Origin of the sequence: Niveispirillum irakense DSM 11586, from assembly GCF_000429645.1 — a bacterium.
GTDB classification, from domain to species: domain Bacteria; phylum Pseudomonadota; class Alphaproteobacteria; order Azospirillales; family Azospirillaceae; genus Niveispirillum; species Niveispirillum irakense.
Window position 1 is genome coordinate 457,094 of sequence record NZ_KE386934.1, and the last position, 56,358, is coordinate 513,451.

Consider the following 56,358-nt stretch of genomic DNA (forward strand, 5'->3'; position numbering starts at 1 on the left):
TCATCGGATTGCTGGGCTATTCGGCTTTTTACTACCGTTAAGACCGGACACTTTCCGGCCCCCTGGCGACCCACAAACGGGCTGCCGGAGATGAACCGCCGGATTATTCCCCGTCGTCAGGCTACGGCCATGGGGCGGCCCAGAAGGTATCCCTGCACAAGATCGGCCCCTGCGTCGCGTACCCAGGCCAGTTCCCCGCCGGTCTCGATCCCTTCCGCCACGACCTTCGCGCCGCAATCATGCGCGATGCCGATCAGATGGCGGACAATGCTCTGCTTATAGCCATCCGTATCGACATCACGGATCAGGGCCATATCGATCTTCATGAAATCCGGCTGCAGAAGCTGAAGCAGGTTGAGCCCGGAAAAGCCCGCGCCAATATCGTCCAGAGCCACCTGGAAACCTGCCGCCCGATAATAATCAAGGATGGCCCGCAGATGGTTCTCATCATGGGCCCGCGTCGTCTCTGTCACTTCAAAGACGATATTCTCCGGAATCAACCCAACACGGCGAACCAGATCCCGCGTTGTCCGCAGGCAGAAATCCGGGTCATAGATAGAAGATGGATTAAAATTTACGAAGAGATGCGCCCCATCATTCGGTCGGCGGGCCATGGTGTTGATGGCCGACTGGCGGGCCTTCAGGTCCAGCGCGAATAATAGCCCCGCTTCCTCCGCCATGCCGAACAAGGCATGGGGCGCCAGGATGTTCCCCTCCTCAGACCGGCCCCGAAACAGGGCCTCATAGCCAAAGGGCGCCCCATCTGCGCCATAGATCGGCTGCAACATGGAAAAATAGCGATCTTCCTGCAAAAGCTGGGTCAACCACTGACCACGGATATTGGCAATCGCCTGACGTAGCGTGATGGCCGCCAACAGGTCGCTGATCCCAGGCTCCCGATCCACAGGCAGGATGACACAACGGGAATGGGCAAGCTCCTCCCCCGTCAACCCGTCTGACAAAGCCACCATCAGTTCAATCAGCGTGGTTTCCGACAAGTAAAAACGATAGCAGAGCGGGTCCTCCATCCGTCCCGTATCCACCCCCAGGCATTGGACGATTGTCCGCATCTTGGAAACGCTATGGGCGGTGGGCAGACGGATAAGCACGAGATTCTGTGAAAATATGGAGAAAGGCAATGTTTCGCATTCAGGGCAAGTCATTGCCATAACGTCTTCATCCTCAGGCTATCGCGGGGAGGCACTCCATACTTTTATCATAGAACGACCACGGTTCCTGTTAAGGAATCCCTTAAGATTAGTCTGTTCGCTTTACGCCATCGACTAAAAGACAGCGCCGTCCGCTTGGTGGCCGATGACATTCAGCACAACCTGGGCTGCACGACGGCTTGGCGCGCGCGCGTCGCCCTGCCCCAGCCAGCGGGCCACCTCGGCCACGCCGTCAATCTGGTGCTGCCGCGCCGCCGGGTCACACAGCAGGCGGTCAACCGCATCCGCCAGCTTGTCCGGCACGCAATCACCCTGCAAATATTCCGGCACCAGCATCTGGTCTTGCATGATGTTAACCAGATTGGCGTATTTGACCCGGATCAACCGTCGGTAAAGCCGGTAGGTCAGCGGGTGAATGCGATAGGCGATAATGGCCGGCAGACGTGCCAGCGCCAGCTCCAGGGCCACAGTACCGCTTGCTGCCAAGGCCGCCGTGCTGGCCGCAAAGGCATCATATTTTTCCCGGTCGCCTTCCACCACAATCGGGGCCAGCGGCCAGCCGGCAATGGCTTCCCGGACGGCACCGGCAACCTTGCCCAAGGTCGGCACCACAACGCGCAGATCAGAATGGCGGCCCGCCAGAATGGACAGCGTATGGCCGAAATCAGGCAACAGAACCTTGATCTCGCTGCGCCGGCTGCCGGGAAGAACCGTCAGCAACCGGGTATCCGCCGGGATGCCGTGCCGGGCGCGGAAGGCTGCGCCATCCCCCTGCTCAACCCCGGCCTCGACGATGGAATGGCCGACAAAAGTGGCCGGCAACCCCACCTTCTCAAAGTAAGGCGGCTCAAAGGGCAGCAGTACCAGCAGGTGATCCAGGAAGGCCGCGATCTTCTTTGCCCGTCCCGGCCGCCAGGCCCAGACGGTCGGCGCCACATAATGGATCAGCTTGATCGAGGGGTCCGCCTTGCGAACCTTCTTCGCCACCCGGAAACAAAAATCCGGCGCATCAATGGTGACAACCGCATCCGGCTTCAGGGCCAGCACGGTATCAGCCGTCTGCCGGATGCGGCGCAGGATATTGGGCAGCTTCGGCAGAAGTTCGGCAAGACCGAACAGGGTCAGTTCCTCCATCGGGAAAAGGCTGGTCAGCCCTTCCGCGATCATACGCTCCCCGCCGATACCGGCAAAGCGCACCTGCCCGCCGGTCACCTCTTTCAGCCCCGCCATCAGACGGGCGCCCAACACATCGCCCGACGGCTCTCCCGCGACGAGAAAAATCAGCGGTGCGGTCATGGCGTGATCCCCAGCAGGAACAGGCCGGCGGCATCAGCGGCTGTCACCGCTTTGTCGCGGCCCAGGAAAAGGGTGTTGCCGGCCTGGGCGGCAATCCCGGCAAAACCGGCCGCGATACAATTATCCACCGTATCCGGACCCAGGGCCGGCAAATCCAGCCGCCGATCCTGTTGTGGCTTGGCACATTTCACCAGCACCGGCCCCGGCCCTGGTCGGCGCAGGGCGCCGCAACGCTGGATCAGCGCATCGGTACCCTCAATCGCCTCAACGCCCAGCACCACGCCCTGCTGCACCACAACCGACTGGCCGATATCCAGGCCCCCGAGCGCCCGGGCAACCGTGATGCCATGGGCAATATCAGCCAGCGCCTGCTCATCCGCCCGGTGCGTACCGAGCGGGCCTTCCGGGGTCAGAAGGCCGGTGATCAGGGTTTGCACGCCGACGACGCGGAACCCCTCTTCCTCCAGCACCTGAGCCACGCCGCGCAGCAATCCATCATCACCCAGGGCCTTCAGGCCGATGCGGGCGAAGAACTGGGTAGCCTTCCAGTCGGGACGCAATTCGGTCAGGGAGGGCCGGCGAACGCGGCCAGCCATGACAATGTCGCCCACCCCCTCGGCCTTCAACCGATCCAGGATGGCCCCTGCCGCCCCCAGGCGGAACCAGGCATGGGGAATGTCGGGCGACAACCATTCCGGCGTCGCCTGCCCTTCCAGCGCGATCAGAAAAAAGTCCCGCCCGTCCCGGCGGCAGGTCTCAACAAGATTGGCCGGCAGATCGCCCCCGCCTGCCAGGATGCCGAGCTTCGGCGCCATGATGCCGCCTCAGCGCGGCAGGGTCAGGGCGCGCGACCCGCGCTTGGCCAGGAAATCCAGCATGGACGCGACCAACTCACTGTCGGCGAACTCCTTGCCCGCTGCTTCCATACGCTCCGCCATCGTGCCATCAGCCGTGGTGAAAATACGCTTGAAGCCATTGCGCAACGCGCCGATCTGCTCCCGCGAGAAACCGCGACGCTCCAGCCCGACCAGGTTAAGCCCGGCCAGGAAGGCGCGTTCGCCCTTCACCAGACCATAGGGGATCACGTCAGCCTCAACGCCGGACATGCCGCCGATCATGGCATGGGCGCCGATGCGGACCCATTGATGCACCGCTGACAGGCCGCCCAGCACAGCATGATCCCCCACCTCGACATGACCGCCCAGCGTCGCGTTGTTGGCGAAAATCACATTATTGCCGACGATGCAGTCATGGCCGATATGGACACCGACCATGAACAGGCCGCCATCGCCCACGCGTGTGACCATGCCGCCACCCTCGGTGCCGGGATTCATGGTCACCTGCTCCCGGATACGATTGTTGGACCCGATGATCAGTTCCGACGGCTCGCCCTTATATTTCAGGTCCTGTGGCGGATGCCCCAGGGACGCAAAAGGATAAACCACCGTGCCGGAGCCAATGCGGGTCCGTCCCTCTACCGAGACGTGACTGACCAGCCGGACATTGTCCCCCAGCACCACATCGGGGCCGACGACGCAGAACGGACCGATGGTCACGCCTTCGCCGATCCGGGCGGCAGGGTCGATGATGGAAGAGGGATGGATATTGCTGCTCATGTCCGGGTCATTCCGTCGAAGGGGGATTGGGGGGCTGCCGGGATGATAGCCATCCCGGCAAAGCCTCACGCCTTCTCGCTATCCATGACAATCATGGCAGAATAAGTGGCTTCGGCGTGCAGATTGCCATCCACATAGGCCTCACCCTTGAACTTCCACACATTGCGGCGGTTCTGCAGGCGCTGGACCTTGATATGGATCTGGTCGCCGGGAACGATGGGGCGGCGGAATTTCGCCTCCTCAATCCCCATGAAATAGACCAGACGGCCTTCCGCCTCCTGACCCAGCGTGTGCATCACCAGGATGGCCGAGGTCTGGGCCATCGCTTCCACGATCATGACACCGGGAAATACCGGCTTCTGCGGGAAATGGCCGGTGAAGATCGGCTCATTCACGGTGACATTCTTGATGCCGGTGCAGCTTTCGCCCGACACGATATCCCGTACCTTGTCCACCAACAGCATCGGATAGCGATGCGGGATCATCTGCATGATCCGCAGGATGTCGAGCTGTTCCAAAACCTGATTATCCGCCGTCGCGTTCATCGCCTTGTCCACTTTTGCCCCTGACAAGCCGGCCCATCATGGCGACCTGGCGGAAATATTGGCGCTTCGGCAAAGCGGGGGTGCCAAACACCTCCGTGCCGGGCTCCACGTCCCGCATGACGCCGCTTTGTGCCGCGATACGCGCCCCGGCGCCGATGGTCAAATGACCGGCAACGCCCGCCTGCGCCGCCAGCACGGCATGATGGCCAAACTTGGTACTTCCCGAAATTCCGGACTGGGCCACGATGACGCAGCCTGCCCCGAGCTGGACGTTGTGCCCGATCTGCACCAGATTATCAATCATACAACCCCGGCCGATCACCGTATCGGGGCCGGCACCGCGGTCGATGGTGACATTGGCCCCCACTTCCACGTCGTCTTCAATGATGACGCGGCCGAGCTGGGGCACCCGGACATGGCGGTCAATATCCATGGCAAAGCCAAAACCGTCCTGCCCGATACGGGCGCCGGGATAGATCATCACCCGCGCGCCGATGATGCAGTGGGACAGTGAAGCGCACGCACCGATGATGCTGTCGGCACCGATCTGCACATTCCGTCCGATCACGGCGTTGGGGGCCACGCGCACCCGGTCGCCCAGCACGGCCCCCGCTTCCACCACCGCGCCGGCTGCAATCTCCACATCCTGGCCCAGCACAGCGGCGGGGTCCACATGGGCCGCGGCAGAAATCAGGCCATTGGCCTGGGGCAAAGGATAAAAGGCCTGCGCGCACAAGGCATAGGACCGGTACGGCTTCTTGGACAAAAGCAGCGCCATCCCCGCCGGTGCCTTGTCAGCCAGGGCCGGATGCACCACGCAGGCAGCCGCCTTGGAGGCGTTGAACGCCTCGACATATTTCCGATTATCCAGGAAAGAGAGTTGCCCCTCCCCCGCCGCATCCAGGGAGGCTACGTCGTTCAGCAGCAAGTCCGGATCGGCACCGGGGGCCAGTTCGCTGCCGGAAAGGGTTGCCAGCGCCGCGAGCGTGAAAGGGCCGGCGCGGTCGAAGAAACGGGGATCAGCCATGATCGGCTCCGCAGATGGGATCAGGGGGGCGGTAGATTGACGGCGATTGTTGGCAGGCGGGCATTCATCCGCTCCAACACTTCCAGCGTGATATCGCCGGCATTGCCTGATTGATAGACGATGAACTGGCGTGAGATGACCAGCGTGGCGCCCGTTTCCTTGGCGACCTCCGCAATCACCTGGTCCAGCGTATTGATGGCGGAATTGCGCGCCTGGTTGAAAGCCACATCCAAGCGGCGGGTCCGTTCCTGCAGCGCTCGCCCCATGGCAGAGACCTGGGATTCGAATTCTGTCCGCTTGCGGTCGAACTCCTCAGCCGCCACGGTCTGGCGCATGCGCGCCAGATCCTGTTCGGCCAGACGCAGCGTTTCCTGTTGCGCCGCCACCTCGCGCTGGAACTGGTCCTTCTGCGCATCAAGCTGCTGCTGGATGGATTGCATCACCGCCGCTTCCTGAAGGATGCGGGGAATATCGACAATGGCCACCTGGGCATAAGGCAGGCCACCACGCCGCCCCGGTGACGCAGGCGCCGTACTGGCCGTGGGCTGGGCCACCACGGGGCCATCCTGAACCAGCGTCACATGAGGGGCCGATTGCAGGGGGGAACCCTGTGCATAAGCAGGGCCCATAAAGGCCACCGGCCCGACCGCAAGGGTCAGGCCGGCAACTGCCAGATAATGGGGTCGGAACAAAGCCGCCCCCCGCATCAGAAGCGCGTACCGAAGCTGAATTTCAGCGTCTCGGTCTGGTCATAATCTTCCTTGGCAATCGGATAGGCCAAGTCGAGACGGATGGGGCCGAACGGCGATTTCCAGGACACACCCACACCGGCGGCCATGCGGATCTTGTTGCTGTCGCGGAACACGTCACCCTGGCCCGGCGTCTCCTTCGATGCGGTCAAGGTACCAGCATCGTAGAAGGCGTGGGCCTTCACGCCCAACTCGTCCGGCAGGCCGAGCTTGGTGGTCAGTTCCAGGCTGGCACGGGTGAAGATCGTGCCGCCCAACGCGTCGCTGTTATTCGGATTATTGGGGTCGGGCACGTTACGCGGACCGATACCACCAATCTCGAAGCCGCGCAGCGTATCGCCACCCAGGAAGAACCGGTCATTAATGCGCAGGCGCTTGCCCATGCCCCAGATATGACCAGCTTCCGTCGTCAGGCCCAGTACCACCTCTTCAAACGGCTCCCAGTAGTTACCAGCGGTGACGCGGTTACGCAGATAGCGCGTATCACCGCCCAGGCCGGCAAACTCATTGGAAATCAGGAAGTAGTAACCCGACGTCGGTTCCAGACGACTGTCACGCGCGTCATAGAGCAACTGGCTTTCCACCGACGAGGTGATGGTCGAGCCAAGCTGGTCCAGCAAGAAGCGCGAGGAGCCGAAATAGACATTGTCGATCTTGTTCTGCGACAGCGAGTAGGACACACGCTGACGCAACCGTTCCGACAGGGGATAGCCCATGCGCAGCACCACGCCGGTGCTTTCCAGGTCATAAGCGATGCTGTCACGGTTATCGCGCACCACGCGGAACACATCGACGCCGGCGGCCAGATCGCGGTCGAGGAAATAGGGCTCCGTAAAGCCCAGATCGACCTCGAAACTGCGTGATGACAGCAGGGTGGACAGGCGGAGATCCTGGCCCTTGCCCAAGAGGTTGCGCTGACGGATCGAGAAGTCCAGCAGTGCACCATCGGTCGTGGAATAGCCGGCACCGAGCTGGATTTCACCGGTCGGCTGCTCTTCCACTTCCACCGTAACAACGGTCTGGTCACGGTTACTGCCTTCAGCCGTCTTCACGGTGGCTTCCAGGAAATAACCGAGATCTTTCACGCGCTGTTCGGACCGTCTGATCTTGGAAATACTGAACGGGTCGCCTTCGACCAGCAGCATTTCGCGCCGGATCACCTTGTCGAGCGTGGAATAGTTGCCGACAATGTCGATCCGCTCAACGAAGACGCGCGGCGTCTCCTTCAGTTCGAACACCAGATCGATCGTCTGATCTTCCTGGTTCCGCTCCAGCAGCGGGTCGATATCGACGAACGCATATTGCAGATCGCCAAGGCGGTCGGTCAGGGCGGTGATCGATTCCTCGATCTTGTCGCCATTGTACCATTCGCCGCTGACGGTATTCAGCGCCTGATAGAGCGGACCAACATCGACACCGGGGATGTCGCTGGTGATCTCGATCTTGCCGAACTTGTAGCGCTTGCCCTCATCCACCGTGACGGTGATGAAGAAATCCTCGCGGTCGGGCGTCAGTTCCGCCACGGCCGTCAGCACCTTGAAATCGGCATAGCCATTGCGCAGGTAGTGACGGCGGATCTGTTCCTGGTCGTAGCGCAGACGCTCCGGATCATAATTGTCGTTGGACGACAGGAACCGCCACCAGCGCGATTCCTTGGTGATCATGATGTCGCGCAGATCGTCATCGTCATAAATGTTGTTATTGACGAAGCTGATCGATTCCACGCCGGTCATCTGGCCTTCGTCGATCTCGAAAATCAGATCGACACGGTTCTGCTCAAGCTGAACGATCTTCGGCTCGATCCGGGCGGCAAAGCGGCCCTTGCGGCGGTAGATTTCCTGGATACGCTCCAGGTCCGCCTGCACGCGGGACCGGGTATAGACCGTGCGCGGGCGCAGTTGCACCTCTGGCGCAATATCCTCGGTCTTGACCCGCTTATTTCCTTCGAAGGCAATGCGGTTGATGATGGGATTTTCCACCACCGCAATGACCAGCGTGCCTGCGTCGCGGCGAAGCGAAACGTCAGCGAACAGACCGGTCGCAAAAAGCGACTTCAGCGACTGGTCGATCTTGGCCGGATCGAACGGGTCACCGGGCTGCACCGTCAGGTACGAGCGGACAGTCGTCCCCTCGATGCGCTGCGTGCCCTCGACACGGATGTCGCGAATGATGCCGCCATCAAACGCCTCCTGGGCCATGGCGCCGCTGGACAGCGCGATGACGGACGTTGCGGTCGTGCCGCCGAACAGCAAGCACAGCGCCGCGAACCTGGAAACCGAACCCAAGCGTTCCCCCAAAAAGGCTAAGACAGGACACCCTTGACGAAATCCACGACACGAAGCGACCGAAGATCGTTCCATGTCACGAAAACCACCAAGGTCAATACCAAAGCCAGACCGAGCCGCAAACCATATTCCTGGACCCTCTCATTCAGGGGCCGCCCGCGAATAGCTTCCATTGCGTAATACAGCAGATGCCCGCCGTCCAGCATCGGAATAGGAAACAGGTTCAACAAGCCCAGGCTGACGGAAAGCGCAGCCACAAACCAGATCATTGTCACAAAGCTGGTCTGCGCCACCTGACCGGTCATCTGTGCGATACGGATGGGGCCGCCCAGCTCATTCGTGCTGCGCACACCCATGACGATCTGCCAGACGGATGTCAGCGTATCTTCTGTCAAACGCACCGTGCCCTTGGTGGCTTCCCAAATGGCAATCAGAGGCGTCTGACGGCGATATTCATCACTTCCACGCAAAACCCCCAGCCGGCCTATCGTATGGACATTGCCGAACCGGTCTTCAAGCTGGACCGAACGCGGCGTCACCGACATTTCGATCTGCTTGCCCGCATCCGGATTGGCCGGATCAGGCCGTTCCACCACAGCCGCCACAGGGCGACCGGGATTCATCACAACGACGCTCAGGATATCCTCAAACCGCGGTGTGCTCCGTCCATCCATGGACAGGATGCGATCACCGGCCAGCATACCCGCTTCCGCCGCCGCCCCGTCGGGCATCACTTCCTTGATCACCGGGGGCGTGTAGGGCTGCCCATAAACGATGAACATGAAGGCAAGCGCGATGATGGCGAAGATGAAATTCGCCGCCGGTCCTGCCACCACAATCGCCATACGCTGCCACACGCGCTTATGGTGGAAGGAAACAGCCTTCTCCTCCGCGCTCATGGACTGGACGGCAGCGTCAGGGGCGCTGGCCGCATTGGCGTCGCCAAACATCTTCACATAGCCGCCAAGCGGGATGGCGCTGAACTTCCAGCGCGTCCCCGCGCTGTCCGTGAAGCCGAAAAGCTCACGCCCGAAGCCGATGGAGAAGACCTCCACCCGAACCCCGTTGCGACGCGCCACCCAATAGTGGCCGAACTCGTGAACGAACACGAGGACGGTCAACACGACCAGGAACATCACGCCGTAATTCCAGATGAAGCCGAAGACTTCCATCAATACGCCTCGCAGCTCCGTTAAGGCCTCGCTGGCCTAACCCGCAATTTCGGCAAAGGCATGGCGACGCGCTTCACTATCCGCCGTCACCACATCTTCCAGCGACCCCAGGGCCGCATGCGGCAGGGCCGCCAATGTCCGTTCCACAATCCGTTCAATATCCAGGAAGCCGATGCGCCCTTCCAGGAAAGCGGAGACGGCCACCTCATTCGCGGCGTTCAGCACTGTAGGGGCCGCCCCCCCCGTACGCAAGGCCTGCCGCGTCAGCGCCAGGGCCGGAAAACGCGCCGGATCGGGCGACTCGAAATCAAGGCGTCCCGCGCGGATCAAATCCAGCCGTTCCCCCGGCGTGGCGATCCGTTCCGGCCAGGCAAGGGCAACAGCGATGGGCGTGCGCATATCCGGCGTGCCAAGCTGGGCCAGGACAGAACCATCGATATATTCGACCAGACTGTGGATCACGGATTGGGGGTGGACCAGAACCTCGATCCGCGCCTCCGGGATGGCGAACAGGTGATGGGCTTCGATCAGCTCCAACCCCTTATTCATCATCGTGGCACTATCGACCGAAATCTTGGCGCCCATCGACCAGTTGGGATGGGCGCAGGCCTGTGCGGGCGTCACCGCGGCCATGCGGACGCGGTCCCAGGTGCGGAAAGGCCCGCCGGACGCGGTCAGAACCAGCCGCGACACAGCATCGCGCCGCGCCTCGTCGAACACCTGGAAAATGGCGCTATGTTCGCTGTCCACCGGCAGCAGGGTAGCCCCGTGCCGCCGCACTTCCGCCATCACCAGCTCGCCGGCGCACACCAGCACTTCCTTGTTGGCAAAAGCCACCGTGGCCCCGCGGCGGATAGCCGCCAGGGTGGGGGCAAGGCCGGCAGCACCGACGATGGAAGCCATGACCCAATCCGCAGGGCGGGCCGCAGCCTCCACCACGGCCTGGGGCCCGGCGGCAACTTCCGTGTCGGTTCCTGCCAGGGCTGCCTTCAACTCTTCATAGCGGGAAGCATCAGCAGTCACAGCCAGACGCGGCCGCAACAGGCGGACCTGCTCGGCCAGTTTGGCAATATTGCCATTGGCGACAAGCGCCTCAACCCGATACCGATCAGGATAAAGGGCCAGCAACTCCACCGTATTGGATCCGACAGAACCGGTGCTTCCCAGCACCGTCACCGATCGCAGAGCTGATACCGACTCCGCCGTCATCACCACCATTGCAGCCATTCCCCGGCAAGGGCATGGATCAGGGCAAAGAGCGGAGCTGCGAAGATCAACCCATCAATGCGGTCCAGAATACCGCCATGGCCGGGGATCAACTTGCCGCTATCCTTCACATCCACCCGCCGCTTCATATGCGATTCGAAAAGGTCACCCGCCTGCCCGGCTACCGCCAGCAAGGCGGCAATGATGAAGGCCACACCGGGCCGGGCCGCATCGGCAATCAGTGCCACGACAAACCCGACCAGCGCGGCCGAGAGCATGCCCCCGATCAGACCAGCCCAGGTCTTTTTCGGGCTGATGCGTGGTGCCAGTTTCGGCCCGCCAATCGTCCGGCCCGCAGCATAGGCACCGATATCGGTCGCCCAGATCGCCAGAAGCAGGAACAGGAACAGGGCCAGCCCGTCCGTGCCATTCTCTGTACGCAGCCAGTCCAGAGCTACACACGACAGCGCAATATAGGGAACCGCTGCCGCCAATAGCAGCCGATGCTTCATCCGTGTCACCAGGGCAGCGACAAAAAGCAGCGGTGTCGCCGCGAGCGCGACGAGCACCGCATCGCCGGCCCCCCGGAACAGGTCCGTCGCCACCACAGCCACCACGGCCAGCAGGGAAAGGGTGAAAGGCACAGCCTGGTGCCCCGGCTCTGCCAGACGCACCCATTCCCGCACGCCCAGCACTGCCACCAGCATCACCAGAAGATCGAAGGCGGGGCCACCGAGCCAGACAGCCGCCAGAACCGGCGGCCCCAGGACAAGGGCGGAAATAACGCGCAGGCGCAGCTCGGCTTTTTTGGAGAGGGGAGCAGGGTTATCGGCCACGGATCAGCGGCTTCCAACCGTGGCGCCGAACCGACGGTCGCGCCGATGATATTCCTGGATCGCTTCTTCCAGATCGCGTCGGCCAAAATCCGGCCACAGCGTATCCAGGAAGACCATCTCGGCATAAGCGAGTTGCCAGAGCAGGAAATTGCTCACCCGTTTCTCCCCGCTGGTCCGGATCATCAGATCAGGATCGGGGATATCATCCCCGGTAGAAAGATGGGCTGCGAACAGTTCCGCCGTCACCGCTTCAGCCGCAAGCTCACCATCCCGGACCGCGACAGCAATTTTGCGAGCCGCTTCCACCAGTTCCTGACGTCCACCATAAGACAGGGCGATAACAAGGGTCATCTGTGTGTTGCCGGCCGTCAGCGACTCAGCATTCTCGATCAGAGCCTGGATATCAGCCGACAGTCGCTGCCGTTCACCGATGATACGCACACGGATGCCGTTACGGTGCAGCTTCGCGATTTCCCCCCGAAGGTAGAAACGCAGAAGCTGCATCAGGGCGGAAACTTCATCCTGCGGACGGGTCCAGTTCTCCGTCGAAAAACTGTAAAGCGTCAGGTACCGCACGCCCAGTTCGCGAGCGGCCTCAACTGCGGCGCGAACCGCCTCCACACCTTTTTTATGACCAACGGTACGCGGCAGGCCTCGTGCCGTCGCCCAGCGACCATTGCCATCCATGATGATGGCAATATGCGCCGGCGGCGTACCGAAACCAGTATTACTGGAACCAGGCATGGTGAACGGACCCCTTTCCTGACAGGTCCGTCAGACCTGCAGGATCTCTTTTTCCTTGGTCGCGAGCGCCTCGTCGATCTTCTTGATATGGGCATCGGTCACGGCCTGGATCTTCTCAGACCATTGCTTCTGCTCGTCCTCGGACAGATCGCCGTCCTTCTGCGCCTTCTTGGCGGCATCCATGCCATCACGACGCACGTTGCGCACGGCAACACGGGTCTGTTCGGCATATTTGGCGGCAACCTTGGTCAGTTCCTTGCGCCGCTCGGAATTCAGTTCCGGGATCGGCACGCGGATGGTGGACCCTTCGGTCTGCGGGTTCAGACCCAGACCACCGTCACGGATCGCCTTCTCAACAGCCTTGACCGTGCTGCGGTCGAAGACCTGGACCGTGATCAGGCGCGGCTCCGGCACGGAGATATTGGCCACCTGATTGAGCGGCACAGTCGTGCCATAGGCATCAACCATCACCGGTTCCAGCAGGTTCGCAGAAGCGCGGCCGGTACGCAGGCCGGCAAACTCCTTACGAAGCGTCTCCAGGGCGCCGGCCATGCGGCGTTCGATATCCTTGAGGTCGGGAGCGGCCACCTTATGCCTCTTCGGTTATGATGGTGAACGTGCCCTGCCCGGCCATCACTTCGGCAAAGGCCCCATCGGTCACGATGGAGAACACCAGGATGGGGATCTTGTTCTCGCGGGCAAGGGAAATTGCCGACGCATCCATCACGGCGAGATCGCGCGACAGAACGTCCAGATATGTCAGGCGGTCGTAACGGACCGCATCCTTCACCTTCTTCGGGTCGGCGCTGTAGACGCCATCCACCTTCGTCGCCTTCAACAGCGCGTCGCAGCCCATTTCGGACGCGCGCAACGCCGCGGCAGTATCGGTGGTGAAGAAGGGGTTGCCGGTGCCGGCGGCGAAAATCACCACGCGGCCCTTTTCCATATGCCGTTCCGCCCGGCGGCGGATATAGGGTTCGCAGACGCTGGCCATGGGAATGGCCGATTGCACCCGCGTCGGCACGCCGGCCTTTTCCAGGGCATTCTGCACAGCCAGCGCGTTCATCACGGTGGCCAGCATGCCCATATAGTCAGCGGTCGCCCGCTCCATGCCCGATGCGGCGCCGGAAATACCCCGGAAGATATTCCCGCCGCCGATCACGGCACAGACTTCGACCCCCATATCGATGACCGACTTGATCTCCCGCGCCATCCGATCGACGACGTTGGGATCAAGACCATATTCCCGTTCACCCATAAGGGCTTCGCCTGAGAGCTTCAGAAGAACGCGCTTGTATCGAGCGGAAGCGGGCACGGTTGGTCCTTTCAAATGAGGGTCGGCAGCCTGAAAACGACGATCTAGAGGCCCTTAGCGGGCCATCGAGGCCACTTCGGCCGCGAAATCGGTCGCTTCCTTCTCAATGCCTTCACCCAGGGTGAAACGCACGAAGCCGGTCAGGGCAACCGGGGCGCCCACGTCCTTGGCGGCGTTTTCCACGACCTTGCGGATCTTGGTTTCGCCGTCGATGACATAGAGCTGCTCCAGCAGCACCACTTCTTCATAGTACTTGCGGACGCGGCCTTCGACCATCTTCTCGATGATGTTGGCCGGCTTGCCGGAAGCGGCAGCCTGTTCGCTGAGCACGGCGCGCTCACGGTCCAGGGCGGTCGGATCGACATCGGCGATGTCGAGCGCTTCCGGACGGGCGGCGGCGATGTGCATGGCGATCTGCTTGCCCAGATCGGCCAGCTTGGCCTTGTCACCGGTAGATTCCAGCGCGACCAGCACGCCGATCTTGCCCAGGCCAGGGACCAAAGCGGAGTGGACATAGGAGGCGACGATGCCGTCCTTGACTTCCAGCTTGGCGACGCGGCGCAGGTTCATGTTCTCGCCGATCGTGGCGACGAGGTGGGTCAGTTCCTCACCGACGGTGCGGCCGGTGCCCGGATAGGCAACGCCCTTCAGCGTCTCCAGATCGCCATTGCTGTCCAGCGCCAGGGTGGTGACGGTGGAAACGGCGTTCTGGAAGGCATCGTTGCGGGCAACGAAGTCGGTTTCGGCGTTCAGCTCGACGGCAGCGCCCACGAGACCGTTGGTGGCAACACCAACCAGACCCTCGGCGGCGACGCGGCCGGACTTCTTGGCGGCGGCGGCGAGGCCCTTCTTGCGCAGCCAGTCAACCGCGCCTTCCATGTCGCCTTCGGTCTCTGCCAGCGCCTTCTTGCAGTCCATCATGCCGGCACCGGTCTTCTCGCGCAGCTCTTTGACGAGCGCAGCAGTGATCTCGGCCATCTTCGCCTCTCTATCCGCTAGGGGAATGGGTGGTATAGGAATCGGGCGGACCCGCCGGCACCCTTACAGCATCGGCAGGCCCTGAACAGCATAACGGCCGGACCGCCCCGGATGTCGGGTGCGGCCCGGCCGTCATCACGCAAAATCAGGCCTGGGCCTCGGCAGCAGCCTCTTCCGGCAGCGCCTCAACCGGGGCTTCTTCCTGGGCGCCGACATCGATGCCAGCGGCCGACATTTCGGCCTGCAGGCCGTCCAGCACGGAGCCAGCCAGCAGATCGCAATAGGTCTCGATGGCGCGCAGGGCGTCGTCGTTACCCGGCACCGGGAAGGTGATGCCGTCCGGATCGCTGTTGCTGTCGACGATGGCGACAACCGGGATACCCAGCTTGTTGGCTTCCTGGATGGCCAGGCTTTCCTTGTTGGTGTCGATGATCACCAGCAGGTCGGGCAGGCCGCCCATGTCACGGATACCGCCCAGCGCGCGCTCCAGCTTATCGCGGTCGCGGGTCATGTTGAGCAGCTCCTTCTTGGTGCGACCGGAATGCTCACCGGCGACCAGCTGCTCATCCATTTCCTTCAGGCGGCGGATGGACTGGGAAATGGTCTTCCAGTTGGTCAGCATGCCGCCGAGCCAACGATGGTTGACATAGTACTGGCCACAACGCTTGGCGGCGTCAGCCACCTTTTCCTGGGCGGCGCGCTTGGTGCCGACGAACAGGACGCGACCACCGCCGGCAACCACGTCACGAACAGCCTGCATCGAGCGATGCAGCATCGGAACGGTCTGCTCCAGGTCGATGATGTGCACGCCATTGCGCACGCCGAAGATGTACGGGGCCATCTTCGGGTTCCAACGACGGGTGTGGTGACCGAAATGGACGCCAGCTTCCAGGAGCTGACGCATGGTAAAGGTCGGCATAGCCATAGGAAAACTTCCTTTTCCGGTTCTTCCTCCGCGGGCGACGCCCCCCGGACACCATGTCCAAGGAGACACCGGATCGATCTGCCTGCCACGACCCAACGGATATCCGCCGGGTAAAAGCATGCAGACCGCAAGCCCACGTGTGGGATTAACGACGGGCGCCTAGATACTCCGGCCTCCCACGCATTGCAACCCCGCAACATCGAAAGGATGAGCGATGCCGCCATGCCTTGGCAGGGGGGCAAGGGGTGCCGTATGGTCCGGTCCCAAAAATCATTCAGCATCCCTACTCTATATCAAGCAGATCACGATGTCCCTGCCCGCCTCCGCCCGTCCTGCCGATCTGGATTTACTGACGGGCTTCCTGCGCCGTCAGTCGGGCGGCGATGCCTTGCCCGTCCCTCATTGGGTTGAACCCGGCCTGCTGCCCGAGACGGCACGAAACCTGTTGGCCCATGACCATGGGATGACCGCGACGCTGGAAGCCTATTGGGGCGAGTCGATGCGCCTTTCCGTGCTGCATGCGGAAGAGGCGGCCGGTCTCCTGCGCCGTCACGTCTTGCTGTCCGGGGGCCAAAGCGGGATGCCGGCAGAACTGGGGCTGATCGAAATCAGGCTGGACGCCCTGCCCGCCGCTGCGCAATTCGCGGTGCGCCAGCGCAAGATCCCCTTCGGCGCCATCCTCTCCGCCTGTGGGGTCACCTTCAACAGCCGGCCCGCCGGCTTTCTGGTGCTGAAGGCTGACAATGCCGTAGCAGCATTGCTGCGCATCGTCGCGGGCGATCTGGTGCATGGCCGCGCCACCACCCTTTATGATCGCGATGGCCGGATGCTGGCCACGGCCGTGGAACTGTTGAGCGGCCACCGCCCGGCCTGAAGGCGGGGCGGTGCCGTTCGGCAGGTTGGCCTTACAACTCCTGAACCTCCACCACCCCATGGAGGGATTTGATGGCGGCACGGCCGCTGCCATCAATCTGGAATGTCTTGGGCAGGGAAATCTCCACCTCCCGCAGGGCGTCCATCTCCACCGTGAGCATTACCTTGCCCCGGCCCGGCGGCAGACGTGACAGGGTGTTCTTGATCCCCTCCACGGCGCGCAGATCATCCACCAGAATGCGCAGGCCGGCCGCACTCTTGGCGACCTCCTCCTCCAGCAACTGCACGCCCTGGCAGGTCAGGCGGATTTCTTCACCATTGCGCTGGGCGTCTACGGCGACCAGTACAGCCTTACCGGCCTCCAGCATCTCCCGGCTCTGCGCCAGGGTTTCCTGGAACAGGGTCACCTCATAGACGCCGGTGGCGTCCGATAATGTGACGAAAGCAAAACGGTTACCGCTTTTGGCCGTTCGTTCCTGACGGGCAACGACGATGCCCGCCATCTTGTAGCGCGTGGATTTGGCGTCGCGCAGGGCCTTGGGCAGGTCAGCGTGCTTGACCACCTTCATCCGCGTCAAAGCGGGGGAGAAACTGTCCAGCGGGTGGGCCGAGAGGAAGAAGCCGATCGCTTCAAACTCGTGCCGCAGCTTCTCCAACGGCTCCCAATCCGGCACCTTGGGCAGGTCGGGTGTCTTCAGCGCTTCGGTGGCTCCGAACAGGCTGGCCATGCCGCTTTCCCGTTGCTGCGCCTCCGCCTGGGCGTAGCGCAGCACCGTTTCCAGCCCCGCGAATAATTGCTGGCGGTTGCGCGACAGGCTGTCAAAGGCACCGGCGCAGACCAGCTTTTCCATCAGCCGCTTGTTCATCACCGTGTGATCAACCCGGCGGGCAAAGTCGAACACATCCTTGAACGGCCCGTTGGCGCGGCGCTCAGCCACCACCGACTCCATCGCCTGCGCGCCCACCCCCTTGATGGCGGCGAGCGCATAGCGCACCGCCCGGCTGCCATCGGGCAGGGTTTCCACGGCAAAACGGGCGGCAGAGGCATTCACGTCCGGTGGCAGCAGCTTGATGCGCAGCCGCATCAGTTCCTGGCGGAACTGGTTCAGTTTGTCGGTATTGCCCATATCATAGGTCATGGTCGCCGCCATGAACTCGACCGGGTAATTGGCCTTCATAAAGGCCGTCTGATACGCCACCAGCGCATAGGCCGCCGCGTGGGATTTATTGAAGCCGTAACCGGCGAATTTATTCACCTGATCGAAGATCAGACCGGACTGTTCTTCCGGCACAGCCAGCTTTTCCGCTGAACCAGCGATGAATTTCGCCCGTTCCTTCTCCATCTCCTCCTTGATCTTCTTACCCATGGCGCGGCGCAGCAGGTCAGCGCCGCCAAGGCTATAGCCCGCCAGCACCTGGGCGATCTGCATCACCTGTTCCTGGTACACCATGATCCCGAAGGTTTCCTCCAGGATGGGCTGCAAGGCCGGATGCATGTAATCCGGCGCTTCCTGGCCGAACTTCACCTTGATGTATTTGGGGATATTATCCATCGGGCCGGGGCGATAGAGCGAGACCAGCGCGATAATGTCCTCAATCCGGTTCGGCTTCATGCGGCGCAGCACGTCGCGCATGCCCGAACTTTCAAGCTGGAACACGCCGGAACTCTCTGCCCGGCCCAGGATATCGTAGGACTTCTTGTCCTCCATATCCAGATCCAGCAGGTCCAGTTCCGGGCCTAGATCCCTCACATGGTCCACCGCCGTTTTCAACACGGTCAGCGTCTTCAGGCCCAGAAAGTCGAACTTCACCAGTCCCGCCAGTTCGACATATTTCATGTTGAACTGGGTAACGGGCATGTCGGACCGCGGATCGCGGTACATCGGCACCAGTTCATAAAGCGGGCGGTCGCCGATCACCACGCCGGCGGCGTGGGTGGAGGCGTGGCGATACAGCCCTTCCAGCCGCAGCGCGATGGTCAGCAGGCGGGCCACCGTCTCATCCCCGCGCTGCATCTCCTGCAACTGCGGCTCCCCGTCCAGCGCTTGTTGCAGGGTGACGGGGTTGGCCGGGTTGTTGGGAATCAGTTTGCAGATACGGTCCACCTGACCATAGGGCATCTGCAACGTACGCCCCACATCGCGCACCACGGCGCGGGCCTGCAATTTACCAAAGGTGATGATCTGGCCGACCTTGTCGTACCCGTATTTCTGCTGAACATATTTGATCACCTCTTCCCGGCGATCCTGGCAGAAATCGATATCGAAGTCGGGCATCGACACGCGTTCCGGGTTCAGGAAGCGTTCGAACAGCAGGCCATAACGAATGGGGTCCAGGTCGGTGATCAGCAATGACCAGGCGACCAGCGACCCGGCACCTGAACCACGGCCCGGCCCCACGGGAATGGCGTGATCCTTGGCCCATTTGATGAAGTCCGACACGATCAGGAAGTAGCCGGGGAATTTCATCTTGATGATGGTTTCCAGCTCAAAATCCAGCCGGTCCCGGTATTCCTTCTCGATCTTCTCCTTCTCATCCTGCGCCATGCCGCTGGTGAACACATATTTGTTCAGGCGGTAGGTCAGGCCATCATGGGCCTGCACGCGCAATTCATCCTCTTCCAGCCGCCCGCCCTCACACGGGAAGGGCGGCAGGATGGGGTTCACCTTGCGCGGCATGTAGGCGCAGCGCTTGGCAATCACCACGGTGTTATCCACCGCCTCCGGTAAGTCGGCGAACAGTTCCCGCATCTCGGCGGCGGTCTTGAAATAATGCTGCGGGGTGACGCGGCGGCGATCCTCCTGCATCACATAGGCACCATCGGCGATGCAGAGCAGCACATCGTGCGCCTCATACATGTCCGCCGTGGCGAAATAGGCATCGTTGGTGGCGACCAGCGGAATGTCGTGGGCATAGGCCAGATCGATCAGATCCGGCTCCACCTTGGCTTCCGCCTGCCCGATCGGCCCTTCGGCATGACGCATCAGCTCAATATAAAGCCGGCCAGGGAACAGGGCTTTCAGCTTTTCCAGCAGGTCCAGCGCGTGCGGCTTCTGCCCGTCCAGCAGCAACCGGTTCAGCCCGCCGCCGAACCCGCCGGTCAGGCAGATCAACCCATCCGTCAGCCCCTCCATATCCTCCAGCGAGACCTGGGGCAGCAGGCCGGGATCGGTATCCATGAAGGCCTTGGAGACCAGCCGCATCAGGTTGCGGTATCCCTGCTCGCTCTGCACCAGCAGGATAAGCTGGTCGGCTCCAGGTCCCTGCACCCGTCCCGCCACCTTTTTCAAGGGACCGAAGGGGGTGATCCACATCTGGCAGCCGATAATGGGCTGGATACCATCGTCGGATGCCGCCATGGCAAATTCCAGGCAGCCGAACAGGTTGCCGGTATCGGTGACGGCCACCGCCGGGAAGCCGTGCTTCTTGCACAGCTTCACCAGTTCCTTGGGCTTGATCGCCCCTTCTGCCAGGGAATAGGCGGAATGGACGCGCAGATGAATGAAACCGGGGTCAGACAAGGCGGCAACAACGATCAGGCTACGGAGCGGAAATCAGTCGGGGTCAGCGACAGCCAACCCCGACCAGACCCTACCGCAAAGCGGGGGGCGGATGCGACTCCCCCGCTAGCATTTCGCTTTCCTCAGTCCCCGGCACTGCATCCGCAGCCTGGCTGCGCCGGGGTCACGGTGGAGGTTGGTCCAACCTAAACCTGACAAACGCTTAATCCTGGCCCCGCAACGCCCGGCGCATCCACAGGCCACAGCCGATATCCGTGGCGGCGGCCAGCAGCAGTGCCACCTCCCCCGCCAGCGACAGATGGCCCCAGCCGATACCCAGCAGCACCAGGGTGGACGCCCCCGCCGCAAAGGCCAGCAGCGGTGCAATGCCCACAGCCCGGGTGGGGGCCAGCAGCCACAGGACCGCGCCCAGCGCCAGACAGGAAAGCCCCAGGCCGCGCAGCACCCACGAAATCTCCAGCATCGCCGCCAGCACCGGATCCGTGAAAGCCATTGGGGCAATCCAGGCCGGCAGCAGCAGCATATCCAGCCCCAGCAGGGCGAGGATGGCCGCGTAAATCCGCACCGGGCGATAAGCGGCAATGGGCATGGCGGCAAGCGGGGTACTCTGGTCGAAACTGGTCATGGCATCCTCCTTCGCCGGGTTGATGGCGCCATGCTCTCCCACAGCCCCAGGTGCCGCAATTACCAGCCAGGTAATAGACGCCACACTGACGCCATGCCACCGTGGCAATCATGACAATGCCCAGCCATTCTACCCCATCCCCCACCATTCGCCGGCCAGCCGATGGATTCGGCCCCCTGCTGCGCCAATGGCGACGGGCCCGCGGCACCAGCCAGCTTGATCTTGCGCTGACCTGCGCCACCAGCCAGCGCCATCTCAGCTTTCTGGAATCAGGCCGTGCCCGGCCATCGCGCGGCATGGTGCTGCAACTGGCCGAAGCGCTGTCAGTGCCCCTGCGGCACCAGAACGCCCTGTTGCTGGCCGCCGGTTTCGCCCCGGCCTGGGAGGAGAGCAGACTGGAGGGCGTGGCGATGGAGCCGGTGCGCGCTGCCATTGCCCATATGCTGGCCGGACAAGCCCCTTATCCCGCCATATTGATCAACCGCACCTATGACCTGATGCAGGCCAATGAAGGTGCCGGGAAATTGCTGGGATTTCTGCTGGACGCGCAGGCGGTGGCGGACCCCTCACCCAATCTGGTGCGCCTGATGCTCAGCCCGGCGCTACGGCACCTGCTGGTCAATTTCGACGAAGTGGCCGCCTGGATGATCCGCCGCATCCGGGCAGAAGCCATGCTGACCGATCCGCTGGGGGCGGACCCGGCCCTGCTCGCCCTGCTGGATGATCCGGCGGTGGCCGGATTGAGGCCCGCCGATCTGGAACAGCGCCCGGACAGCCCCACCCTCTATCTGCGCTTTGCCAAGGATGGGGTGCAGTTGGCGCTGTTTTCCGTCATCGCCATGCTGGGCACCCCGCTGGATGCCGGCCTGCAGGATATGCGGGTGGAACTGTTCTACCCCGCCGATGCGGCGACGGCAGACTGGTTCAGAAAAGAATAAGCCGGGGCAGCCATCCGCCGCGGCCCAACGAGTTTACTGCTGATCGTTCACCACCTGCCAGACACCATCGGGCATACGGCAGGCCGTGCCATAGGCATCTTCCGCACGACCGCCGATCATGACCGTCTGCTGGAATTCCCGACAATAACCACCATCGCCGGTCCGGCCTTCCCGCAAGGCCACCACCTGACCATTGGCGCCGCTGTCCGACCAGTAAATCGGCTGGCCGATGGGGGCGGCGGTGGCGCGGATCTGCGCATCCTCCAGGCTCCGCTGCTGCCCTTCATTCAAGGAATTCAGGATCGCCAGGGTGATGCCGGTCAGGCCCAGCCAAAGAAAGGCATCATTATCGCGGTGATGGTGGCCATAACCGCTGTACCAATGGCCATAGGGCCGGGCTACGACCACATCGCGATAGACGCGGTGGCGGGCGGGCGGCACATGGTAATGCACCACGGGGCGGCGGTCATGGTTCCACCAGCCCGGCGGCGGACCGGGACGGTATACATGCACATCCCGATGGACATGCACATCCGGGCGACGGTCCGGCCCGCGATAATCACGACGGTCCCAATCTTGGCGGTCATGACGGTCGCGGTAATCGCGACGATCACGGTCGGGACCACGATCAGGTCCGCGGCCCCGATCATCGTGGCGATGCTCATACCGGCCACGACCACGATCATCATCATCGCGGTCCCCAGGACGGGCAAAGGATGGTGGGGTTGCCAGGGACAGAACCAGACCAGCCGTAACGGCCAGGGAACCGAAATTGCGGAAGCGCATGACAACCTCACCGTAACAAGCCCGCCAGGGGCCTTGATCATGATGACGATGAACCTTGCTCAAGGCAAAATCTGGGCATGATCGCGGTGAAGAAGCGGATTCCGCCGTCTTACCCCTTTTTTGTTACCCCGCCGACCAACCGGCCCATAGATGCGCCGTCGCCAGGGACCGCCAGGGCGCGAAACGGCGCATCAAGTCGCCCTGCTCCACCGGTGTCGGCCGACGGTCCCAAGCGTTGAAATTTTGCAGGGCCGCCGCAAGCCCGGCATCACCTAAGGGCGCGATATCCGGCATGGCGCAGGCCCGCAACAGCACATAGGCCCGCGTCCAGGGGCCAATGCCCTTGATGCCGGTCAGCGCCGCCTCTGCCGCATCGGGGGCCAGATGCGGCAAGCTTTCATAATCCACCCCGGCGCTGGCGGCATTGATCAGATAGGCTGCCTTGGCGCGGGAAAATTTCAGCCGGCCCAACAGGTCCGGGTCCAGGGCCGCGATCCCCGCGGGCGTGGGATGGGCCTTCATGCCTGACGGATGGTCCAGCCCCGCCAGTTCAATCAACGTGCGCCGCAACTGGCCAGCGAAGCGCAAATTGACCTGCTGCCCGACAATGGCCCAGCACAAAGCCTCAAACACACTGGCCGTCTGGGGCAAGCGCAGGCCGGGGCCACAGCGGGACAGCAGGCGGGCCACTTCCGCATCCGTTGCCGCCAGCGCCTCAAACCCCGCCCCGTCCAGGGACAGGCCCAACATGCGCGCGGCTGCATCGGCCAGGAAGGCCGCCTCCCCCGCGCTCAGATCCGTCGGATCAGCAGTAAGGCGGGCGACATCGGCCTTAATCTCAATCTCCAGCCGGATGGCCCGGCCTGCCGGGGCCAACAGCTTGGTGATGCGGTTGCCCGTCACCCGCTCCGACACCCCGTCCGGGTCGCGGCCATGGTAGGCCAGCACCCAATCGGCCCGGTATCCCGCCGGTAAATCCAGGTCCGGCAGCGCGCCAGCCATCTCAGCGCTCCACCAGCACGCCGTCACGCATTTCCACAATCCGGTCCATGCGCTGGGCCAGTTCCATATTATGGGTGGCAACCAGGGCGCCCAGCCGGGCCCCGCCCGCCGCCTCCCCGCGCACCAGTAGCTGGAACATGGCGAAGACCGCTTCCGCCGTGTGCAGATCAAGATTGCCGGTCGGCTCATCCGCGATCAGCAGGGCCGGACGGTTGGCCAGCGCGCGGGCAATAGCCACGCGCTGCTGTTCCCCGCCCGACAGTTTGGCCGGGCGGTGATCGGCGCGGGCCGCCAGGCCCACCCGGTCCAGCAATTCCCGCGCACGGATTTCCGCCTGCTTACGGGCCACACCGGCAATCATCTGCGGCAGCACGATATTTTCCAGGGCGGAGAATTCCGGCAGCAGATGGTGGAACTGATAGACAAAGCCGATGCGGTCGCGGCGCAGCGCCGTGCGCCCGGCATCATCCAGGGAAGATGCCACCTGGCCCGCGATGCGGATTTCCCCGCCATCGGCCTTTTCCAGCAAGCCGGCGATCTGCAGCAGCGTGGATTTACCGGCCCCGGACGGGCCGACCAGGGCCACCAACTCCCCCGCCTTCACGGCGGCATTCACGCCGCGCAGCACATCCAGCCGGCCATTGGCCTGCGGGAAGGAACGGCGGATATCGGACAGGTGCAGGACGGTATCGGTGCCGTTCATCACATCACTCATAACGCAGCGCCTCCACGGGATCGAGCCGGGCGGCGCGCCAGGACGGGTAGAAAGTGGCAAGCAATGACAGGCAGACAGAGGTAAGCGCCACCAGCGCCACCTGCATCGGGTCCGTCCAGCTTGGCAGGGTGGAGAGATAATAGATGTCGGCGTTGAACGGGTCCGTCCCCGTCACGGCCTGCACCATGCGGCGCACATCTTCCACATGATGGGCCGCCAGAACACCCAGCACCACCCCGGCCGCCGTACCGGCAATGCCGATGGAGGCGCCTGAGAGCAGGAAGATGCGCAAGATCATGCCCCGCCCGGCCCCCATGGTGCGCAGGATAGCGATTTCCCGCCCCTTATCCTGCACCATCATGATCATGCCGGAGATGATGTTGAAGGCGGCGACGATGACGATCATCGTCAGGATCAGCGTCACCACATTGCGCTGGGTGTCGATGACGCTGAAAAAGGCGCCATTCACCTGCTGCCAATCCTGCACAAACATGCCATCCGGCATCAGCACGGCAATATCCGGTCGCATGCCGGGCGCCAGGGTCGGGTCAGTGGTGAAAATCTCCAACCCTGTCACCGCATCCCCCAGTTCGAAGAAGGATTGCGCTGCCGGCAGGTCCATCAGCACCAGAGTATTGTCATAATCCGACACGCCCATATCCAGGATGCCGGCCACGGGAAAGCTGCGCGACCGTGGCGCGCCTTCCATGCCGATACGGGGGCTGAGGATGGTGATCCGGTCACCCACCTTGATGCCGCCCCGCTCCGCCAGCCGGGCACCGATGGCCACCCCGTCGCCCTGCGGCAGGGCGCCCTGTTTCAGCGCCTCTTTAAAAGCATTCCGCCGCGCGATGTCCTGTGCTGCCAGGGCCTTGACCAGCACACCATCGGCAAAATCCCGGTAGGAGGCCAGGCCCTGTCCGTCAATATTGGGCATGACGGCGGCCACCCCGGCCATCTGTTCCAGCCGCGCATTCAAACCCGCATCCGGGATGAAAGGGCCGCTGCGGCTGAACGCCACGATATGGCCCTGGAAGCCCAGCACGCGGGACAGCAGATCCCGCTGGAAACCATTGAAGACGGAGAGCGACACCAGCAGCGTCGCCACCCCCAGCATGATGCCCAGGAAGGAGAAGCCGGCAATGACGGAGATGAACCCCTCCTGCCGGCGGGCGCGCAGATAGCGGCTGGCGATCCAGCGCTCCACCACGGAGAAAGGTGCAGGGGTCTTAGCCATGGCGCAAAGCCTCCACCGGGTCCATCCGCGAGGCCCGCAGGGCCGGGTAAATCGTGGCACCCACCGACAGGGCCAAGCCCATCGCCACCACCAGGGCCACCTGATCCCATTCAATGATGGCGGGCAGCGATGTCAGGAAAGCCAGCATGGAGATATTGCCAGCCCCGGGCAGCGAGGCCAGCGCATGGCCAATGGCCTGGGCATTGAGGGTCAGCAGGATGCCCAGCGCAAAGCCTGCCAGCGTGCCGATGGCGCCGATGGAGGCCCCGGCCAGCAGGAAAATTTTCAGCATGGCGCCCCGCGCCGCGCCCATGGTGCGCAGGATGGCAATGGCGGCTGACTTGCCGCGCACCAGCATGACCATGGAGGAGACGATATTGAAGCTGGCAACCAGAATGATGAGGGTCAGCACGATGAACATCGCCACCCTTTCCACCCCCAGCGCCGTGACCAGGGCGCCATTGGCCTGCTGCCAGTCGGTGATCTTGTAGCCATCACCCACCACGCCAGACAGCAGGCGGCGCAATGCCACCACATCATTGGGGTGATCGACGAACACGTCGATCCCGGTCACCGCGTCCGGCAGGCGGAAAAAGCTCTGCGCCGCGACCAGCGGCATGTAAAGCGTGGCGACATCATGCTCGGGCATCCGCACATCAGTGACGGCATAAACCGAAAAATCCTTGCGCCGCAGCATGGTGCCAAACGGGGTGGGCGTGCCCTTGGGGCTGATCAATGTAACCGTGCCACCCACGGAAATGCCCAGCGTGCGCGACAGGCCGAAGCCCAGCGCCACCCCCTCATCCCCCAGATCAGGCAGCCCCCGGATGACGGAGCGGCCAACCACGGGGCGGCGCTTGAAATCCTCAGGATCCATAGCCCGCACCTTCACCCCGGACGCCCGGCCATTGACGGTGGCCATCGCCTGTCCCTCAATCACCGGCATGACCATGGTGACGCCGGGGGTTGCCGCCAGTTTGGCCAGCAGGTCGGGATAATCGGTCAACGGGCCCTTGGGTGCCGTGATGCTGGCATGGGCGCCAATGCCCTGGATACGGGCGATCAGCTCTGCCCGGAACCCGTTCATCACCGACATGACGATGATCAGCGTCGCCACGCCCAGCGCCACCCCAATGAAGGAAAAGCCGGCAATCACCGACACCGTCCCCTCCTGCCGCCGCGCCCGCAGATAGCGGAAGGCGACCATGCGTTCAAACGGCGTGAAGATCATGGGCTCTCAAAGGACAAGGGGCACCGAACCGGACGGGCATAGCCTTGCTTATAGGCGGAAATGGGGCGCAGGGGAAACCCCGGACACGGCGCTTTGATCCTCGCCCTTGACTTGTTAGGTCGAGCGACCTAGAAATATAGGTCAATTGACCTAGACATACTGAAATGAATGCTCCGTCCACACGGGAACAGATTGTCGCTGCGGCTGATACGCTGTTCTACCAGCGCGGGTTTGAGCCGACCTCCCTTGCCGATATCGCCGGCGCGGTCGGTATCGCCAGGGGCAACCTGACCTATCATTTCAAGGCGAAGGACGAGATTCTGACCGCCGTCATTGACCGGCGCTTCACCCATACCGCCGCGATGCTGGCGGCCTGGGAAGCGGAAGGCAACCATCCGGCAGCCCGCATCCTTAGCTTTATCCAAATCCTGATCGCCAACCGCGCAAAGATCATGCGGCATGGGTGCCCAGTGGGCACGCTCTGCAATGAATTGGCCAAGCTGGACCATGCCGCGCAATCGGATGCCACCCGCCTGTTCACCCTGTTCGCGGACTGGCTGGAACGGCAATTCATCCAACTGGGCCATCCGGATAAGGCCAGGGAACTGGCCTTGCATCTGCTGGCCCGTAGCCAAGGGGTGGCAACCCTGGCAACCGCGCTGCGGGATGAAGGTTTCATCCGCCAGGAAGTGGCGCTGATGACGGCATGGCTGGACGCGCTGACGCCAGCCCGAGATAAAAGGGAGGGAACAGATGCACATCATCTTCCTGCGCTTCACGGCTGAAAAGGCCCGCGCCGGCGCGTTCATGGCCGCGCATAATGCATGGCTGCAGCACGGCTTCGATGACGGGATTTTCCTGATGTCGGGCGGGCTGGCCCCGGGCCTGGGGGGCGTGATCCTGGCCCATGGCTCCTCCGCCGCGGAAATCCACGCCCGTGTCGCCGCTGACCCTTTTGTGATTGAGGGTATTGTGACGGCTGAAATAAACGAAGTGACACCGGGCCGCCTGGATGAGCGATTGAACTTCCTGCGCGCCGCCTGAAAACAGGGCCCGTGATGGACAAGACCCTGCCCGGCCCGGATGGCCGACCCCGCTGCCGCTGGTGTGCCACGGCACCGGAATTTCCGCACTACCATGATACGGAATGGGGCTTCCCCGTGGCCGATGACCGGCGGCTGTTTGAGAAACTCTGCCTGGAAGGGTTCCAGTCTGGCCTGTCCTGGCGCACCATCCTGGCCAAGCGGGAGAATTTCCGGGGCGCCTTCCACCGGTTCGACATTGATACGGTGGCCGCATTCGGGCCGGCGGATGTCGAACGTCTGCTGGCCGATGCCAGCATCGTGCGCCATCGCGGCAAGATCGAAGCCGTTCTCAACAATGCCCGCCGCGCCCAGGAATTGATTGCCGAAGAAGGATCACTGGCTGCGTATTTCTGGCGGCATGAACCGCCGCCGGGGGAGCATGGGGAGCCCCAATCGGCCTCCACCTCCCCCACTTCTGTGAGGCTGTCCAAGGACCTGCTGAAACGCGGCTGGAAATTCGTCGGCCCCACGACGATCTTCGCCTTCATGCAGGCCATGGGGCTGATCAACGATCATGCGGAGGGTTGCGTGATCCGTGAAGAGGCCGCGAAGGACCGGTCAGTATTCCAGGCGCCGCGGCGGTAAACGATCTTACAGCCGCGCCTGCAAAGCCAAGGGATCACGGCGTTCATGCAAGACGGCGACAATCACAATCAAATCATCATCCGCGCGAAAATAGACGCAATAGGGGAAACGACGCAGCCGCACGAGCCGGAGAGAAGCCACGCGCTCCTGATAAATCAGCGGCGTCTTGACGAGGCGGTTGCGAACGTAGCGGAGCTGATTCAGAAAAGCCTGCACCAAACCGGACGCCTGACCCTCATACCATTCGGCAGCAACCAGAATATCCTGTTGCGCCTGAGGCGTGACAATCAACCGGGCCATCAACCGAACCGCTTTTGCAGGCTGATGTCCAGATCCTCCCAGGAAATCCCATCGGCAATATCGGCCTCAAGGGTTTTTAACCGCCGCTCCAGCTCCTCCCGATGCCCCTCCGGCAAAGGGATATCAGCCGGCTCCAGGCTGTCGACCAGACGCTCGATCAGCTCCAGCTTCTCCTCTGGGGTCAGATGGTCGATGGCAATGGCCGGCATGGTTCCCTCCATAAACAGCACCGGATGGTCGCATCTGCTGATATGGCTGTCGAGCCGGCAATGAAAAAGGGGCGGCACCATTGGCACCGCCCCCTCTTCAATCACCCCAGAACCCGCTTACGCCGTCACCTTGGCCAGCGCCTCTTCCAGCGACAGCTCCAGCTTCTCGCCCGTGGCGCGGCGCTTCAGTTCCACCGTGCCGGCCTTCAGGCCGCGCGGGCCGACGGTCAACTGCCAGGGAATGCCGATCAGGTCCATATCGGCGAACTTGGCGCCCGGCCGCTCGTTGCGGTCATCATAGATCACCTCAACGCCCGCTGCGTTCAGCTTGGCATAGAGGTCATCGCAGGTGCTGCGGCAGGCCTCGTCATCGGCCTTCAGGTTGATCAGCGCCACTTTGAACGGGGCCACCTGGTCCGGCCAGATGATGCCGGCATCGTCATGGCTGGCCTCGATCAAGGCCGCGACAACGCGGGACACGCCGATACCATAGGAACCCATCTCCACCGTCACCGGCTGGCCATCCGGCCCCGTGACGACGGCCCCCATGGGGGCGGAATATTTGGTGCCGAAATAGAAGATGTGCCCCACCTCGATCCCGCGCGCGGTTTCTAATTGCTCAGCCGGAACCGGGCAATTGGCGGCGTCGTGCATCTCTTCCGTCGCGGCATAGACGGAGGTGTATTTGGCGAAGAAATCCTTCAGGTCGCCATTGGCGTCCGGATTGTCGGCCAGCACATCCAGTTCCAGCCACTTCTTGTCGCAGAACACCTGGCTTTCGCCCGTCTCGGCCAGGATGATGAATTCGTGAGAGAGATCACCGCCGATCGGGCCGGTATCGGCGCGCATCGGGATGGCCTTGATGCCCATGCGGGCGAAGGTGCGCAGATAGGCCAGGAACATCCGGCGATAGGAGAGGCGCGCGCCCTCGGCATCCAGATCGAAGGAGTAATTATCCTTCATCAGGAATTCGCGGCCACGCATCACGCCGAAGCGGGGACGCACCTCGTCCCGGAACTTCCACTGGATATGGTACAGATTCTTCGGCAGGTCTTTGTAGGACTTCACGAAGGTCTTGACGATATCGGTGATCATCTCCTCATTCGTGGGGCCGAACAGCATCTCGCGGTCATGCCGGTCGGTGATGCGCAGCATCTCCTTGCCATAGGCATCATACCGGCCCGACTGCTTCCACAGTTCCGCCGACTGGATGGTCGGCATCAACAGTTCCTGTGCCCCGGCGCGGTCCTGCTCCTCCCGCACGATCTGCGCCACCTTCTGCAGCACCTTCCAGCCCAGCGGCAGCCAGGCATAGATGCCGGCAGAGGTCTGCCGGATCATGCCGGCGCGCAGCATCAGACGATGGCTGACAATCTGCGCCTCAGACGGCGTTTCCTTCAGCGTGGGCAGGAAATAAGTGGACATGCGCATGGTGGCGGACTCAAGGGCTGGAATGAAGGTCGTTCGGAAGGCCGGACTTTAGGCGCACATCCGCGCGGCGGCAAGGTGGATACGAGAAGACGCCATTAGGGATGACTTGTCTTCGCCCACCACAAAAGCCATCATCCAAATAAATGGCACTGGAGCCACATGATGACATCGGAAGCAAAAACGACATCCATGGCGGAAAACGGTCGGCTGGTTGTGCCGCTGGATATGCGGCGTGCGATGGGCCTGGATAAGGGCGGGCGCGTTATCCTTCGCGTGGAGGACGGTCGCCTTATCATGGAGACCGTGGATTCAGCCGTCGCCCGCGTCCAGGCGCTGGCGCGACAATTCGGCACCCCAGGAAGCAGTCTGGCGGATGAACTGATCGCAGATCGTCGCCGGGAAGCACTCAATGAGTAATCGGGTGGTTCTTGACGCCTCCGCCCTGCTGGCCCTGATTAAGAATGAGCCCGGGGCTAGCCTTGTGGCAGCCGCCCTAACCGAATCAATGATGAGTGCTGTCAATTACGCAGAAGTGCTGGGTAAGCTGAGCGACGACGGTTGGCCGCATGACGTGGCGGCAAATGCCGTTCGTTCATTAGGATTTGAAGTGGTGGACTTCAATGTTGCCCAGGCGGAGGCCGCCGGACATTTGCGTTCACTTTCACGACAAGCCGGCCTATCCCTGGGTGACCGGGCCTGCCTCGCCTTGGGCTTGGCCTCGGGTCTGGAAATATTGACCGCCGATGCGGCGTGGGTTCGGATCGCCGATCAGGTGGGATTGACGATTACCGATATCCGCAACCGATAGACTAGACACGAAGCCTGCCTGGGCTCGGAAAAGTCGGGCGGCCCTATTTACTTACAGCAGATTCTGCGCGCTTTTTGTCCCAACCAACCTTCAACGTCACCAAAATAGCGATACCGAACTCGCCTCCGAAATTCACTCTGCCGTCATGCAAAAAGACATCGACCACCTGAATGGCAACGATCACAAACGCCGCCAACCATACGAACTTCACCATCGATAAATTGATCAGCCAGTCTTTCATCACGCTGCCACCAGTTCAAATTTATCCACATCCACCAGCCCCATATCAGTGATCTTCAGGTGCGGGATCACCGGCAGGGGCAGGAAGGCCAGTTGCAGGAAGGGTTCGGCCAGCGGGCAGCCCAGCGCCTTGACAGAGGCGCGCAGGGCTTCCAGCTCATGCTCCACATCCTCGAACGGTTTCAGACTCATCAGCCCCGCCACCGGCAGGGCCAACTCGCCCACCACGGCCCCATCCTTCACCGCCACGAAGCCGCCGCCGATCTCGATCAGCCGGTTGATCGCCACCACCATGTCGGCGTCGCTGGAGCCGACAGCGCAGATATTATGGCTGTCATGGCCGACCGAACTGGCCAGCGCCCCCGACCGGATGCCGAAACCCTTCACAAAGCCCTTGCCGATATTGCGGGTGAAGCCGTGGCGTTCCACCACCACGATCTTCAGAATGTCATTCTCCGGGTCGGCATGGCGGCGGCCGTTGCGATAGGGCACGGACGCTTGCAACGCCTCCGTAATGATCTTGTTGGGCAGCACGCCGATCACCGGCGTGCCGGGGCCGCTGGCCGGGATGGCCAGATCTTCGGCCACAATCCGCGCCCGCTTGATCGACCCCAACCCCACCGGCGGCGGGGAGCGGCGACCGGCGAAACTCTCAGCATTCACCGGCTTGCCGGCGCGGATCACCTGGGAAACGGTACATTGCGCCAGATCGTCCAGCAGCACGATATCCGCCAGATAGCCCGGCGCCACCAGCCCGCGATCCTTCAGCCCAAAGCCGCGCGCCGCCGACCATGTGGCCGTGCGGTATGTCGCGGCAATATCCGCCCCCTGGGCAATGGCGCGGCGGATCAAATGATCCAGATGCCCTTCCTCGGCAATATCCAGCGGGTTGCGGTCATCGGTGCAGAAGGCCAGGAAGGGGCTAGTCACGGGGTCGATCAGCCCCGCCAGGGAATCCACATCCTTGGAGACGGAGCCATCGCGGATCAGTACCTGCATCCCCTTGGCAATCTTCTCCCGCGCTTCCGCCTGGGAGGTGCATTCATGGCAATTGCGGATGCCGCAGGAGAGATAGGCGTTCAGTTCCTTGCCCGTCACCAGCGGGGAATGGCCGTCAATATGCGCGCCGTAAAACTCGGCCAGCTTGTCCAGCGTCTCCTCATCCTTCCACAGCACGCCGGGGAAGTTCATGAACTCCGCCAGGCCGATCACCTTGGGGTGGTGGCGATGGCGGGCCAGATCATCAGCGCTCAGCCGCGCGCCCGCCGTTTCCAGATGCGTGGCCGGCACGCAGGAAGATAGCTGCACCCGCAAATCCATTGCGGTGGAAAGGGAGCTGTCGAGGAAATATTGCAGCCCCGTCTCCCCCAGCACATTGCAAATTTCATGCGGGTCACAGATGGCCGTGGTCGTCCCCCGGCCCAGCACACAGCGGTCAAATTCGCTGGGGGCCACCAAGGTGCTTTCGCAATGGACATGGGTGTCGATGAAGCCGGGCACGGCAAAGCGGCCCTTGCCGTCAATTTCCACCAAACCATCATAGCGATCATAGGTGCCGACGATGGTATCGCCGCAGATGGCGATATCAGTTTCGGCAATGGTGCCCGTCGCCACATTCAACAGCCGCACATTCTTGATCACCAGATCGGCGCGCGACCGGCCCATGGCCTGATCAATGCGCTGTTTCAGAATGGTCTTGGCGGTGGCGCGGTCCATGAAAAGCTACTCCGGGTAAACAAATATCAGGCCCCATCCTGCGCCGGATGGTGGATCGGGCGCAACCTACTAGGCGATGCGGGCCACCTTAGCGTCCGCGCCCCCGGCACAGGGCCAGCAGCTCTGTCTCCGCCTCCGGCTGCACCGGTCGACCGTTGAACAGCACCTCGTTCCCGCGCACGGTGACGGTGCCGATATAGGCCTCCCCCTTATAAAGGTCATTCTCAGGGATACCGAAGCGCTTGGCCGTATTCACGGTGATCGCGATATGGATGTCCTCTGGCAGATCAATTCCGCCACTGCCCGGCAGGTCAGCCGGGGCCACCTTCTTGCCATGCACATCAACACCGGGCTTGTACTCCACATCGGCGGACGGGTGGTGGCGGGTTACCCATTGGCAGGCTGCCGGGTCGATGCGGATGGTCGGCTCGCGCCCTTGCGCATGGGCAGACATCGTCACCAGCAGCAGCAACCCTATGGCGCCCCATGATTTTCCATTGAATACTGACATATCCATCCCTCTTTCCCGCCGCCCAGGGAGCGCCCCGACCGTGTTGGAATCCTACTTCAAATTGAAGGAGCTGGGCAGCGATGTCCGCACCGAGCTATTGGCCGGTTTCACAACATTTTTAACCATGGCCTATATCGTGTTCGTGAACCCGCAAATATTGTCCGCGGCAGGCATGGATTCCGGGGCGGTGTTTGTCGCCACCTGCGTGGCGGCGGCACTGGGCTCCGCCATCATGGGGCTTTATGCCAATTACCCCATCGCCCAGGCGCCGGGCATGGGGCTGAATGCTTACTTCGCCTTCACCGTCGTCGGGCAGATGGGCTACACATGGCAAGTGGCGCTGGGCGCCGTGTTCCTATCCGGCATCCTGTTTATCATCCTCTCCGTGCTGCCTGTGCGCGAAGCGGTGGTGAATGCTATCCCCAAAAGCCTGAAGCTGGCGATATCTGCCGGTATCGGCCTGTTCCTGGCCATCATCGCACTGGAAAATGCCGGCATCATCCAAGCCCATCCCGTTACGCTGGTCACGCTGGGCGACCTGACCAAGCCGCCGGCCATCCTGGCCGCCGGTGGTTTTATACTGCTCTGCGCCCTGGTGGCGCGGCGGGTCACGGGGGCGGTGATCATCACCATTCTCGCCGTCGCCGTAATCGGCATGGCAACGGGCGTATCCCCTTTCAGCGGGCAGATTGTCTCCCTGCCGCCGGACCCCAGCCCCACCTTCCTGGCCATGGACCTGAAAGGGGCGCTGAATATCGGGCTGATCACCGTGGTGTTCGCCTTCTTCTTTGTTGATCTGTTCGACACGGCCGGAACATTGGTTGGCGTCGCTCACCGGGCAGGATTGCTGGATGAACAGGGTCGCCTGCCCCGGCTGAAGCGGGCTTTATTTGCCGATGCCGCCGCCACGACGGTGGGGGCTGCCCTGGGTACCAGCACCGTCACCTCCTATATCGAGAGCGCATCGGGCACCAATGTGGGTGGGCGGAGCGGCCTGACGGCTGTGACGGTCGCCGTCCTGTTCCTGGCTTGCCTGTTCCTGGCGCCGCTGGCCGCCAATATCCCCGCCTATGCCACGGCCCCTGCCCTGCTCTATATCGCCTGCCTGATGGCGCGGGGATTGAGTGAAATTGACTGGGAAGAGGTTACAGAATATGCACCCGCCGTTGTGACAACGATTACAATGCCGCTTTCTTATTCAATTGCTCACGGAATAGCCTTCGGATTTATCGCGTATGCAGGCGTTAAAATCCTGGCCGGACGTTGGCGGGAACCCGGTCCGGTTGTGCTGCTGTTAGCGGCACTTTTCCTGGCAAAATTCGCTTTTCTGGGCTGAGACACAAGAAGGTGCGCCGACCGGGTTACCACTGTTGCGCGAAGCACACAGCCGGAGAGGGCGCATCTTTTTTGGGCGAAAAATTGATAATTCGTGAATTTCAGGGGTGGACGACGCGGCAGACTGCATCTATAGTCCGCTGCACAAAAAGAAAGACCGCGCCGAAATGCAGCGCGGCCTGAGTTTAGGGAGGAATCGCCACCAGGCGTGTCAAGAAGGGATCCAACCCCGCTCGACGAAGATTAGTTTTTCGTTTTTCTTGATTAAAGGCAAGCCGAAATCTCGGCTTGCCTTTTTCTTTTGTGCATTTTCTGCCTTTTTTGACGCCACTTTGTGCAAGTGGCGCGCATTCAGACAGGGGTTTGCCTAATTAAAGGGCTCCATACCCAGGGTAACCGCTATCAATCGCCTGTCGCCAGGGCTGATTCTGGGTGGAGAGTCGGATCTGTGCCGGGCAATCCGCCCGATGGGCGCCCGGCAGATAGCCAATGCTCATCAGGAACTCACCCACGATCTCCCCGCCTGTGAAGCGGAAGGTTTTTGAAAACAGCTTCACCCATTCAGCCTTGGTGGCCGGATGATGGGCAGCAATCCAGGCATGGAATCCCCCATGGCTTACACGCATCCTTTGGATGACCTGGGCATTGTGAATGGCAGCCTGCACTTTCAGCCGATTGCGGATGATGCCGGGATCAGCCAGCAGGCGCGTAACATCGGCCTCGCCATAAGCGGCGACCTTATCAACATCAAATCCATCATAGGCAAGGCGGAAGCTTTCCCGCTTCTTCAATATCGTCAGCCAGGAAAGACCCGCCTGATTGATCTCCAGGATCAACCGCTCGAACAATTCCCGCTCGTCCGTCAGCGGCAATCCATATTCATGATCATGATAGGGGCCGTGCCATTCATGCCCCGGCGCTATATCGCAATAGCCCGACATCGCCATCCTCATCTCGCATAAGTGCGGGGGAGAGAATAGCGCAGACCACCATAGAGGTCACATGGAATGTTCTTGTTTTGTGCTTTTGAAAAAGCCGATGGTTCATTCACGCATCAGGGCGCGCCAATCCAGCAAGCCCGTTTTCGCCGCGGCCCAGGCCATCCCGACCAGAAGGGCCGAGATGATGCTGGTCCACAGGAATTTACGCAGAATTTGCGCCTTCACGGGCGCCCCCGGCTCATGCCCCGTGGCCGGGTTGTCATCCCGGCGCACGCCAAAGGGCAGCACCGCAAACAGGACGGTCCACCAGACGGTAAAATAAATGGCGGCCCAGGTTGCCCAGCCCATCGTTCCACTCAATGTTGGAGAAATCACTCGTCAAGCCCCTTCACACGGAAAGGGCCGTCATCAATCAATCAAACCTGTTCAATCTCCACCAGGGTGCCATAAAGGTCCTTGGGATGCAGAAACAGGACGGGCTTGCCGTGAGCGCCGATCTTGGGCTCCCCATCACCCAATACGCGCAGACCGTCCGCCTTCAGCTTGTCACGGGCGGCCAGGATATCGGCCACCTCGTAACAGACATGGTGGATGCCACCAGCCGGGTTGTTGGCGAGGAACTTGGCAATCGGGCTGCCCTCCCCGAACGGGTGTAGCAACTCGATCTTCGTGTTCGGCAATTCGACAAAGACGGTGGTGACGCCATGTTCCGGCAGGTCCAGCGGGGCACTGACCGTCGCGCCCAGGGTGTCGCGATAGGTGGCCGTTGCTGCCGCCAGATCCGGCACCGCGATAGCCACATGGTTCAACCGACCGATCATGTTCCCCGCCCCTTCTTGATTGCGCGTTCTATGCACTCTTCCGTGCCCAGAGATAGCGGCGGGCGGGGATTGGGAAAACCCCTGCCCGCCGCGACAAATAGCATCACAAACGGTTCCGAGACCCAATATCCATCAGACCGGGTCAAATCCGGACCAGATGAACCTCGGTGATCGGCTTGCGCCCCTGGGTGCTGGAGAAATTGCGCCGTACAGCAACGCGCGCCGCCTCTTTCACCGCCGCATCATCCTGGCGGGCGGAACGGGTGAGTTGCTCAACAGCCCCGCGCACACGCATGACCAGTTCGGCCTGTTCCTCCTCGTACTCATCCTCCTCCAGCAGCCCCATGACCGCGACCTTTGGGCCGGCCAGAAACTCACCACGCGGTGTCATGACCAGGGTGACCACGACCGCGCCGCTATGGGCCATGCGGGTACGGGACCGCAGGGCCTGATTGTTCATGGGCACGATACGCTTGCCGTCGACACACAGGCGGCCCGCATGAACATGCCCCAGCACCCCTGCCGGCCCCGGTGCCAGACGGATGACAATCCCATCTTCCGGGATCAGCACCTCTGGCACCTGACAATCCTGGGCAAGATCGGCATGGGCTGCCAGATGGCGGGCCTCACCATGGACCGGGATGGCCACCTGCGGGCGCACCCACTGATACATCTGTACCAGCTCTTCCCGCGCAGGATGGCCGGAAACATGGACGAAAGCATCGTCGGCCGTTACCACCTTGATGCCCCGGCGCAACAGATTGTTCTGGATCTTCGCAATGGCCTTCTCATTGCCGGGAATTTCCCGGGCAGAGAAGATCACCACATCATCACGCTCCAGCGTAACATCAGGGTGGTCGCCGCTGGATACACGCGACAAGGCGGCGCGCGGTTCCCCCTGGCTGCCGGTGCAGATCAGCACCACCTTTTCCCGCGGTACATAGCCCGCCTCATTCTCGGTCAGGAAAGGCGGCAGATCGGCCAGATAACCATTGGCCCGGGCCGCTTCATTGATGCGCCATAGCGACCGGCCCACCAATGCCACCTGCCGGTCATGGGCATGGGCCGCCTGGGCGATGGAATGCAGCCGCGCCACATTGCTGGCAAAGCAGGTCACGGCAATCCGGGTGTCATGATACTGGCCGAACAACTCGACCAGACTATCCCGCACCTCTGCCTCTGATCCCGACCGACCGGGCACCAGGGCATTGGTACTGTCGCAGACCATCGCCGATACGCCTTCCCGGCCCAGGCGCTGCAACGCTTCCTCATTGGTCAGCATGCCGACCACGGGATCGGGGTCCAGCTTCCAGTCCCCGGTATGCAGGACGGTGCCGGCGCCCGTGCGGATCACGACGCCATTCGGCTCCGGGATGGAATGGGTCAGGCTGATCAGTTCGATATCGAAAGGACCGATATTCGTCCGCCCGCCCAGCGGGATGATATGGACCGGCACTTTGTTTTGCAGGCCCTTTTCGACCAGTTTGGCCTTCAGGAAACTGGCCGCAAACGGCGTACACCAGACCGGAACGCGCAAATCCTCCCACAGATAGGGGATGGCACCGATATGGTCCTCATGGGCATGGGTGACCAGGATGCCCACCAGATTGGATAACCGCTCTTCAATAAAGCCGGTATCCGGCAGGATGATTTCCACGCCGGGGGTCGTTTCGTCACCGAAACTGACGCCAAGATCCACCATCAGCCATTTGCCGGCATGCTGGTACAGGTTCAGATTCATCCCGATTTCGCCAGACCCGCCCAGGGGCACGAAATGCAGGGCAGCGGGATCGAAATCCTTATCCGTCAGATGCTTCTTGTCTATCATACGATCCTGTTTTCAGTCGGGGGCTGTTGCGTTCATGGATTAACCGGAGACCCCGCAACGTCAGGTCTCCATCAATATGGTGGATCAGGTCGCTGCCCTCGGCGAACAGGCGCACAAGGCCGCCCGTGCCGATCACTGTCACGGGGGTCAGCCCATCGGGTGACAATTCAGCGATGATCCGTTTCAAAATACCTTCGATCAGACCGGTATAGCCCCAGAACATACCCGACTGCATGGCGCCCACCGTCCCCCGGCCGATCGCCGTAGCGGGGCGCACAATATCAACCTTGGGCAATTGGGCGGCCACCTTGTGCAAGGCGTCCAGGGACAGGGCGGGACCGGGGGCGATAACGCCACCCAGAAAATCGCCCGCGGCATCGACCACGTCAAACGTGGTGCCAGTGCCGATATCAATCACGATCAATGGCGTGGGATAAGCGGCAACGGCGGAAACCGCGTTGACCACCCGGTCTGCACCGGCCTCACGCGGGTTATCCAGCTTGATCCGGATGCCCAGATCGACATCCGGCGCACCCACACGCATCGGTTCGCAGCCGAAATGTTCTTCCGCCAGTTTAGTCAAAGCGTAAGTCTGGGAAGGCACCACCGAGGACAGGATGGCATCGGTGATATCGGCCGGGGAAAGCCCCTTCATCCCCATCAGGCTGATCAGCCAGACGGCATATTCATCGGCGGTGCGGCGGCTGTCGGTGGAGATGCGCCAATGGGCCCGCTTCTCCGCCCCATCGAACACGGCGAACACGACATTGGTATTGCCGGCATCAATGGCCAACAGCATCGGCCCCTACCCCTCAACACCGAAAAAAATATCACCAGCGGTAACCCGCCGGACAACGCCGCTGCAATCCACCAGCAGCCCCCCGTCCATATCCAGATCAACCAGGGTGCCGGTGAAGGTTTCTGTTGCCAATCGCACCGTTACCGGCCCGCCCACGCCCTGCGCCGCATTCAACCACGCGGCACGGATGGGCGCGAACCCCTGCTCCAGCCACCGCCGGTACCAGATATGGAAATGGCGTGCATAGGATGCCATGACAAGTCGGGCATCAACATCTGGGGTCGCCCCCGCTGTCCGCAGGGACGTTGCGGGATAGGAAGCCTCAACGGGAAATGAGGCAACATTGATGCCGGTGCCCAACACCAGCCAGTCCACCGCCCCGCCGGGCCCAGGTTCGGACTCCAGCAGGATGCCTGATATTTTGGCCCCACCGACCAGAACATCGTTGGGCCATTTCAGGGTCGGACGACCAGGGATCAGCTCCGCAACGGCCTCCGCCACAGCCAGCGCCGCGACGAAGGAAACGAGCGCCGCCTGAGCCGGTGGCAGGCCGGGCCGCAGCACCAGGGAACAGGCGAGGTTACCTTCCGGGCTGGACCATTCCCGCCCCCGGCGGCCCCGCCCGGCTGTCTGCCGGTCGGCCCGAACCAATGTTCCTTCCGGCGCGCCCTGGCGGGCCAATTCCTTGGCCTCATCATTGGTGCTGCCGCAGCTTTCAAGCTCTACCAAATAGAAGAACGCGGGCAGCAGAGCTGCCCGCGTTGCTTCACCATGTTCCTGTGCCGCGGCCATGAACCGCTCAGCGAAGGCTGAACAGAGAGGCCGCCGCCGCCGCCGCACCACTGGTGATCGGCGACAGGAAGAAAATATAGACCGGGAAGACGAACAAAGCCGCGGCCGCAACCACCACACCCGTCACCGGAGCCGGACGGTCGAGCGTCTCCGTCACATCATCAAAATACATGACCTTGATGACGCGCAGGTAATAGTAGCAGCTGATGCCCGAGGCGATGACGCCGATGATGGCCAGGATATACAGCTCGGACTGGATGGCCGGCAGGAACACCGCCCACTTGCCCCAGAAGCCCGCCGCCGGCGGCACACCCGCCAGCGACCACATGAAGATGGCCATGGCGAAGGCCATCATCGGGTGGGTCTTGGACAAGCCTGCCAGATCCGCAACCTCTTCCACCGCGCGGCCATTCTGACGCATCGACAGGATGATGGCGAACACACCGACATTCATGGCGAGATAGATCGCCAGATAGATCAGCACGCCGCGCACACCTTCCTGGCTGCCGGCCGACAGACCGACCAGCGCATAACCAATATGGCCGATGGAGCTGTAGGCCATCAGACGCTTGATGTTCTTCTGCTGGATGGCGCCAAGAGCACCCACGACCATGGAGGCCGCCGCGCAGAACCAGATGACCTGCTGCCACTGGGCCAGCATGTCCCCGAACGGACCGACCAGAACCCGGATGAACAGGGTCATGGCCGCCACCTTCGGCGCCACCGCAAAGAAGGAGGTGACAGAGGTCGGCGCACCTTCATAAACGTCCGGCGTCCACATATGGAACGGAACGGCAGAAATCTTGAAGGCCAAACCAGCAGCGACGAACACCATACCGACGACCACGCCCAGCGACGGGCCATTGGCCAGCACTTCGGCCAGACGGTCAAAGCTGATCGTCCCGGCGAAGCCATAGACGAGGCTGGAGCCGTACAGCAGCAGACCGGAAGACAGGGCGCCGAGGACGAAGTACTTCAGACCGGCTTCGGACGACTTTGCGGCATCACGCTTGAATGCAGCCAGCACGTAAAGCGCCAGCGACTGCAATTCCAGCCCGACATACAGGGCAATCAGGTTATTGGCCGAAACCATCCCCATCATGCCAAGCGTGGCCAGAACGACCAGCACCGGATATTCGAAGCGGGCAACCCGCTCCTTCTCCAGATAATTGATCGACAGGATAATCGACAGGCCAGAGGCCGTGAGGATCAGCAGCTTGGCGAAAACCGCGAACGGGTCGGTGACAAACAGGCCGTTGAAAGTGACGGACCGTTCCGCCACCCCTGGACCCGTAACCGCCAGATAGCCGGTGCAGATCAGCACCGCCACCGCCAGCCAGGAAACCAGACGAAGGGAGCCTTCACCCCGGAAGACGCCGACCAACAACAGCGCCATGGCGGCAACGGCCAGGAAGATCTCCGGCAAAGCAGGGATCAGATCGGGAAAGGTTGCCATGGCTCAGTTCTCGCTCGCCTGATCGGCCACCGGCTGCCCGACATGGGCGGCCGGTACGGTCTCTTGGGTAACGTGGGCAGTCTGGGTCGGCTGGGCTTCAATCAGCCCGGCCGCCTGCAGGGAAGCCTGATGATCCGCCAGGATCTTCTCCAGCGTCGGGTTATAGACATTCTGGAAGCTGGCCGGATAGACGCCCATGATGATCACAATGGCGACCAGCGGGGCGAACAGGGTTACTTCACGCCAGTTCAGATCCTGCATCGCCTTCACTTCCGGCTTGTCCAGCTTGCCGAAGAACAGCTTGCGGAACAGCAGCAGCATATAGGCGGCACCCAGGACCAGACCGGTGGCAGCGAACAGACCGACCCAGGTATTAGCCTGGAAGGCCCCCAGCATGGTCAGGAATTCACCGACGAAACCGGAAGTGCCCGGCAGGCCGACAGAGGCGAACATGAAGATGGCGAACACCACCGCATAGCGCGGCATGTTCTTGGCCATGCCGCCATAAGCAGCCATCTCGCGGGTATGCAGACGGTTATACGCAACGCCGATGCACAGGAAGAGCGCGGCCGACACGAAAGTGTGGCTGAGCATCTGGAACATTGCCCCGTCCAGACCCTGCTGGTTCATGGTGAAGATGCCCATGGACACGTAACCCATATGGGCCACGGAGCTGTAGGCGATCATCTTCTTCATGTCGGTCTGCGCCAACGCCACCAGGGAGGTGTAGATGATGGCGCCGATCGACATCACGAACACCAGATCCTGGAAGTAGAAGCTGGCTTCCGGCAGCATCTGGATATTGGCGCGGATCAAGCCATAACCACCCATCTTCAGCATCACGCCGGCCAGCATGACCGAACCAGCGGTCGGCGCTTCCACGTGGGCGAACGGCAGCCAGGTATGGGCCGGCCAGATCGGCGTCTTCACCGCGAAGGCGATGAAGAAGGCGAGCCACAGCCAGATCTGCATGTTGCCGGGGAAATTGAAGTCCACCAGCACCCGCATATCCATGGTCCCGGCCGTCAGATACATGGCCAGGATGGCCAGCAGCATCAGCACCGAACCCACGAAGGTGTAGATGAAGAACTTGTAGGAGGCATAGACACGGTTGGGGCCGCCCCAGACACCGATCAGCAGGAACATCGGCAGCAGCACCCCTTCGAAGAAGAAGTAGAACAACACGAAGTCCAGCGCGGTGAACATGCCGATCAGCATGGTCTCCAGGACCAGCAGCGCGATCATGAATTCCTTGACGCGCTTTTCAACCGCATCCCAGGAGGCCATGACGCAGATCGGCGTCAGCAGGGTAGAGGCCAGGACGAACCAGACCGAAACACCATCCACGCCCTTGATATAGGCGATGTTGAAGGCCGGCAGCCAAGCCACCTCCTCCACCATCTGGAAGCCGGGGTTGGACGGGTCAAAACCGGTCAGGATGAACAGCGAAACGATAAAGGTGATGATCGACGTCCACAGCGCCACACTCTTGGCGTTGCGCGCGACATTCTGCTCTTCCCCACGGATGAGGAAGATGAACAGCGCGCCGACAAGGGGCAGGAACGTCGTCAGCGAAAGGATCGGCACATCGGCCATTTCGAAAGACTCCCTACCTCAGCGCGCCAGGAAGAACCAGCCGGCCAACGCGACCACGCCGATCACCATCACAAAAGCATAGTGGTACACGTAACCCGACTGGACGCGGCTGGTGATGGCCGACAGGCCACGGGTCACCTTGGCCGCCCCATCGGGGCCCAGACCGTCGATGATCGCCACGTCGCCCACCTTCCACAGACCGAAGCCAAGCTTTATGGCCGGACGGACGAACAGGGCATTGTACAGCTCATCGAACATGTACTTACGGAACACGAAAGCGTGGATCGCTTTGAAGGTGCCAACAAAGGCGCCCGGCAGGCTCGGCACAAACATGTAGAACACATAGGCCAGCGCGATACCCGCCAGACCCGCCACCAGCGGGGCATAGGGCACCCAGCCCGGCACATGATGGGCCGCCTCGATAATCGTGCCATGCTCACCGGACAGCATGAAGACGCTGCCGGACCAGAACTCGTTCATCGAATGGCCGACGAACCAATCCTTGGCCACGATACCGGCCAGCACCGCACCCACGGCCAGCACGAACAGCGGCAGCAGCATGACCATCGGGCTTTCATGCACATGCGCCATCACCTTCTCAGAAGCGCGCGGCTTGCCGTGGAAGGTCATGATCAGCAGACGCCAGCTATAGAAGGCGGTCATGAAGGCAGCGGCGATACCCATCCAGAAGGCGAAGGTACCGATGCCGGTATGCTTGGCGAAGGCCACTTCCAGGATCATGTCCTTGGAATAGAAGCCGGCGAAGATCGGGATACCGGCCAGTGCCAGATTACCAATCCACATCATCGCGTAGGTGACGGGGATCTGCTTCCAGATGCCGCCCATGTTGCGCATGTCCTGTTCATCGGACATGGCATGGATCACCGAGCCGGCGCCGAGGAACAGCAGCGCCTTGAAGAAGGCGTGGGTCATCAGGTGGAACACGGCCGCCGGGTAGGCACCGACACCGATGGCGAAGAACATGTAGCCAAGCTGGCTCATCGTCGAATAGGCGATGACGCGCTTGATGTCGAACTGGGTCAGGCCAATGGTCGCCGCAACGAAAGCCGTCAGCGCACCCAGCACCGTTACCACTTCCAAGGCGACCGGAGCATATTCGAACACCGGGCTCATGCGGGACAGCATGAACACGCCGGCGGTCACCATGGTGGCCGCATGGATCAGCGCCGACACCGGGGTCGGGCCTTCCATGGCGTCCGGCAGCCAGGTGTGCAGGCCCAACTGGGCCGACTTGCCCATGGCGCCGATGAACAGCAGCAGGCAGGCGCAGGTCAGTGCATGGACCTGGAAGCCCAGGAAGTGGAAGGTGGCATCGGCCTTGGAAGCGGCCTGATCGAAGATCGCGTCGAACTGCACCGTGCCGAAGATGACGAAGATCGCCATGATACCCAGCGCGAAGCCGAAATCGCCGACGCGGTTGACCAGGAACGCCTTCATGGAAGCGTCGTTGGCACTCTTCTTCTCGTACCAGAAATTGATCAGCAGGTAGGAGGCAACGCCCACACCTTCCCAGCCGAAGAACATCTGCAGCAGGTTATCCGCCGTCACCAGCATGAGCATCATGAAGGTGAAGAGCGAGAGGTACGACATGAAGCGTGCCCGGCTCGGATCATGGCTCATATAGCCAACCGAGTAGACATGCACCATCGAGGAGACACCATTCACCACCACCAGCATGACGGCGGTGAGCGTGTCGATCCGCAGCGACCACGACACTTCGAAGGTGCCGCTATCGATCCAGGTGAAAAGATTGATGGTCCGCGCGGCCTCGGGGCCGCCGAAGCCGACCTCAATGAACAGCAGAACCGACAGCACAGCGGCGGTCAGGACACCGAGACAAGTGACGATCTGGGCCCCCCGGTCGCCGATCAGGCGCCCGAAGAACCCGGCGATGAAGGAGCCCAACAGGGGCAGGAAGATGGCAGCGATTTCCATGATGCCCGCCTCAACCCTTCATCATGTTGATGTCTTCAACCGCGATCGTGCCGCGGTTGCGGAAATAGACCACCAGGATCGCCAGACCGATCGCCGCCTCCGCGGCGGCCACGGTCAGGATGAACATGGTGAAAATCTGCCCGACCAGGTCATTGAGATAGACCGAGAAGGCCACCAGATTGATGTTGACGGCCAAGAGGATCATCTCGACCGACATCAGGATGATGATGACGTTCTTCCGGTTCAGGAAGATGCCGAACACGCCGATGGTGAACAGCACCGCCGACAGGATCAGGTAATGCGAAAGTCCGACTTCCAACATGATCAGACGCCCCCCCGCGTCGGAACCTTACGCAGAGCGACAACTTCGTCGCGCTTGCGGTCAAGCTGCTGGCCGATCTGCTGGCGGCGGACACCCTTGCGCGACCGCAGGGTCAGCACGATGGCGCCGATCATCGCGACCAGCAGGATCAGGCCGGAAGCCTGGAAGGCGTAAACGTAATCGGTGTAGAGGATATGGCCGATGGCCTGGGTATTGGTGAGTTCCGACGCCGGCGGGATGGCGCTGGCGGAACCGGCAGCCTCAATCGGGCCCACCAGTTGCGTAGCGGCCAGGAAGCCCAGCTCGACGATCAGGATGGCACCCACCACCAGACCAACCGGGAGATAGCGCAGGAAACCCTGCCGCAATTCCTGGAAGTTGATGTCGAGCATCATCACGACGAAGAGGAACAGCACCGCGACCGCGCCGACATAGACGATGACCAGGATCATCGCCACGAATTCAGCCCCGATCAGGACGAACAGAGCCGCAGCACTGAAAAAGGCCAGGATCAGGAACAACACCGAGTGAACGGGGTTCTTGGCGGTGATGACCCGCACGGCCGAAGCCAGCAGGATCGCGGCGAACACGAAGAATGCGATATTCACCATGGTTACGCCGCCTCCGGCGCGGGTCGATTGCTGAAACAGGTCACGGAGGATACTCCGGGCGAAGGGCAGGCGGACGGTCCGGCGGGATCGCCGGAACGCCAACGGTTTTTATCGGTACGGCGCATCTGCCGCAAGGTTGGCCGCGATCTGGGCTTCCCAGCGGTCCCCGTTCGCCAGCAGCTTGTCCTTGTTATAGAACAGCTCCTCGCGGGTTTCCGTCGCGAATTCCAGGTTCGGCCCCTCGACGATGGCATCGACCGGGCAGGCCTCCTGGCACAGACCGCAATAGATGCACTTCGTCATGTCGATGTCGTACCGCGTGGTCCGGCGGCTGCCATCCTCACGCGGTTCGGCCTCGATGGTGATGGCCAGGGCCGGGCAGATCGCTTCGCACAGCTTGCAGGCAATGCAGCGTTCTTCGCCGTTGGGATAACGGCGCAGCGCATGTTCACCGCGGAAGCGCGGGCTGATCGGCCCGCGCTCATACGGATAGTTGATGGTCGCACGTGGGCGGAACATGTAGCTGAACGTCAGCGCCATGCCCTTCACAAGCTCCACCAGGAACAGGCCGCGCGCGGTACGGTCGAGCAGGGCCATCGGTCACCTCCATCACCGGGTGGGGCATTCCCCCACCCGCTTCCCCAAAAAATCAGTTCGGCAGCAGATCGAAATAGACGAGCACACCGGCGGTCAGGACGACCCAGATCAACGAGAACGGCAGGAACACCTTCCAGCCCAGGCGCATCAGCTGGTCATAACGGTAACGCGGCAGCGTCGCACGCACCCAGATGAAGCAGAACAGGCAGAAGCAGATTTTGAAGATGAACCAGAGCGGCCCGGGGATCCAGTTGAGCGGCGCAATATCCAGCGGCGGCAGCCAGCCACCGAGGAACAGCACGCTGGTCATCGCGCTCATCAGGATCATGTTGATATATTCGCCCAGGAAGAACAGGGCGAAGGTCATCGACGAATATTCAACGTTGAAGCCGCCGGACAGTTCGGACTCACCTTCCGGCAAGTCGAACGGCGCACGGTTGGTCTCCGCCAGCGCCGAGATGAAGAAGATGATGAACATCGGGAACAGCGGGATGAAGAACCAGACGGTCTTCTGCGCTTCCACAATCTTCGACAGGTTCAACGATCCGACGCAGAGCAGCACGGTGATGATCACAAGGCCGATGGAGACCTCATAGGACACCATCTGCGCCGCGGCACGCAAACCACCCAGGAAGGCGTATTTCGAGTTCGACGCCCAGCCCGCCATGATGATGCCATAGACACCCAGCGAACTGATGGCGAAGAGGTAGAGGACGCCGACATTGATATCCGCCAGCACCAGACCGGCCCCGAACGGGATCACCGCCCAGGCGACCAGCGCCAGAAGGAAGGTGAGCATCGGCGCCGCGACGAAGACCACCCGGTTGGCACCGGCCGGAATGACCGTTTCCTTGCCAAGCAGCTTCAAACCGTCAGCAAACGGCTGCAGCAGACCGAAGGGACCGACCATGGCCGGTCCCTGGCGAAGCTGCATCGCCGCCATCACCTTGCGCTCGAAATAGGTCAGCATGGCCATGCCGATCAGCAGCGGCACGGCGATAACCAGGATCGATGCGACGATCCGGATAATCAGCGGCAACTGATCCCACAGTTGGGCCAAAGTCTCGAACATCGTCGCTTACTCCGCAGCGGCGGCCGGCAGAGCCGGCTTCAGGAAGGCTTCCGTACATTGCGCCATCGTCTGCGACGCGCGGCTGATCGGATCGGTCATGTAGAAATTTTCGATCGGCGAGGCGAAATGCGCATCGGCAACGGTACCAGCCTGACCGAACGGCCCCCACACGGCCGGAACCAGACGGTCCAGCGTCGCAAAGACCGGGTTCGCCTGTGCCATGCGCTGACGCAACTGGCCCAGCGTGTCATAGCCCAGGGCCTGGCCCAGTTCCCCGGACAGCGCGCGCAGGATCTTCCAATCCTCGCGCGCCTCACCCAGCGGGAAGGTGGCGAAGCGGGCATGCTGCACACGGCCTTCGGTATTGACGTAGGTGGCGTTCTTTTCCGTGTAGGCGGCACCCGGCAGGATCACATCGGCGCGATGCGCGCCACGGTCACCATGGTGGCCCTGATAGATCACGAAGGCCTTGCCCAGCTTGGCACCGTCGATCTCGTCAGCACCCAGCAGATAGACCGCCTCGATCTCACCGGACTGCGCACCGGCCAGGATACCGGCCAGATCGCGACCACCGGGACCCGGCAGGAAGCCGGCATCCAGCGCACCCACACGGCCAGCGGCCAGATGCAGCACGTTGAAACCGTTCCAGTCCTCGCGCACGGCCCCAACAGTCTCGGCAATGGCACGGGCGGCTGCCTGAACGGCCAACCCATCGCCACGGCGCAGCGCCCCGGCACCCAGGATGATCAGCGGGTTCTTGGCGGCCTTCAGCGTTTCCACAAAGGGGTGGGAACCATCGGCCAGGGCCGACAGAACCGAACCGCTATTGCCCAGGAATTGCGTCGGGTAGGTCAGGTCGAAATTCTGGCCGACGACGGCAACCTTCTTCAGCTTGCCGGTCAGGTAGGTCTTGCGGATGCGGGCATTGACCAGCGGGGCTTCCCAACGCGGGTTGGTGCCGATCAGCAGCACGACATCGGCATTCTCAATCCCGGCAATGCCGCTATTGAAAATGTAACCGGCGCGGTTGCTGGTATCGAACTGCGCGCCATCCTGGCGGCAATCCATGTTCGCCGAACCCAACCCGGTCAGCAGATCCTTCAGTGCCACGACGCTTTCGACATCGACCAGATCACCGGTGATCCCGGCAATCTTATTCCCCGGCACATTGGCCAGACGGGTCTTGATGGCGGCAAACGCCTCAGCCCAGGTGGCCGGCTTCAGCTTGCCATCGGCGCCACGCACATAGGGACGGTCCAGGCGCTGACGCTTCAAGCCGTCGATGGCATAGCGCGTCTTGTCGCTGATCCATTCCTCGTTCACATCCTCGTGCAGGCGCGGCAGAACACGCAGCACTTCGCCACCACGGGCATCGACGCGAATGTTGGAGCCAACGGCATCCATCACATCAATGCTCTCGGTCTTGCGCAACTCCCAGGGGCGCGCATTGTAGGCGTAGGGCTTGGAGGTCAGCGCGCCGACAGGGCATACATCAACCAGATTGCCCGACAATTCGGAATTCACGCCGGCTTCCAGGGCCGGGGTGATTTCCAGATGCTCGCCACGGGCCAAGCCGCCCAGGGCCGGCACGCCGGCAATCTCATCCACGAAGCGGATGCAGCGGGTGCACTGGATGCAGCGGGTCATATAGGTCCGGATCAGCGGCCCCATATATTTGTCCGTCACCGCCCGCTTGTTCTCCTCATACCGGCCACGGTCATAGCCATAGGAGACAGCCTGGTCCTGAAGATCACACTCACCGCCCTGGTCGCAGATCGGGCAATCCAGCGGGTGGTTGATCAGCAGGAATTCCATCACGCCCTTGCGGGCCTTATGGACAGTATCGGTATTGGTCTTGACGACCATCCCCTCGCCCGCTGGCATGGCGCAGGACGCCACCGGCTTCGGGCTGCGCTCCACCTCGACGAGGCACATGCGGCAGTTGGCGGGAACAGACAGGCGCTCATGGTAGCAGAAGCGCGGCACCTCGATGCCGAGCTGCTCGCACGCCTGAAGCACGGAGGTGCCGGGGGCGACTTCGACCTCGATACCGTCGATTGTAAGCTTGGGCATGGTATCCTCTCGAGGCCCCCGTTACTCTGCGGCCACGCGCACGCCGCGTTCGGCATGCGTGCGATATTCAAGAATGCGGCGTTCCACCTCGGGGCGGAAATGACGCATCAACCCCTGGATCGGCCACGCCGCGGCATCGCCCAGCGCGCAGATCGTGTGGCCTTCCACCTGCTTGGTCACGTCCAGCAGCATGTCGATTTCCTCGACACGGGCATTGCCCTTCACCAGACGTTCCATCACGCGCCACATCCAGCCCGTGCCTTCACGGCACGGCGTGCACTGGCCGCAGCTTTCATGCATGTAGAATTTCGACAGGCGGGCGATGGCACGCACAATGTCAGTCGACTTGTCCATGACGATGACGGCCGCCGTGCCGAGACCCGAACGGACCTCACGCAGGCTGTCGAAATCCATCAGCACCGTGTCGCAGATTTCCTTGGGCAGCAGCGGCACAGAAGAACCGCCGGGGATGATGGCCAGCAGATTGTCCCAGCCACCCCGCACGCCACCGCAATGCTTCTCGATCAGTTCCTTCAGCGGGATGCCCATCTCTTCTTCGACGGTTGCCGGCTGATTGACGTGACCAGAGATGCAGAACAGCTTCGTCCCGCTGTTCTTGGGCCGACCCAGACCGGCAAACCAAGAAGCGCCACGACGCAGAATGGTGGGAACCACGGCGATGGATTCGACGTTGTTCACCGTTGTCGGGCGGGAATAGAGGCCGGCCATAGCCGGGAAGGGCGGCTTGTTACGCGGCTGGCCCTTCTTGCCCTCGATGCTCTCGATCAGGGCCGTCTCTTCACCGCAAATATAGGCGCCGGCGCCCAGATGCAGATAGACGTCATGATCATAGCCGGAACCGCAGGCGTTCTTGCCGATCAGGCCCGAAGCATAGGCTTCGTCGATGGCGCGCTGAACGTTGGCGGCCTCGTAATAGAACTCACCACGGATATAGATATAAGTCGCGGTGGCGCCGATGGCGAAACCGGCGATCAGGCAGCCTTCGATCAGCTTGTGCGGATCGTGACGCATGATTTCCCGGTCCTTACAGGTACCGGGCTCACCTTCGTCGGCATTCACCACCAGATATACCGGACCATTGCTGGTCTTGGGCATGAAGGACCACTTCATGCCAGTGGAGAAGCCGGCGCCACCGCGGCCGCGCAGGCCGGATTCCTTCACCAGCTCAATGATCTTGTCACGGCCGAGATCCAGGATCTCCTTGGTACCCGACCAGTCACCGCGCGTCTTGGCGCCGTCTAGGAACGGGCTTTCAAAGCCATAGAGGTTGGTGAAGATGCGGTCTTCATCGCGAAGCATGATCTCTCCCCTCCCCTCAGTTCTGCGGCTTGACGCCAGCGGCCAAAGCCGACTGGGTGAGCGTGGTGGGCCCGCCCGACGGGCAGGCCCGGATGCGGCCATTCTGCGGCCCGACCGTCGGCTTCTCGCCACGCGCCAGCGCGTCGAGAACCTTCTCCGTCGTCTCTGCCGTCAGGTCTTCATAGAAATCGTCGCCGATCTGCATCATCGGCGCATTCACACAGGCCCCCAGGCATTCCACCTCGATCACCGTGAACTGGCCGTCCGGCGTCGTCTGACCGGCCTTGATGCCCAGCTTCTTCTCGCAGGCATGCAGCACATCATCCGACCCGCGCAGCCAGCACGGGGTGGTGGTGCAGACCTGGACGAAATGCTTACCAACGGGCTTCAGATTATACATCGTGTAGAAGCTGGCCACTTCCAGCGCCCGGATCGGGGCCATGTCCAGATAATGGGCCACATAATCGATGGCGACCTTCGGCAGCCAGCCACCGCACTGGCGCTGGGCCAGGTCAAGCAGCGGCATCACCGCGCTCTGTTGTCGGCCTTCGGGATATTTGGCGATGATGCGCTTGGCATGCTCCAGATTCTCCGCGGAGAATTCGAAGCTGGTCGGCTCCGCCACGGCGGGACCATGGGAATGGGCGGCACTCATCGGTCAATCTCTCCGAACACGATGTCCATGGAGCCGATGATCGCGACGGCGTCGGCGAGCATGTGACCCTTGGACATGAAATCCATCGCCTGCAGATGCGAGAAACCGGTCGGGCGGATCTTGCAGCGATACGGGCGGTTGGTGCCGTCGGACACCAGATAGACACCCAGTTCACCCTTCGGCGATTCCGTCGCCGTATAGGTCTCACCGGCCGGCACGTGGTAGCCTTCGGTATACAGCTTGAAATGATGGATCAGCGATTCCATCGACCGCTTCATTTCGCCACGCGACGGCGGCGTCACCTTGCGGTCATTCACCTTCACCGGGCCCGGCGTCTTGGACAGCTTGTCCAGCGCCTGGCGCATGATGGAGATGGATTGCTTCATCTCCTCCATCCGCACCAGATAGCGGGCATAGCAGTCACCGGTCAGGCCGACCGGAATATCGAAATCGAACTCTTCGTAGCTGTCATAGGGCTGCGCTTTGCGCAGATCCCACGCCACGTTGGAGCCGCGCAGCATCGGGCCGGTGAAACCCCAGGCCAGCGCATCGGCAGCGCTGACAACGCCGATATCGACGGTACGCTGCTTGAAGACGCGGTTCTCGCTGAGAAGCCCTTCCAAATCCGACAGGAACTTGGGGAAGCGCTCAGTATATTCAAAAATATCGTCGGCCAGACCGGCCGGCAGGTCCAGATTGACACCGCCGGGACGGAAGTAATTGGCATGCATACGGGCGCCGGAAACGCGCTCGTAGAATTCCATCAGCTTCTCGCGCTCCTCGAAGCCCCAGAGCGCCGGCGTGATGGCGCCCACGTCCAGCGCGAAGGTCGTCAGGTTCAGCAGATGGTTCAGAACGCGCGTCAGCTCGGCATAGAGCACGCGGATATACTGGCCCCGCTTGGGCGGCGTGATGCCCAGCAGCTTCTCCACCGCCAGCACCCAGCTATGTTCCATCGACATCGGCGACACATAGTCCAGCCGGTCGAAATAGGGGGTGGCCTGGGTGTAGGTCTTGTATTCGATCAGCTTTTCGGTGCCACGATGCAGCAGGCCGATATGCGGATCGGCACGCTCCACCACTTCACCATCCATCTCCATCACCAGGCGCAACACACCGTGCGCAGCCGGATGCTGGGGGCCGAAATTCATGGTGAAGGGCTTGATCTGCACTTCACCCGGCTGGCCGGGGATGTTGAGACCGGTGCCCGGCTGGGTCGCGAGGTTGGTCGTTGCCATGGATATGGCCCCCTTAACGCTTGGCCGCGGACGCAGGCGCGCCCAGCGGAATGACGGCCTTCTCATCACCCGGCAACTGCACGTCGGTCATGCCTTCCCAGGGAGAGAGGAAATCGAAGCTGCGGAAATCCTGCGTCAGGGTCACCGGCTCGTAGACGACGCGCTTCTGCTCTTCGTCGTACCGCAGCTCGACATAACCGGTCAGCGGGAAATCCTTGCGCAGCGGATGCCCTTCGAAGCCGTAATCGGTCAGGATGCGGCGCAGGTCGGGATTGTCGGCGAAGAAAATGCCGTACAGATCCCAGGCCTCGCGCTCAAACCAGCCAGCCACCGGATAAAGCGAGACGATGGAGGGCACAGGCGTGTCCTCGTCCGTCGTCACCTTCACCCGGATGCGGTGATTATGTTTGACGCTCAGCAGGTTGTAGACGACCTCGAACCGCTTCGGGCGGCTGGGATAGTCCACACCGGCGATGTCGGCCAACATCTCGCAGTGGGTCGTCGAGTCGTCGCGCAGGAACTGGATGCCGCGCAACGCGCCTTCGCGCGTCAGCGTGACCATCAACTCACCATGCGCCACCTCGGCCTTCACCACCGCGTCGCCAAGGGCGCCACTGATGTAATCACCGAGTTCCTTCAGGGCCTCATCGCTCATAGCCAAGCGTCCTACAAACCGTCTTTAGCCAAACTCAGGCGCGGATCAGGCGATTGCCGCCTTTGATCTTCTTCTGCAATTGCAGAATGCCATAGACCAGCGCCTCGGCCGTCGGCGGGCAGCCGGGAACATAGATATCCACCGGCACGATGCGATCGCAGCCGCGCACGACGGAATAAGAATAGTGGTAGTAGCCACCGCCATTGGCGCAGCTACCCATGGAGATCACCCAGCGCGGCTCCGCCATCTGGTCATAGACCTTACGGAGCGCCGGGGCCATCTTGTTGCAGAGCGTGCCGGCCACGATCATCACGTCGGACTGACGCGGGCTGGGACGCGGGATCACACCGAACCGATCCAGGTCATAGCGCGCCATGTAAGCGTGGATCATCTCCACCGCGCAGCAGGCCAGACCGAAAGTCATCGGCCAGAGCGAACCGGTGCGGGCCCAGGTCAGGAGATCATCCATCTTGGCGACGATGAAACCCTTATCCTCGATCTCCGTCGTGACCGCCTTCAGATAGGCGTCCTGCGCCGGACCCGGCGGCAGAGCACTGGTATTGGTCACGATGCTGTCGGCATTGCCGGTGACGAGATTGTTGTTCATGGCGCTGTTGCTCCCAGGCTGCACGGACGGGATCACTCCCACTCCAGCGCGCCCTTCTTCCATTCATAAATGAAGCCGATGGTCAGGATGCCCAGGAAGATCATCATCGACCAGAAGCCAAACATACCGATCTGCCCCAGCGATATCGCCCAGGGGAACAGGAAGGCGACTTCCAGATCGAAGATGATGAAAAGGATGGCGACCAGATAGAATCGCACGTCGAACTTGCTGCGCGCGTCGTCAAACGGCTCGAAGCCGCATTCATAGGCCGACAGCTTTTCGCTATCCGGCTTCTGGCGGGCAACAACAAGCGAGGCGACCACCATGGCGCCTGCGATCACCGTGGCGATCACGAGGAACACCAGGATCGGCAGGTACTGGACCAACAGCGGATTGGACAACGGATCGGACATCGTCACACCGTTTCGGCCCGGAATTTTGCAATGACCATCGATCGAACCCGATAGAACGGACCGATAGAGAGCAAAACCGCGGGCGGTTCATGGACTAAGAGACCGCCGGAGAGGTCTCCGGAGCCCACGGGAATATAGGCCCCTGCCCGCACCAAAGGAAAGCGAATTACGTCGATTTTTGGCCTGAGAAACGTTCGCAACATGATGGAAAAGCGCGCTAATCGGGCCTTGAGTGCATTGCGGCAAAGCTGGTCTGCACCTGCAGGGACGCTGGAGGATACAGAATTTCAGCAACAATGCGGAAAAGCAAAAAGGCCGCTCGAAGGCGGCCTTTGCAGTATCAGCACAATCTGGACCAACAAGTGATGGCGCGAGTGACGGGACTTGAACCCGCGGCCTCCGGCGTGACAGGCCGGCGCTCTAACCAACTGAGCTACACCCGCGCAGGGTATATGAAGCATATCGCTTCAGTCACTTGAGTGGAACCACCAGAAGGTGGCGCGAGTGACGGGACTTGAACCCGCGGCCTCCGGCGTGACAGGCCGGCGCTCTAACCAACTGAGCTACACCCGCATCCCGACGGGGCGAACCCCGGAAATGCAAACCTCTGGAAAGTGGCGCGAGTGACGGGACTTGAACCCGCGGCCTCCGGCGTGACAGGCCGGCGCTCTAACCAACTGAGCTACACCCGCTTACTTTCCCAGCGACGCCGCCGTTTCCGGCCCTCGTCGCTGCGAGGTGGCGGGTGTATAAGCGACCCCACCCCCCTTGTCAAACATGAAATCCCATTTTTCCGGAATTAATCTCCAACCCGATGAAAAACGGCGAGACGCCCATGCCAGCGACGGCGCCCGGTCACCAGCGGGGGAAGAAAAAACAGCAAAAGCGCCCTGCCCTGCCGGGTAGTGCGTTGGAGAAAAACATTTTTATTGATGTTCAGCCGCGAGGGGAATGGTGGGCGGTGAGGGAGTCGAACCCCCGACCTGCGGTGTGTAAAACCGAAGCTCTACCTCTGAGCTAACCGCCCTAACCGGTGCTGGCGGGACATTAGCGTCGGCTGCGCCAAGGTCAACAAGAAAGTTACAGCCACAGGCAAAGCCGTCTGCGAACTCTGGAACCTGGTCGCCAAGCCAGCCCCAAAAAGAAAAACGGGCAAGCCTTCTGGCCGCCCGTTTTTGTATCGCTCTGTCTGTCAGACTTCCCGACCGGAAATCGGTCGGGAGAATCCTAGCGCCAGCTCAGTTCAGCTCATCCTTCAGGCCCTTGCCGGGCTTGAACTTGGGCTGCTTGCTCGCCGCGATGGCAATCTTCTCACCGGTGCGGGGGTTACGGCCTTCAGACGCCGCACGCTCGGCGACGGTAAAGGTGCCGAAGCCGACCAGACGCACTTCGTCGCCCTTCTTCAGCGCGCCGGTGATCCCATCAAAGACCGCATCCACGGCCTTATTCGCGTCCGCCTTGGACAAACCAGCCGCTTCGGCGACCACGGCAACGAGATCGTTCTTGTTCACTTAAGGCCCCCCTCATCAAGAGAGTATCGATTGCGTGCCCGAACGGTATGTCCAGGCACAAAGGATTGGCTACCGCTGCCAGCG

General features: G+C 61.9%; 58 protein-coding genes and 4 tRNA genes. 8 read left to right on the forward strand and 54 right to left on the reverse strand.

What is annotated here, in order from left to right:
* Positions 1-116: 116 nt before the first annotated feature.
* The 16 genes from G473_RS0121130 to rpsB all read right to left on the reverse strand — a co-directional run bounded on the left by G473_RS0121130 (position 117) and on the right by rpsB (position 15,863).
* Entirely contained in the window at positions 117-1,070 is a 954-nt protein-coding gene (locus G473_RS0121130) for an EAL domain-containing protein (protein ID WP_161631025.1), read from the reverse strand.
* Positions 1,071-1,283: 213 nt separating this feature from the next.
* A complete protein-coding gene (gene lpxB, locus G473_RS0121135; protein ID WP_029014742.1) occupies positions 1,284-2,465 on the reverse strand; it encodes a lipid-A-disaccharide synthase in 1,182 nt (393 codons plus the stop codon).
* Positions 2,462-3,280 carry an LpxI family protein gene (locus G473_RS0121140; RefSeq protein WP_029014743.1) on the reverse strand — a complete coding sequence of 273 codons (819 nt, stop codon included), beginning with the start codon at positions 3,278-3,280 and terminating at the stop codon, positions 2,462-2,464. The genes lpxB and G473_RS0121140 overlap by 4 nt, the downstream gene beginning before the upstream one ends.
* 9 nt (positions 3,281-3,289) lie before the next feature.
* Positions 3,290-4,081, reverse strand: coding sequence for an acyl-ACP--UDP-N-acetylglucosamine O-acyltransferase (lpxA, locus tag G473_RS0121145; protein WP_029014744.1), 792 nt, complete (start codon positions 4,079-4,081; stop codon positions 3,290-3,292).
* 65 nt (positions 4,082-4,146) lie between these two features.
* The gene (gene fabZ, locus G473_RS0121150) at positions 4,147-4,626 is read right to left on the reverse strand and encodes a 3-hydroxyacyl-ACP dehydratase FabZ (protein ID WP_029014745.1); all 480 of its coding nucleotides are present in this window, start codon (positions 4,624-4,626) and stop codon (positions 4,147-4,149) included.
* Positions 4,607-5,653: a UDP-3-O-(3-hydroxymyristoyl)glucosamine N-acyltransferase gene (gene lpxD / locus G473_RS0121155; RefSeq protein ID WP_029014746.1), complete on the reverse strand. Its 1,047-nt coding sequence runs from the start codon at positions 5,651-5,653 to the stop codon at positions 4,607-4,609. Before lpxD ends, fabZ begins: the two co-directional genes overlap by 20 nt.
* A 20-nt stretch (positions 5,654-5,673) precedes the next feature.
* On the reverse strand, positions 5,674-6,345 hold the full coding sequence (locus G473_RS0121160; RefSeq protein WP_161631026.1) for an OmpH family outer membrane protein: 672 nt from the start codon (positions 6,343-6,345) through the stop codon (positions 5,674-5,676).
* Between the two features lie 14 nt (positions 6,346-6,359).
* A complete protein-coding gene (gene bamA / locus G473_RS0121165) occupies positions 6,360-8,687 on the reverse strand; it encodes an outer membrane protein assembly factor BamA (protein WP_029014748.1) in 2,328 nt (775 codons plus the stop codon).
* A gap of 17 nt (positions 8,688-8,704) precedes the next feature.
* Positions 8,705-9,859 (reverse strand): RIP metalloprotease RseP, encoded by a 1,155-nt coding sequence (rseP, locus tag G473_RS0121170; RefSeq protein ID WP_029014749.1) that lies wholly within the window; start codon positions 9,857-9,859, stop codon positions 8,705-8,707.
* Between the two features lie 36 nt (positions 9,860-9,895).
* Positions 9,896-11,077 carry a 1-deoxy-D-xylulose-5-phosphate reductoisomerase gene (locus G473_RS0121175; RefSeq protein ID WP_029014750.1) on the reverse strand — a complete coding sequence of 394 codons (1,182 nt, stop codon included), beginning with the start codon at positions 11,075-11,077 and terminating at the stop codon, positions 9,896-9,898.
* Positions 11,068-11,901, reverse strand: coding sequence for a phosphatidate cytidylyltransferase (locus G473_RS0121180; RefSeq protein WP_154667505.1), 834 nt, complete (start codon positions 11,899-11,901; stop codon positions 11,068-11,070). The genes G473_RS0121175 and G473_RS0121180 overlap by 10 nt, the downstream gene beginning before the upstream one ends.
* Positions 11,902-11,904: 3 nt before the next feature.
* Positions 11,905-12,645 (reverse strand): isoprenyl transferase, encoded by a 741-nt coding sequence (locus tag G473_RS0121185; RefSeq protein WP_029014752.1) that lies wholly within the window; start codon positions 12,643-12,645, stop codon positions 11,905-11,907.
* 30 nt (positions 12,646-12,675) lie between these two features.
* Entirely contained in the window at positions 12,676-13,233 is a 558-nt protein-coding gene (gene frr / locus G473_RS0121190; protein WP_029014753.1) for a ribosome recycling factor, read from the reverse strand.
* A gap of 1 nt (position 13,234) precedes the next feature.
* Positions 13,235-13,960 carry a UMP kinase gene (gene pyrH / locus G473_RS0121195; protein WP_029014754.1) on the reverse strand — a complete coding sequence of 242 codons (726 nt, stop codon included), beginning with the start codon at positions 13,958-13,960 and terminating at the stop codon, positions 13,235-13,237.
* Between the two features lie 54 nt (positions 13,961-14,014).
* Positions 14,015-14,938 carry a translation elongation factor Ts gene (tsf, locus tag G473_RS0121200; protein WP_029014755.1) on the reverse strand — a complete coding sequence of 308 codons (924 nt, stop codon included), beginning with the start codon at positions 14,936-14,938 and terminating at the stop codon, positions 14,015-14,017.
* A gap of 145 nt (positions 14,939-15,083) precedes the next feature.
* On the reverse strand, positions 15,084-15,863 hold the full coding sequence (gene rpsB, locus G473_RS0121205; protein WP_035708507.1) for a 30S ribosomal protein S2: 780 nt from the start codon (positions 15,861-15,863) through the stop codon (positions 15,084-15,086).
* 307 nt (positions 15,864-16,170) lie between these two features.
* Here rpsB and G473_RS0121210 point away from each other — a divergent pair, with 307 nt between their 5' ends.
* On the forward strand, positions 16,171-16,737 hold the full coding sequence (locus G473_RS0121210; protein ID WP_029014757.1) for a hypothetical protein: 567 nt from the start codon (positions 16,171-16,173) through the stop codon (positions 16,735-16,737).
* Positions 16,738-16,768: 31 nt separating this feature from the next.
* Here G473_RS0121210 and dnaE read toward each other — a convergent pair whose 3' ends face one another.
* Positions 16,769-20,257 carry a DNA polymerase III subunit alpha gene (gene dnaE / locus G473_RS0121215; protein ID WP_029014758.1) on the reverse strand — a complete coding sequence of 1,163 codons (3,489 nt, stop codon included), beginning with the start codon at positions 20,255-20,257 and terminating at the stop codon, positions 16,769-16,771.
* Positions 20,258-20,459: 202 nt separating this feature from the next.
* The gene (locus G473_RS0121220; RefSeq protein ID WP_029014759.1) at positions 20,460-20,882 is read right to left on the reverse strand and encodes a hypothetical protein; all 423 of its coding nucleotides are present in this window, start codon (positions 20,880-20,882) and stop codon (positions 20,460-20,462) included.
* 110 nt (positions 20,883-20,992) lie between these two features.
* Here G473_RS0121220 and G473_RS0121225 point away from each other — a divergent pair, with 110 nt between their 5' ends.
* The gene (locus tag G473_RS0121225) at positions 20,993-21,820 is read left to right on the forward strand and encodes a helix-turn-helix domain-containing protein (RefSeq protein ID WP_084438453.1); all 828 of its coding nucleotides are present in this window, start codon (positions 20,993-20,995) and stop codon (positions 21,818-21,820) included.
* A 33-nt stretch (positions 21,821-21,853) separates the two neighbouring features.
* On the opposite strand, the gene G473_RS30490 is transcribed toward G473_RS0121225, so the two are convergent.
* From G473_RS30490 to G473_RS0121255, 5 genes are all read right to left on the reverse strand, one after another.
* A complete protein-coding gene (locus G473_RS30490; RefSeq protein ID WP_154667506.1) occupies positions 21,854-22,606 on the reverse strand; it encodes a hypothetical protein in 753 nt (250 codons plus the stop codon).
* Positions 22,607-22,729: 123 nt separating this feature from the next.
* Positions 22,730-23,608 (reverse strand): DNA-3-methyladenine glycosylase family protein, encoded by an 879-nt coding sequence (locus G473_RS0121240; RefSeq protein ID WP_029014762.1) that lies wholly within the window; start codon positions 23,606-23,608, stop codon positions 22,730-22,732.
* Position 23,609: 1 nt separating this feature from the next.
* Positions 23,610-24,323: an ABC transporter ATP-binding protein gene (locus tag G473_RS0121245; RefSeq protein ID WP_029014763.1), complete on the reverse strand. Its 714-nt coding sequence runs from the start codon at positions 24,321-24,323 to the stop codon at positions 23,610-23,612.
* Complete coding sequence (locus G473_RS0121250; protein ID WP_035708511.1) at positions 24,316-25,560, reverse strand: lipoprotein-releasing ABC transporter permease subunit; 1,245 nt, start codon at positions 25,558-25,560, stop codon at positions 24,316-24,318. The genes G473_RS0121245 and G473_RS0121250 overlap by 8 nt, the downstream gene beginning before the upstream one ends.
* Positions 25,553-26,791: a lipoprotein-releasing ABC transporter permease subunit gene (locus tag G473_RS0121255; RefSeq protein WP_029014765.1), complete on the reverse strand. Its 1,239-nt coding sequence runs from the start codon at positions 26,789-26,791 to the stop codon at positions 25,553-25,555. Before G473_RS0121255 ends, G473_RS0121250 begins: the two co-directional genes overlap by 8 nt.
* A gap of 164 nt (positions 26,792-26,955) precedes the next feature.
* Here G473_RS0121255 and G473_RS28230 point away from each other — a divergent pair, with 164 nt between their 5' ends.
* From G473_RS28230 to G473_RS0121270, 3 genes are read left to right on the forward strand one after another with little or no spacing between them, the layout of a single operon-like run.
* On the forward strand, positions 26,956-27,576 hold the full coding sequence (locus G473_RS28230) for a TetR/AcrR family transcriptional regulator (RefSeq protein ID WP_051330549.1): 621 nt from the start codon (positions 26,956-26,958) through the stop codon (positions 27,574-27,576).
* Positions 27,545-27,835: a YciI family protein gene (locus G473_RS0121265; protein WP_029014766.1), complete on the forward strand. Its 291-nt coding sequence runs from the start codon at positions 27,545-27,547 to the stop codon at positions 27,833-27,835. Before G473_RS28230 ends, G473_RS0121265 begins: the two co-directional genes overlap by 32 nt.
* Before the next feature lie 14 nt (positions 27,836-27,849).
* The gene (locus G473_RS0121270; protein WP_029014767.1) at positions 27,850-28,461 is read left to right on the forward strand and encodes a DNA-3-methyladenine glycosylase I; all 612 of its coding nucleotides are present in this window, start codon (positions 27,850-27,852) and stop codon (positions 28,459-28,461) included.
* Between the two features lie 6 nt (positions 28,462-28,467).
* On the opposite strand, the gene G473_RS0121275 is transcribed toward G473_RS0121270, so the two are convergent.
* The 3 genes from G473_RS0121275 to proS all read right to left on the reverse strand — a co-directional run bounded on the left by G473_RS0121275 (position 28,468) and on the right by proS (position 30,401).
* Positions 28,468-28,761, reverse strand: coding sequence for a type II toxin-antitoxin system RelE/ParE family toxin (locus tag G473_RS0121275; RefSeq protein WP_035708513.1), 294 nt, complete (start codon positions 28,759-28,761; stop codon positions 28,468-28,470).
* On the reverse strand, positions 28,761-28,970 hold the full coding sequence (locus G473_RS0121280) for an addiction module protein (RefSeq protein ID WP_029014769.1): 210 nt from the start codon (positions 28,968-28,970) through the stop codon (positions 28,761-28,763). Before G473_RS0121280 ends, G473_RS0121275 begins: the two co-directional genes overlap by 1 nt.
* Positions 28,971-29,087: 117 nt before the next feature.
* Positions 29,088-30,401, reverse strand: coding sequence for a proline--tRNA ligase (proS, locus tag G473_RS0121285; RefSeq protein ID WP_029014770.1), 1,314 nt, complete (start codon positions 30,399-30,401; stop codon positions 29,088-29,090).
* A gap of 159 nt (positions 30,402-30,560) precedes the next feature.
* Here proS and G473_RS0121290 point away from each other — a divergent pair, with 159 nt between their 5' ends.
* Both G473_RS0121290 and G473_RS0121295 read left to right on the forward strand, forming a co-directional pair.
* Positions 30,561-30,818 carry an AbrB/MazE/SpoVT family DNA-binding domain-containing protein gene (locus G473_RS0121290; protein ID WP_029014771.1) on the forward strand — a complete coding sequence of 86 codons (258 nt, stop codon included), beginning with the start codon at positions 30,561-30,563 and terminating at the stop codon, positions 30,816-30,818.
* The gene (locus G473_RS0121295; RefSeq protein WP_029014772.1) at positions 30,811-31,209 is read left to right on the forward strand and encodes a type II toxin-antitoxin system VapC family toxin; all 399 of its coding nucleotides are present in this window, start codon (positions 30,811-30,813) and stop codon (positions 31,207-31,209) included. The genes G473_RS0121290 and G473_RS0121295 overlap by 8 nt, the downstream gene beginning before the upstream one ends.
* Before the next feature lie 43 nt (positions 31,210-31,252).
* Here the strand turns inward: G473_RS0121295 and G473_RS0121300 are convergent, their stop codons facing one another.
* The 3 genes from G473_RS0121300 to G473_RS28235 all read right to left on the reverse strand — a co-directional run bounded on the left by G473_RS0121300 (position 31,253) and on the right by G473_RS28235 (position 33,682).
* Complete coding sequence (locus G473_RS0121300) at positions 31,253-31,450, reverse strand: hypothetical protein (RefSeq protein WP_029014773.1); 198 nt, start codon at positions 31,448-31,450, stop codon at positions 31,253-31,255.
* Positions 31,450-33,165, reverse strand: a complete 1,716-nt coding sequence (ade, locus tag G473_RS0121305; protein WP_029014774.1) for an adenine deaminase — start codon at positions 33,163-33,165, stop codon at positions 31,450-31,452. The genes G473_RS0121300 and ade overlap by 1 nt, the downstream gene beginning before the upstream one ends.
* 88 nt (positions 33,166-33,253) lie before the next feature.
* Positions 33,254-33,682: a hypothetical protein gene (locus tag G473_RS28235; protein WP_051330550.1), complete on the reverse strand. Its 429-nt coding sequence runs from the start codon at positions 33,680-33,682 to the stop codon at positions 33,254-33,256.
* 34 nt (positions 33,683-33,716) lie between these two features.
* Between G473_RS28235 and G473_RS0121315 the strand changes: the two genes are divergently transcribed.
* Entirely contained in the window at positions 33,717-35,012 is a 1,296-nt protein-coding gene (locus G473_RS0121315; RefSeq protein WP_029014775.1) for an NCS2 family permease, read from the forward strand.
* A 370-nt stretch (positions 35,013-35,382) separates the two neighbouring features.
* On the opposite strand, the gene G473_RS28240 is transcribed toward G473_RS0121315, so the two are convergent.
* From G473_RS28240 to G473_RS0121445, 25 genes are all read right to left on the reverse strand, one after another.
* Entirely contained in the window at positions 35,383-35,952 is a 570-nt protein-coding gene (locus tag G473_RS28240) for a DNA-3-methyladenine glycosylase I (RefSeq protein ID WP_051330551.1), read from the reverse strand.
* A 102-nt stretch (positions 35,953-36,054) separates the two neighbouring features.
* Positions 36,055-36,300, reverse strand: coding sequence for a DUF1467 family protein (locus tag G473_RS0121330; RefSeq protein ID WP_029014777.1), 246 nt, complete (start codon positions 36,298-36,300; stop codon positions 36,055-36,057).
* Between the two features lie 68 nt (positions 36,301-36,368).
* A complete protein-coding gene (gene mce, locus G473_RS0121335) occupies positions 36,369-36,773 on the reverse strand; it encodes a methylmalonyl-CoA epimerase (protein ID WP_029014778.1) in 405 nt (134 codons plus the stop codon).
* A 142-nt stretch (positions 36,774-36,915) separates the two neighbouring features.
* Positions 36,916-38,601, reverse strand: a complete 1,686-nt coding sequence (locus G473_RS0121340) for a ribonuclease J (protein ID WP_051330552.1) — start codon at positions 38,599-38,601, stop codon at positions 36,916-36,918.
* A complete protein-coding gene (locus tag G473_RS28245; RefSeq protein ID WP_051330553.1) occupies positions 38,573-39,400 on the reverse strand; it encodes a type III pantothenate kinase in 828 nt (275 codons plus the stop codon). Before G473_RS28245 ends, G473_RS0121340 begins: the two co-directional genes overlap by 29 nt.
* 6 nt (positions 39,401-39,406) lie before the next feature.
* A complete protein-coding gene (locus tag G473_RS0121350) occupies positions 39,407-40,192 on the reverse strand; it encodes a biotin--[acetyl-CoA-carboxylase] ligase (protein ID WP_051330554.1) in 786 nt (261 codons plus the stop codon).
* A gap of 7 nt (positions 40,193-40,199) precedes the next feature.
* A complete protein-coding gene (gene nuoN, locus G473_RS0121355) occupies positions 40,200-41,648 on the reverse strand; it encodes an NADH-quinone oxidoreductase subunit NuoN (protein ID WP_029014781.1) in 1,449 nt (482 codons plus the stop codon).
* 3 nt (positions 41,649-41,651) lie between these two features.
* A complete protein-coding gene (locus G473_RS28250; protein WP_084438461.1) occupies positions 41,652-43,244 on the reverse strand; it encodes an NADH-quinone oxidoreductase subunit M in 1,593 nt (530 codons plus the stop codon).
* Between the two features lie 18 nt (positions 43,245-43,262).
* On the reverse strand, positions 43,263-45,200 hold the full coding sequence (gene nuoL, locus G473_RS0121365; RefSeq protein ID WP_029014782.1) for an NADH-quinone oxidoreductase subunit L: 1,938 nt from the start codon (positions 45,198-45,200) through the stop codon (positions 43,263-43,265).
* Positions 45,201-45,210: 10 nt separating this feature from the next.
* Positions 45,211-45,519, reverse strand: a complete 309-nt coding sequence (gene nuoK / locus G473_RS0121370; RefSeq protein WP_029014783.1) for an NADH-quinone oxidoreductase subunit NuoK — start codon at positions 45,517-45,519, stop codon at positions 45,211-45,213.
* Between the two features lie 5 nt (positions 45,520-45,524).
* Complete coding sequence (locus tag G473_RS0121375; RefSeq protein ID WP_029014784.1) at positions 45,525-46,133, reverse strand: NADH-quinone oxidoreductase subunit J; 609 nt, start codon at positions 46,131-46,133, stop codon at positions 45,525-45,527.
* 108 nt (positions 46,134-46,241) lie between these two features.
* Positions 46,242-46,730, reverse strand: a complete 489-nt coding sequence (gene nuoI, locus G473_RS0121380; protein ID WP_029014785.1) for an NADH-quinone oxidoreductase subunit NuoI — start codon at positions 46,728-46,730, stop codon at positions 46,242-46,244.
* Between the two features lie 52 nt (positions 46,731-46,782).
* Complete coding sequence (gene nuoH / locus G473_RS0121385) at positions 46,783-47,802, reverse strand: NADH-quinone oxidoreductase subunit NuoH (RefSeq protein ID WP_154667507.1); 1,020 nt, start codon at positions 47,800-47,802, stop codon at positions 46,783-46,785.
* A gap of 6 nt (positions 47,803-47,808) precedes the next feature.
* Positions 47,809-49,875 carry an NADH-quinone oxidoreductase subunit NuoG gene (gene nuoG, locus G473_RS0121390; protein WP_029014787.1) on the reverse strand — a complete coding sequence of 689 codons (2,067 nt, stop codon included), beginning with the start codon at positions 49,873-49,875 and terminating at the stop codon, positions 47,809-47,811.
* A gap of 21 nt (positions 49,876-49,896) precedes the next feature.
* Entirely contained in the window at positions 49,897-51,195 is a 1,299-nt protein-coding gene (gene nuoF, locus G473_RS0121395; protein ID WP_029014788.1) for an NADH-quinone oxidoreductase subunit NuoF, read from the reverse strand.
* Between the two features lie 16 nt (positions 51,196-51,211).
* Positions 51,212-51,850, reverse strand: coding sequence for an NADH-quinone oxidoreductase subunit NuoE (nuoE, locus tag G473_RS0121400; RefSeq protein WP_051330555.1), 639 nt, complete (start codon positions 51,848-51,850; stop codon positions 51,212-51,214).
* Entirely contained in the window at positions 51,847-53,001 is a 1,155-nt protein-coding gene (locus tag G473_RS0121405) for an NADH-quinone oxidoreductase subunit D (protein WP_035708888.1), read from the reverse strand. Before G473_RS0121405 ends, nuoE begins: the two co-directional genes overlap by 4 nt.
* A gap of 100 nt (positions 53,002-53,101) precedes the next feature.
* Positions 53,102-53,743: an NADH-quinone oxidoreductase subunit C gene (locus G473_RS0121410; protein ID WP_029014791.1), complete on the reverse strand. Its 642-nt coding sequence runs from the start codon at positions 53,741-53,743 to the stop codon at positions 53,102-53,104.
* A gap of 34 nt (positions 53,744-53,777) precedes the next feature.
* Positions 53,778-54,350 (reverse strand): NuoB/complex I 20 kDa subunit family protein, encoded by a 573-nt coding sequence (locus G473_RS0121415; RefSeq protein WP_029014792.1) that lies wholly within the window; start codon positions 54,348-54,350, stop codon positions 53,778-53,780.
* A gap of 32 nt (positions 54,351-54,382) precedes the next feature.
* Complete coding sequence (locus G473_RS0121420) at positions 54,383-54,763, reverse strand: NADH-quinone oxidoreductase subunit A (RefSeq protein ID WP_035708516.1); 381 nt, start codon at positions 54,761-54,763, stop codon at positions 54,383-54,385.
* Positions 54,764-55,129: 366 nt separating this feature from the next.
* Positions 55,130-55,206, reverse strand: a tRNA-Asp gene (locus G473_RS0121425).
* Positions 55,207-55,259: 53 nt separating this feature from the next.
* Positions 55,260-55,336 (reverse strand) — tRNA-Asp (locus G473_RS0121430).
* Positions 55,337-55,378: 42 nt separating this feature from the next.
* Positions 55,379-55,455, reverse strand: a tRNA-Asp gene (locus G473_RS0121435).
* A 260-nt stretch (positions 55,456-55,715) separates the two neighbouring features.
* Positions 55,716-55,790, reverse strand: a tRNA-Val gene (locus tag G473_RS0121440).
* Positions 55,791-56,001: 211 nt separating this feature from the next.
* The gene (locus tag G473_RS0121445; protein ID WP_029014794.1) at positions 56,002-56,274 is read right to left on the reverse strand and encodes an HU family DNA-binding protein; all 273 of its coding nucleotides are present in this window, start codon (positions 56,272-56,274) and stop codon (positions 56,002-56,004) included.
* Between the last annotated feature and the right edge of the window lie 84 nt (positions 56,275-56,358).

Excerpts from the sequence above, each read along its gene's own strand:
- nuoF (WP_029014788.1), bottom strand. The coding sequence starts at position 51,195 with ATGCTTCGCGATGAAGACCGCATCTTCACCAACCTCTATGGCTTTGAA.
- G473_RS0121300 (WP_029014773.1), bottom strand. The coding sequence starts at position 31,450 with ATGAAAGACTGGCTGATCAATTTATCGATGGTGAAGTTCGTATGGTTG.
- G473_RS0121130 (WP_161631025.1), bottom strand. The coding sequence starts at position 1,070 with ATGCGGACAATCGTCCAATGCCTGGGGGTGGATACGGGACGGATGGAG.
- G473_RS0121270 (WP_029014767.1), top strand. The coding sequence starts at position 27,850 with ATGGACAAGACCCTGCCCGGCCCGGATGGCCGACCCCGCTGCCGCTGG.
- G473_RS0121295 (WP_029014772.1), top strand. The coding sequence starts at position 30,811 with ATGAGTAATCGGGTGGTTCTTGACGCCTCCGCCCTGCTGGCCCTGATT.
- nuoN (WP_029014781.1), bottom strand. The coding sequence starts at position 41,648 with ATGGCAACCTTTCCCGATCTGATCCCTGCTTTGCCGGAGATCTTCCTG.
- G473_RS0121410 (WP_029014791.1), bottom strand. The coding sequence starts at position 53,743 with ATGAGCGATGAGGCCCTGAAGGAACTCGGTGATTACATCAGTGGCGCC.
- G473_RS0121220 (WP_029014759.1), bottom strand. The coding sequence starts at position 20,882 with ATGACCAGTTTCGACCAGAGTACCCCGCTTGCCGCCATGCCCATTGCC.
- G473_RS0121415 (WP_029014792.1), bottom strand. The coding sequence starts at position 54,350 with ATGAACAACAATCTCGTCACCGGCAATGCCGACAGCATCGTGACCAAT.
- G473_RS0121350 (WP_051330554.1), bottom strand. The coding sequence starts at position 40,192 with ATGGCCGCGGCACAGGAACATGGTGAAGCAACGCGGGCAGCTCTGCTG.
- nuoG (WP_029014787.1), bottom strand. The coding sequence starts at position 49,875 with ATGCCCAAGCTTACAATCGACGGTATCGAGGTCGAAGTCGCCCCCGGC.
- rpsB (WP_035708507.1), bottom strand. The coding sequence starts at position 15,863 with ATGGCTATGCCGACCTTTACCATGCGTCAGCTCCTGGAAGCTGGCGTC.
- lpxD (WP_029014746.1), bottom strand. The coding sequence starts at position 5,653 with ATGGCTGATCCCCGTTTCTTCGACCGCGCCGGCCCTTTCACGCTCGCG.
- G473_RS28245 (WP_051330553.1), bottom strand. The coding sequence starts at position 39,400 with ATGCTGTTGGCCATTGATGCCGGCAATACCAATGTCGTGTTCGCCGTG.
- G473_RS0121245 (WP_029014763.1), bottom strand. The coding sequence starts at position 24,323 with ATGAGTGATGTGATGAACGGCACCGATACCGTCCTGCACCTGTCCGAT.
- G473_RS28240 (WP_051330551.1), bottom strand. The coding sequence starts at position 35,952 with ATGTCGGGCTATTGCGATATAGCGCCGGGGCATGAATGGCACGGCCCC.
- G473_RS0121280 (WP_029014769.1), bottom strand. The coding sequence starts at position 28,970 with ATGCCGGCCATTGCCATCGACCATCTGACCCCAGAGGAGAAGCTGGAG.
- nuoE (WP_051330555.1), bottom strand. The coding sequence starts at position 51,850 with ATGAGTGCCGCCCATTCCCATGGTCCCGCCGTGGCGGAGCCGACCAGC.
- G473_RS0121240 (WP_029014762.1), bottom strand. The coding sequence starts at position 23,608 with ATGGCTGGCGCGCTGCCGGACCTGGATTTACCGGCGGGATACCGGGCC.
- G473_RS0121255 (WP_029014765.1), bottom strand. The coding sequence starts at position 26,791 with ATGATCTTCACGCCGTTTGAACGCATGGTCGCCTTCCGCTATCTGCGG.
- G473_RS28230 (WP_051330549.1), top strand. The coding sequence starts at position 26,956 with ATGAATGCTCCGTCCACACGGGAACAGATTGTCGCTGCGGCTGATACG.
- tsf (WP_029014755.1), bottom strand. The coding sequence starts at position 14,938 with ATGGCCGAGATCACTGCTGCGCTCGTCAAAGAGCTGCGCGAGAAGACC.
- G473_RS28235 (WP_051330550.1), bottom strand. The coding sequence starts at position 33,682 with ATGGATATGTCAGTATTCAATGGAAAATCATGGGGCGCCATAGGGTTG.
- G473_RS0121275 (WP_035708513.1), bottom strand. The coding sequence starts at position 28,761 with ATGGCCCGGTTGATTGTCACGCCTCAGGCGCAACAGGATATTCTGGTT.
- G473_RS0121225 (WP_084438453.1), top strand. The coding sequence starts at position 20,993 with ATGACAATGCCCAGCCATTCTACCCCATCCCCCACCATTCGCCGGCCA.
- G473_RS0121210 (WP_029014757.1), top strand. The coding sequence starts at position 16,171 with ATGTCCCTGCCCGCCTCCGCCCGTCCTGCCGATCTGGATTTACTGACG.
- fabZ (WP_029014745.1), bottom strand. The coding sequence starts at position 4,626 with ATGAACGCGACGGCGGATAATCAGGTTTTGGAACAGCTCGACATCCTG.
- mce (WP_029014778.1), bottom strand. The coding sequence starts at position 36,773 with ATGATCGGTCGGTTGAACCATGTGGCTATCGCGGTGCCGGATCTGGCG.
- G473_RS0121250 (WP_035708511.1), bottom strand. The coding sequence starts at position 25,560 with ATGGCTAAGACCCCTGCACCTTTCTCCGTGGTGGAGCGCTGGATCGCC.
- lpxB (WP_029014742.1), bottom strand. The coding sequence starts at position 2,465 with ATGACCGCACCGCTGATTTTTCTCGTCGCGGGAGAGCCGTCGGGCGAT.
- proS (WP_029014770.1), bottom strand. The coding sequence starts at position 30,401 with ATGCGCATGTCCACTTATTTCCTGCCCACGCTGAAGGAAACGCCGTCT.
- G473_RS0121420 (WP_035708516.1), bottom strand. The coding sequence starts at position 54,763 with ATGTCCGATCCGTTGTCCAATCCGCTGTTGGTCCAGTACCTGCCGATC.
- rseP (WP_029014749.1), bottom strand. The coding sequence starts at position 9,859 with ATGGAAGTCTTCGGCTTCATCTGGAATTACGGCGTGATGTTCCTGGTC.
- ade (WP_029014774.1), bottom strand. The coding sequence starts at position 33,165 with ATGGACCGCGCCACCGCCAAGACCATTCTGAAACAGCGCATTGATCAG.
- G473_RS0121185 (WP_029014752.1), bottom strand. The coding sequence starts at position 12,645 with ATGCCTGGTTCCAGTAATACTGGTTTCGGTACGCCGCCGGCGCATATT.
- G473_RS0121140 (WP_029014743.1), bottom strand. The coding sequence starts at position 3,280 with ATGGCGCCGAAGCTCGGCATCCTGGCAGGCGGGGGCGATCTGCCGGCC.
- nuoI (WP_029014785.1), bottom strand. The coding sequence starts at position 46,730 with ATGGCCCTGCTCGACCGTACCGCGCGCGGCCTGTTCCTGGTGGAGCTT.
- G473_RS0121265 (WP_029014766.1), top strand. The coding sequence starts at position 27,545 with ATGCACATCATCTTCCTGCGCTTCACGGCTGAAAAGGCCCGCGCCGGC.
- G473_RS0121340 (WP_051330552.1), bottom strand. The coding sequence starts at position 38,601 with ATGATAGACAAGAAGCATCTGACGGATAAGGATTTCGATCCCGCTGCC.
- G473_RS0121290 (WP_029014771.1), top strand. The coding sequence starts at position 30,561 with ATGATGACATCGGAAGCAAAAACGACATCCATGGCGGAAAACGGTCGG.
- nuoH (WP_154667507.1), bottom strand. The coding sequence starts at position 47,802 with ATGTTCGAGACTTTGGCCCAACTGTGGGATCAGTTGCCGCTGATTATC.
- G473_RS28250 (WP_084438461.1), bottom strand. The coding sequence starts at position 43,244 with ATGGCCGATGTGCCGATCCTTTCGCTGACGACGTTCCTGCCCCTTGTC.
- G473_RS0121175 (WP_029014750.1), bottom strand. The coding sequence starts at position 11,077 with ATGGTGGTGATGACGGCGGAGTCGGTATCAGCTCTGCGATCGGTGACG.
- G473_RS30490 (WP_154667506.1), bottom strand. The coding sequence starts at position 22,606 with ATGCGCTTCCGCAATTTCGGTTCCCTGGCCGTTACGGCTGGTCTGGTT.
- nuoL (WP_029014782.1), bottom strand. The coding sequence starts at position 45,200 with ATGGAAATCGCTGCCATCTTCCTGCCCCTGTTGGGCTCCTTCATCGCC.
- lpxA (WP_029014744.1), bottom strand. The coding sequence starts at position 4,081 with ATGAGCAGCAATATCCATCCCTCTTCCATCATCGACCCTGCCGCCCGG.
- G473_RS0121330 (WP_029014777.1), bottom strand. The coding sequence starts at position 36,300 with ATGGGCTGGGCAACCTGGGCCGCCATTTATTTTACCGTCTGGTGGACC.
- G473_RS0121405 (WP_035708888.1), bottom strand. The coding sequence starts at position 53,001 with ATGAATTTCGGCCCCCAGCATCCGGCTGCGCACGGTGTGTTGCGCCTG.
- G473_RS0121375 (WP_029014784.1), bottom strand. The coding sequence starts at position 46,133 with ATGGTGAATATCGCATTCTTCGTGTTCGCCGCGATCCTGCTGGCTTCG.